54 protein-coding genes and 1 pseudogene (1 of these 55 cut by a window edge) are annotated in these 57,223 nt (G+C 61.1%); 39 read left to right on the forward strand and 16 right to left on the reverse strand.

Annotation, left to right across the window (positions count from 1 at the left end):
* The 6 genes from KBI52_RS20615 to KBI52_RS20640 form a co-directional block, all read left to right on the forward strand.
* Positions 1-2,951: efflux RND transporter permease subunit (locus KBI52_RS20615; protein WP_210811137.1), on the forward strand; the 2,951-nt coding region annotated here is incomplete at its 5' end.
* A gap of 61 nt (positions 2,952-3,012) precedes the next feature.
* Positions 3,013-3,699: a VOC family protein gene (locus KBI52_RS20620; protein ID WP_210811139.1), complete on the forward strand. Its 687-nt coding sequence runs from the start codon at positions 3,013-3,015 to the stop codon at positions 3,697-3,699.
* Between the two features lie 49 nt (positions 3,700-3,748).
* Positions 3,749-5,128 (forward strand): FAD-containing oxidoreductase, encoded by a 1,380-nt coding sequence (locus KBI52_RS20625; RefSeq protein ID WP_210811140.1) that lies wholly within the window; start codon positions 3,749-3,751, stop codon positions 5,126-5,128.
* 10 nt (positions 5,129-5,138) lie between these two features.
* The gene (wrbA, locus tag KBI52_RS20630; protein WP_210811142.1) at positions 5,139-5,822 is read left to right on the forward strand and encodes an NAD(P)H:quinone oxidoreductase; all 684 of its coding nucleotides are present in this window, start codon (positions 5,139-5,141) and stop codon (positions 5,820-5,822) included.
* A 105-nt stretch (positions 5,823-5,927) separates the two neighbouring features.
* On the forward strand, positions 5,928-6,266 hold the full coding sequence (locus tag KBI52_RS20635; RefSeq protein WP_210811146.1) for a DUF1476 domain-containing protein: 339 nt from the start codon (positions 5,928-5,930) through the stop codon (positions 6,264-6,266).
* An 8-nt stretch (positions 6,267-6,274) separates the two neighbouring features.
* Positions 6,275-6,994, forward strand: coding sequence for a hypothetical protein (locus KBI52_RS20640; RefSeq protein WP_210811150.1), 720 nt, complete (start codon positions 6,275-6,277; stop codon positions 6,992-6,994).
* A 34-nt stretch (positions 6,995-7,028) separates the two neighbouring features.
* Here KBI52_RS20640 and KBI52_RS20645 read toward each other — a convergent pair whose 3' ends face one another.
* Positions 7,029-7,616, reverse strand: coding sequence for a TetR/AcrR family transcriptional regulator (locus tag KBI52_RS20645; protein WP_210811152.1), 588 nt, complete (start codon positions 7,614-7,616; stop codon positions 7,029-7,031).
* 309 nt (positions 7,617-7,925) lie between these two features.
* On the opposite strand from KBI52_RS20645, the gene KBI52_RS20650 reads away from it, so the two are divergent.
* The 28 genes from KBI52_RS20650 (at position 7,926) to KBI52_RS20785 (ending at position 32,302) form a co-directional block, all read left to right on the forward strand.
* Entirely contained in the window at positions 7,926-8,549 is a 624-nt protein-coding gene (locus KBI52_RS20650; RefSeq protein WP_262265666.1) for a transglutaminase-like cysteine peptidase, read from the forward strand.
* A gap of 13 nt (positions 8,550-8,562) precedes the next feature.
* Positions 8,563-8,988 (forward strand): response regulator, encoded by a 426-nt coding sequence (locus tag KBI52_RS20655; RefSeq protein WP_210811157.1) that lies wholly within the window; start codon positions 8,563-8,565, stop codon positions 8,986-8,988.
* Positions 8,989-9,048: 60 nt separating this feature from the next.
* A complete protein-coding gene (locus KBI52_RS20660; RefSeq protein ID WP_210811158.1) occupies positions 9,049-9,438 on the forward strand; it encodes a hypothetical protein in 390 nt (129 codons plus the stop codon).
* A gap of 199 nt (positions 9,439-9,637) precedes the next feature.
* Positions 9,638-9,898, forward strand: coding sequence for a hypothetical protein (locus KBI52_RS20665; RefSeq protein ID WP_210811159.1), 261 nt, complete (start codon positions 9,638-9,640; stop codon positions 9,896-9,898).
* 66 nt (positions 9,899-9,964) lie between these two features.
* The gene (locus KBI52_RS20670) at positions 9,965-11,593 is read left to right on the forward strand and encodes an NADP-dependent glyceraldehyde-3-phosphate dehydrogenase (protein WP_210811162.1); all 1,629 of its coding nucleotides are present in this window, start codon (positions 9,965-9,967) and stop codon (positions 11,591-11,593) included.
* A 405-nt stretch (positions 11,594-11,998) separates the two neighbouring features.
* Positions 11,999-12,535 (forward strand): YkgB family protein, encoded by a 537-nt coding sequence (locus tag KBI52_RS20675; protein WP_210811166.1) that lies wholly within the window; start codon positions 11,999-12,001, stop codon positions 12,533-12,535.
* A gap of 134 nt (positions 12,536-12,669) precedes the next feature.
* The gene (locus KBI52_RS20680; protein ID WP_210811169.1) at positions 12,670-12,825 is read left to right on the forward strand and encodes a DUF1127 domain-containing protein; all 156 of its coding nucleotides are present in this window, start codon (positions 12,670-12,672) and stop codon (positions 12,823-12,825) included.
* Between the two features lie 46 nt (positions 12,826-12,871).
* Complete coding sequence (gene msrB, locus KBI52_RS20685; RefSeq protein WP_210811174.1) at positions 12,872-13,330, forward strand: peptide-methionine (R)-S-oxide reductase MsrB; 459 nt, start codon at positions 12,872-12,874, stop codon at positions 13,328-13,330.
* The gene (gene msrA, locus KBI52_RS20690; RefSeq protein WP_210811177.1) at positions 13,327-13,842 is read left to right on the forward strand and encodes a peptide-methionine (S)-S-oxide reductase MsrA; all 516 of its coding nucleotides are present in this window, start codon (positions 13,327-13,329) and stop codon (positions 13,840-13,842) included. The genes msrB and msrA overlap by 4 nt, the downstream gene beginning before the upstream one ends.
* Before the next feature lie 362 nt (positions 13,843-14,204).
* Positions 14,205-14,621: a cupin domain-containing protein gene (locus KBI52_RS20695; RefSeq protein ID WP_315974866.1), complete on the forward strand. Its 417-nt coding sequence runs from the start codon at positions 14,205-14,207 to the stop codon at positions 14,619-14,621.
* A gap of 21 nt (positions 14,622-14,642) precedes the next feature.
* The gene (locus KBI52_RS20700; RefSeq protein WP_210811289.1) at positions 14,643-15,578 is read left to right on the forward strand and encodes an NADP-dependent oxidoreductase; all 936 of its coding nucleotides are present in this window, start codon (positions 14,643-14,645) and stop codon (positions 15,576-15,578) included.
* Between the two features lie 66 nt (positions 15,579-15,644).
* On the forward strand, positions 15,645-16,946 hold the full coding sequence (locus KBI52_RS20705; RefSeq protein ID WP_210811192.1) for a porin: 1,302 nt from the start codon (positions 15,645-15,647) through the stop codon (positions 16,944-16,946).
* Positions 16,947-16,990: 44 nt separating this feature from the next.
* Positions 16,991-18,286, forward strand: coding sequence for an NADH-quinone oxidoreductase subunit NuoF (nuoF, locus tag KBI52_RS20710; RefSeq protein WP_210811195.1), 1,296 nt, complete (start codon positions 16,991-16,993; stop codon positions 18,284-18,286).
* Positions 18,287-18,336: 50 nt separating this feature from the next.
* Positions 18,337-19,326 carry a pyruvate dehydrogenase (acetyl-transferring) E1 component subunit alpha gene (gene pdhA / locus KBI52_RS20715; RefSeq protein ID WP_210811199.1) on the forward strand — a complete coding sequence of 330 codons (990 nt, stop codon included), beginning with the start codon at positions 18,337-18,339 and terminating at the stop codon, positions 19,324-19,326.
* Between the two features lie 150 nt (positions 19,327-19,476).
* Complete coding sequence (locus KBI52_RS20720; protein ID WP_210811208.1) at positions 19,477-21,105, forward strand: acetolactate synthase large subunit; 1,629 nt, start codon at positions 19,477-19,479, stop codon at positions 21,103-21,105.
* Positions 21,106-21,124: 19 nt separating this feature from the next.
* Positions 21,125-22,501, forward strand: coding sequence for an aldehyde dehydrogenase family protein (locus KBI52_RS20725; RefSeq protein ID WP_210811211.1), 1,377 nt, complete (start codon positions 21,125-21,127; stop codon positions 22,499-22,501).
* Between the two features lie 241 nt (positions 22,502-22,742).
* On the forward strand, positions 22,743-24,152 hold the full coding sequence (locus KBI52_RS20730) for a dicarboxylate/amino acid:cation symporter (RefSeq protein ID WP_210811215.1): 1,410 nt from the start codon (positions 22,743-22,745) through the stop codon (positions 24,150-24,152).
* A 455-nt stretch (positions 24,153-24,607) separates the two neighbouring features.
* On the forward strand, positions 24,608-24,871 hold the full coding sequence (locus tag KBI52_RS20735) for a hypothetical protein (RefSeq protein WP_210811219.1): 264 nt from the start codon (positions 24,608-24,610) through the stop codon (positions 24,869-24,871).
* Between the two features lie 201 nt (positions 24,872-25,072).
* Entirely contained in the window at positions 25,073-25,612 is a 540-nt protein-coding gene (locus tag KBI52_RS20740; RefSeq protein ID WP_210811221.1) for an Rrf2 family transcriptional regulator, read from the forward strand.
* A gap of 131 nt (positions 25,613-25,743) precedes the next feature.
* A complete protein-coding gene (locus KBI52_RS20745; RefSeq protein WP_210811225.1) occupies positions 25,744-26,952 on the forward strand; it encodes an NAD(P)/FAD-dependent oxidoreductase in 1,209 nt (402 codons plus the stop codon).
* Between the two features lie 65 nt (positions 26,953-27,017).
* Positions 27,018-27,392 (forward strand): hypothetical protein, encoded by a 375-nt coding sequence (locus KBI52_RS20750; RefSeq protein WP_210811227.1) that lies wholly within the window; start codon positions 27,018-27,020, stop codon positions 27,390-27,392.
* A gap of 118 nt (positions 27,393-27,510) precedes the next feature.
* Positions 27,511-28,176, forward strand: a complete 666-nt coding sequence (locus tag KBI52_RS20755; protein ID WP_210811230.1) for a class I SAM-dependent methyltransferase — start codon at positions 27,511-27,513, stop codon at positions 28,174-28,176.
* A gap of 42 nt (positions 28,177-28,218) precedes the next feature.
* Positions 28,219-28,698 (forward strand): Lrp/AsnC family transcriptional regulator, encoded by a 480-nt coding sequence (locus KBI52_RS20760; protein ID WP_210811231.1) that lies wholly within the window; start codon positions 28,219-28,221, stop codon positions 28,696-28,698.
* Positions 28,699-28,893: 195 nt separating this feature from the next.
* Positions 28,894-29,430 carry a cysteine dioxygenase family protein gene (locus KBI52_RS20765; RefSeq protein WP_210811232.1) on the forward strand — a complete coding sequence of 179 codons (537 nt, stop codon included), beginning with the start codon at positions 28,894-28,896 and terminating at the stop codon, positions 29,428-29,430.
* Between the two features lie 148 nt (positions 29,431-29,578).
* On the forward strand, positions 29,579-30,052 hold the full coding sequence (locus tag KBI52_RS20770) for a cupin domain-containing protein (RefSeq protein ID WP_210811234.1): 474 nt from the start codon (positions 29,579-29,581) through the stop codon (positions 30,050-30,052).
* Positions 30,053-30,063: 11 nt separating this feature from the next.
* Entirely contained in the window at positions 30,064-30,519 is a 456-nt protein-coding gene (locus KBI52_RS20775; RefSeq protein ID WP_210811238.1) for a carboxymuconolactone decarboxylase family protein, read from the forward strand.
* Between the two features lie 158 nt (positions 30,520-30,677).
* Positions 30,678-31,904, forward strand: coding sequence for a bifunctional alpha/beta hydrolase/OsmC family protein (locus KBI52_RS20780; protein ID WP_210811243.1), 1,227 nt, complete (start codon positions 30,678-30,680; stop codon positions 31,902-31,904).
* Between the two features lie 137 nt (positions 31,905-32,041).
* Entirely contained in the window at positions 32,042-32,302 is a 261-nt protein-coding gene (locus KBI52_RS20785; protein WP_210811245.1) for a DUF1127 domain-containing protein, read from the forward strand.
* 317 nt (positions 32,303-32,619) lie between these two features.
* Here KBI52_RS20785 and KBI52_RS20790 read toward each other — a convergent pair whose 3' ends face one another.
* Positions 32,620-34,038 carry a PLP-dependent aminotransferase family protein gene (locus tag KBI52_RS20790; RefSeq protein WP_210811249.1) on the reverse strand — a complete coding sequence of 473 codons (1,419 nt, stop codon included), beginning with the start codon at positions 34,036-34,038 and terminating at the stop codon, positions 32,620-32,622.
* 222 nt (positions 34,039-34,260) lie between these two features.
* Between KBI52_RS20790 and KBI52_RS20795 the strand changes: the two genes are divergently transcribed.
* The gene (locus KBI52_RS20795; RefSeq protein WP_210811253.1) at positions 34,261-35,454 is read left to right on the forward strand and encodes an adenylate/guanylate cyclase domain-containing protein; all 1,194 of its coding nucleotides are present in this window, start codon (positions 34,261-34,263) and stop codon (positions 35,452-35,454) included.
* Positions 35,455-35,635: 181 nt separating this feature from the next.
* On the opposite strand, the gene KBI52_RS20800 is transcribed toward KBI52_RS20795, so the two are convergent.
* Entirely contained in the window at positions 35,636-36,454 is an 819-nt protein-coding gene (locus tag KBI52_RS20800; protein WP_210811258.1) for an SDR family oxidoreductase, read from the reverse strand.
* A 198-nt stretch (positions 36,455-36,652) separates the two neighbouring features.
* Positions 36,653-37,363, reverse strand: a complete 711-nt coding sequence (locus tag KBI52_RS20805; protein WP_210811293.1) for an SDR family NAD(P)-dependent oxidoreductase — start codon at positions 37,361-37,363, stop codon at positions 36,653-36,655.
* A gap of 352 nt (positions 37,364-37,715) precedes the next feature.
* On the opposite strand from KBI52_RS20805, the gene KBI52_RS20810 reads away from it, so the two are divergent.
* The gene (locus KBI52_RS20810; protein WP_210811260.1) at positions 37,716-37,904 is read left to right on the forward strand and encodes a hypothetical protein; all 189 of its coding nucleotides are present in this window, start codon (positions 37,716-37,718) and stop codon (positions 37,902-37,904) included.
* 184 nt (positions 37,905-38,088) lie between these two features.
* Here the strand turns inward: KBI52_RS20810 and cysS are convergent, their stop codons facing one another.
* The 8 genes from cysS to KBI52_RS20850 all read right to left on the reverse strand — a co-directional run bounded on the left by cysS (position 38,089) and on the right by KBI52_RS20850 (position 48,733).
* Positions 38,089-39,450 (reverse strand): cysteine--tRNA ligase, encoded by a 1,362-nt coding sequence (gene cysS, locus KBI52_RS20815; RefSeq protein WP_210811264.1) that lies wholly within the window; start codon positions 39,448-39,450, stop codon positions 38,089-38,091.
* Positions 39,451-39,615: 165 nt separating this feature from the next.
* Positions 39,616-41,886, reverse strand: a complete 2,271-nt coding sequence (locus tag KBI52_RS20820) for a CDC48 family AAA ATPase (RefSeq protein ID WP_210811268.1) — start codon at positions 41,884-41,886, stop codon at positions 39,616-39,618.
* A gap of 807 nt (positions 41,887-42,693) precedes the next feature.
* Entirely contained in the window at positions 42,694-43,629 is a 936-nt protein-coding gene (locus KBI52_RS20825) for a YeeE/YedE thiosulfate transporter family protein (protein WP_210811271.1), read from the reverse strand.
* A 246-nt stretch (positions 43,630-43,875) separates the two neighbouring features.
* Positions 43,876-45,297, reverse strand: coding sequence for an APC family permease (locus KBI52_RS20830; protein WP_247654535.1), 1,422 nt, complete (start codon positions 45,295-45,297; stop codon positions 43,876-43,878).
* 101 nt (positions 45,298-45,398) lie between these two features.
* The gene (gene ribA / locus KBI52_RS20835) at positions 45,399-46,511 is read right to left on the reverse strand and encodes a GTP cyclohydrolase II RibA (protein ID WP_210811300.1); all 1,113 of its coding nucleotides are present in this window, start codon (positions 46,509-46,511) and stop codon (positions 45,399-45,401) included.
* Positions 46,512-46,638: 127 nt separating this feature from the next.
* Entirely contained in the window at positions 46,639-47,643 is a 1,005-nt protein-coding gene (trxB, locus tag KBI52_RS20840; RefSeq protein ID WP_210811274.1) for a thioredoxin-disulfide reductase, read from the reverse strand.
* 82 nt (positions 47,644-47,725) lie between these two features.
* The gene (locus KBI52_RS34235) at positions 47,726-48,037 is read right to left on the reverse strand and encodes a DUF1127 domain-containing protein (protein ID WP_371823195.1); all 312 of its coding nucleotides are present in this window, start codon (positions 48,035-48,037) and stop codon (positions 47,726-47,728) included.
* A 300-nt stretch (positions 48,038-48,337) separates the two neighbouring features.
* The gene (locus tag KBI52_RS20850; protein ID WP_210811280.1) at positions 48,338-48,733 is read right to left on the reverse strand and encodes an Ohr family peroxiredoxin; all 396 of its coding nucleotides are present in this window, start codon (positions 48,731-48,733) and stop codon (positions 48,338-48,340) included.
* Positions 48,734-48,881: 148 nt separating this feature from the next.
* Here KBI52_RS20850 and KBI52_RS20855 point away from each other — a divergent pair, with 148 nt between their 5' ends.
* A complete protein-coding gene (locus KBI52_RS20855) occupies positions 48,882-49,391 on the forward strand; it encodes a MarR family winged helix-turn-helix transcriptional regulator (protein ID WP_210811281.1) in 510 nt (169 codons plus the stop codon).
* Between the two features lie 107 nt (positions 49,392-49,498).
* Here KBI52_RS20855 and KBI52_RS20860 read toward each other — a convergent pair.
* Positions 49,499-50,788: pseudogene (locus tag KBI52_RS20860) on the reverse strand (epoxide hydrolase family protein).
* Positions 50,789-51,398: 610 nt separating this feature from the next.
* Here KBI52_RS20860 and KBI52_RS20865 point away from each other — a divergent pair.
* Complete coding sequence (locus KBI52_RS20865; RefSeq protein WP_247654536.1) at positions 51,399-52,439, forward strand: AraC family transcriptional regulator; 1,041 nt, start codon at positions 51,399-51,401, stop codon at positions 52,437-52,439.
* Between the two features lie 681 nt (positions 52,440-53,120).
* On the opposite strand, the gene repB is transcribed toward KBI52_RS20865, so the two are convergent.
* The 3 genes from repB to KBI52_RS34240 all read right to left on the reverse strand — a co-directional run bounded on the left by repB (position 53,121) and on the right by KBI52_RS34240 (position 56,447).
* A complete protein-coding gene (gene repB, locus KBI52_RS20870) occupies positions 53,121-54,269 on the reverse strand; it encodes a plasmid partitioning protein RepB (RefSeq protein WP_210811282.1) in 1,149 nt (382 codons plus the stop codon).
* Positions 54,269-55,477 (reverse strand): plasmid partitioning protein RepA, encoded by a 1,209-nt coding sequence (gene repA, locus KBI52_RS20875; RefSeq protein ID WP_247654537.1) that lies wholly within the window; start codon positions 55,475-55,477, stop codon positions 54,269-54,271. Before repA ends, repB begins: the two co-directional genes overlap by 1 nt.
* Positions 55,478-56,135: 658 nt before the next feature.
* A complete protein-coding gene (locus tag KBI52_RS34240; RefSeq protein ID WP_371823196.1) occupies positions 56,136-56,447 on the reverse strand; it encodes a uracil-DNA glycosylase family protein in 312 nt (103 codons plus the stop codon).
* Positions 56,448-56,875: 428 nt separating this feature from the next.
* Between KBI52_RS34240 and KBI52_RS20880 the strand changes: the two genes are divergently transcribed.
* Positions 56,876-57,223, forward strand: partial view of an aminoglycoside phosphotransferase family protein gene (locus tag KBI52_RS20880; protein WP_210811284.1) — the 5' portion only. 465 nt of this gene lie beyond the right edge of the window; only the first 348 of its 813 coding nucleotides appear in the window; the start codon lies at positions 56,876-56,878; its stop codon lies beyond the right edge, outside the window.

Here is a 57,223-nt window from a genome sequence, read left to right on the forward strand (position 1 = left end):
ACATGTCCTCCTATTCCACCGGCGACGGTGCCATGGCGCTGACGATCACGTTCAAGCTCGGCACCAACCTCGACAATGCTCAGGTGCTGGTTCAGAACCGCGTCGCCATCGCCACCCCACGCCTGCCGGAGGAGGTGCGGCGCCTAGGCGTCACGACCCTCAAGAGCTCGCCCGATCTGATGATGGTCGTGCACATGCTCTCGCCGGACAATTCCTACGACCAGCTCTATGTCTCGAACTACGCCCGCAACTATGTTCGCGACGTCCTGCTGCGGCTCGACGGCGTCGGTGATCTCCTCATCTGGGGCGAACGGCAGTACTCTATCCGCATCTGGCTTGATCCGGAGAAGCTCGCCTCCTACGGCATGTCGTCGAGCGAGGTGGTCAAGGCGATCCAGGAGCAGAATGTCCAGGTCTCCGGCGGTGCCCTGGGGCAGGAACCGGCGCCGTCAGATGCCGCCTTCCAGCTCACGGTGACGACGCAGGGCCGCTTCGAGGATCCGCGCGAGTTCCGGCAGATCATCGTCCAGGCGACACCGCAGGGACGCCTCGTGCGGCTGCACGATGTGGCCCGCATCGAGCTCGGCGCCCAGGACTACGTGACGAATTCCTACCTCGACGGGAAGCCGGCCGTTGCCCTCGGGATCTTCAGCAGACCCGGCACGAATGCCCTCTCGGCAGCCCATCAGATCATCCAGAATATGGAAGAGCTCAAGACCAACTTTCCACCTGGGATCGAGTACAGGATCGTCTACAACCCCACGGAGTTCATCGCCGCGAGCGTGAACGAAGTTTACAAGACGCTGCTCGAGGCGACGGTGCTCGTGGTGATCGTGGTCTTTGTCTTCCTGCAGAGCTGGCGCACGGCGATCATTCCCATCGTGGCGATCCCGGTCTCCCTGATCGGCACCTTCGCCTTCATGGCGGCACTTGGTTTTTCCATCAATACGCTGACCCTGTTCGGCATGGTGCTTGCCATCGGCATCGTGGTCGACGACGCCATCGTGGTGGTGGAGAACGTGGAGCGCAACATCGCGCTCGGGCTTTCGCCCCGTGACGCAGCCCACACGACCATGGACGAGGTCGGAGCCGCTCTCATCGCGATCGCGCTGGTTCTGGCCGCGGTCTTCGTGCCGACGGCCTTCATCCCCGGCATCTCGGGGCAGTTTTACCGTCAGTTCGCCCTGACCATCGCCGTGTCGACGGTGATCTCGGCCTTCAACTCGCTGACATTGTCACCGGCGCTCGCTGCCATGTTGCTCAAGCCTCATAGCCATGAGCAGCCGCACAACCCGCTTGTCCGCTTCGGAAACAGGCTGGCGAACGGCTTCAACCGCGGGTTTGACGCGACGGCCAATGGCTATGCCAGGTCGGTTGGGGTGTTGTTGCGTCACAAGCTGATCGTCCTGCCGGTCTATGTCGGGCTTCTCGCCGGCACCGTCTGGATTGTCAATCACGTGCCGCGCGGCTTCATTCCGACCCTGGATCAGGGCTATGCCATCGTCGTGGTCCAGCTGCCGGATGGGTCGTCCCTGTCCCGCACCGACGCGGTGGTGCAGCGGGCCTCCAGGATCATGCAGGGAACACCCGGCGTTCAGCACGCCTCGGCGTTTGCTGGCTTCTCCGGCGCCACCTTCACCAATGCCACCAATGCGGCGGCGATCTTCGCCGTGTTCAAGCCGTTTGAGGAACGGGTCCGGGATGGGATTCCCGCGCCCAAGATCATTAGCGACCTCGTTGCCGGCCTGCAGCAGATCGAGGAGGCCTTCATCATTGCCATTCCGCCGCCGCCGGTGCGTGGCCTCGGCAATTCCGGCGGCTTCAAGGTTCAGCTCCAGAACCGGACCGGCGATGACGTGCGCGGGATCCTCGCCACGGCCTACCAGCTGATGGGGCAGGCGCGCCAGAACCCGAATCTGGCCGGCGTCTTCACGACGTTCTCGGCCAACTCGCCCCAGGTCTATCTGCAGATCGACCGACAGAAGGCCAGCATTCTCAATGTGCCGATCCCCAACATCTTCGAGACGCTCCGGATCAACCTCGGCGCGGCCTATGTGAATGACTTCAACGCCTTTGGCCGCGTTTATCAGGTCCGCGCCCAGGCCGACCAGCATTTCCGCGTCGACCAGGAGGACATCAACCGCCTGCGGGTTCGCTCCTCGACCGGCGCCCTCATTCCCCTGGGAACACTTGTGGAGATGCGGGAGGTCTCGGGGCCGGACCTGGTCCAGCGCTACAACATGTACACCTCGGTGGCGGTGCAGGGTAACGCCGGCCCGGGCGTGTCCTCGGGCGACGCTCTGGATGCCATGGAGACCCTGATCCGGCAGAACCTCGCGCCCGGCATGGGCTTCGCATGGACCGAGCTGGCGTTCCAGGAGCGCCAGACCGGCAATACGGCGGTGTTCATCTTCGCGCTCTCGGTGCTCTTCGTCTTCCTCGTGCTCGCGGCACAATATGAAAGCTGGTCTCTGCCGGTCGCCATCATCCTGATTGTGCCGATGGGCGTGCTCTCGGCGCTGATCGGCGTGATGATCCGGGGACAGGACAATAACATCCTGACCCAGATCGGGCTTGTGGTCCTGGTCGGTCTCGCGGCAAAGAACGCGATTCTGATCGTCGAGTTCGCCCGTCAGGAGGAATCTGTCGGCAAATCGCCGGTCGAGGCCGTCATTGAGGCCTGCCGGTTGCGGCTGCGTCCCATCCTGATGACGGCCTTCGCCTTCATCCTCGGCGTGCTGCCACTGGTGATCGCGACCGGTCCCGGTGCCGAGATGCGGCAGGCGCTCGGCACGGCGGTGTTCGCCGGCATGCTCGGCGTCACCGTGTTCGGCCTCTTCCTGACGCCCGTCTTCTACGTCGCGGCGCGGTTCGCGGTGATCCGGATGAGCAGGTGGCGCCGTCCTAAGCCCGCGCGGGTTGCCGTTCCCGATTCAACGCCAGCCGAATGAAAGGCGGGGAATCCGGCCCAACCTGGCCACTCTCAAGTTCTGTAAACGGTAGGAGGATGACATGAACGATACGCAGGTCCTCAGCGAAGCCGCGTCCCAGACCGCGAGACCGCAGGCAGTTGACATGAAGCTCGAGGTCGTCGTCATTCCGGTTGTGGATGTCGATCGCGCCAAGAGCTTTTACAACGGCCTGGGATGGCGGCTCGACGCCGACTTCGCCGCCGGTGACGACTGGCGCGTGATCCAGTTCACGCCGCCGGGTTCCGGATGCTCGGTGATCTTCGGCAAGAACGTGACTGCCGCGCCCCCTGGCTCCGCCCAAGGACTGTACCTCATCGTCTCCGATATCCAGACGGCCCGCGACGATTTGCTCGGACGCGGCGTCAAGGTCAGCGAGGTGTTCCACGCCGTCGACGAGCATACTGGCACGGACGAGCCATACCTGTTCGGGCGGGTCCGGGTGAGCGGCCGGGATCCCGAAAACCGCACCTACCGCACCTATGCCTCGTTCAGCGATCCGGACGGCAATGGCTGGCTGTTGCAGGAGATCACGGAGCGCCTGCCCGGACGCGTGGACACGAACGGCGCGACCTTCACCTCGCCGGCGGACCTCGCGACCGCACTCCGCCGTGCAGCGGCCGCACACGGCGAGCACGAGACGCGGACTGGCCAGCATGATGAGGGCTGGCCGGACTGGTACGCCGAGTACATGGTGGCGCAGCAGACCGGCAAGCCACTGCCGACGTGAGCATCAGCCGCGGTGATCCTCGGCCAGCCCTCATCGTGGAGCCCGTATCATGACCCAGACCTTCGACGCCATTGTCATCGGGGCCGGACAGGCGGGCCCATCCCTGGCCGGACGGCTGACCGCCGCCGGCATGCGGGTCGCGCTCATTGAGCGTAACCAGTTCGGCGGCACCTGCGTCAACACCGGCTGCATGCCGACCAAGACGCTGGTTGCCAGCGCCTACGCGGCCCATCTCGCCCGGCGAGGCAATGAGTATGGGATCGCAAGCGATGGGCCCATCCGGATCGACATGAAACGGGTCAAAGCCCGGGCCGATACCGTCTCGACGACTGCCCGCACGAATGTCGAAAAGTGGCTGCGTGGCATGGACGGCCTGACCGTCATTGAGGGGCACGCCCGGTTCAAGGGCCCGGCTGTCGTCCAGGTGGGCGAGAGCCTGCTGACATCGCCCCGCATCTTCATCAATGTCGGCGGCCGCGCGAACGTGCCCGACATGCCGGGTGTCGACACGGTCGACTATCTCACCAACACCTCAATCCTCAAGCTCGACACGGTCCCGCGGCACCTAGTCGTCATCGGTGGCAGCTACATCGGGCTTGAGTTTGCCCAGATGTACCGGCGGTTCGGCGCCGAGGTTACGGTGGTCGAGATGGCGCCGCGGCTGATTGCCCGCGAGGACGAGGACGTCTCCGAGGCGGTTCGCGAGATCCTGACCGATGAGGGGATCACGGTCCGTCCCAATGCCATGTGCATCGGGTTCAAGGCGCATGCGGATGGTGTGGCGGTCGACGTCGATTGCACGTCCGGAGCACCCGTAGTGGTTGGATCGCGTGTGCTGCTGGCAGTCGGCCGTCGGCCCAACACGGACGATCTCGGCCTCGATAATGCTGGAGTCGTGGTCGATGCTCGGGGCTACATTGCGGTAGACGATGCTCTTGCAACGAACGTACCCGGCATCTGGGCTTTGGGCGACTGCAACGGCCGCGGGGCGTTTACCCACACGGCCTATAACGATTATGAAATCGCAGCAGCCAATCTTCTCGACGGTGGCTCGCGCCGCGTCAGCGAGCGACTTCTCGGCTACGCACTCTACATCGACCCACCGCTTGGACGCGTCGGCATGACCGAGACCGAGGCGCTCAGGTCAGGCCGGAAGGTGCTGGTGTCCAAGCGGTCAATGACGCGGGTTGGACGCGCCATTGAGCGAGGCGAAACTAAGGGCTTCATCAAGATCGTCGCCGATGCGGACACCAAGCAGATCCTCGGGGCTGCCGTTCTTGGTGTGACCGGCGATGAGGTCATCCACGGCGTCCTCAACATGATGAATGCCGGAGCCCCTTACCCGACGCTGCAGTGGGCGGTGCCGGTCCATCCTACCGTCTCCGAGCTGATCCCCACCGTGCTCGGCGATCTCAAGCCCGTCCATTAAGGAGTCTGCAATGGCCAAGATCCTTGTCGTCTACTATTCTTCTTACGGACATATCGAGCAGATGGCCCAAGCCGTTGCAGAGGGCGCCAGCTCTGTTGCCGGAACGGATGTCGTCATCAAACGGGTTGCAGAGCTGGTCCCCGAGGAGGTCGCCCGCAAGTCCGGGATGAAGATCGATCAGGACGCACCGATCGCCAGCCCCAACGAGCTTGGCGACTACGACGCAGTCATCTTCGGCACGCCAACCCGCTACGGCGGCATGGCGGCTCAGATGCGCAACTTCCTCGACCAGACCGGCGGCCTTTGGGTGAAGGGTGCGTTGGTGGGCAAAGTTGGAAGCGTTTTCGCCTCCACGGGATCTCAGCACGGAGGTCAGGAGACGACGATCACGTCCTTCCACACGACACTACTGCATCACGGCATGATCATCGTCGGCCTGCCCTACTCCTTTGAAGGCCAATCCAGGATAGACGAGGTCACTGGCGGGTCCCCCTATGGTGCGACCACGATTGCCGGCGGGGACGGCTCACGTCAGCCGAGCCAGAACGAGCTTGAGGGTGCCCGCTTTCAAGGCCGGCATGTGGCCGAGATTGCGGGAAAGCTGGAACGTGGCGCTGGGGAACGAGGGCCCGTACCGGCGGATATGCGGAACCCGACCGAGACCGTCGGCGGAACAGCCAGCGAGCCGACATGATGCCTGCCCGGCGACAGTATAATCGTTTCGACGATTCTTGGATCTGTTTCGTGACCCACTCCGGCGGCAAGATCGCGCCGTGTCTTAACGAGTGGGTCAGTTTCCATGATGATTATCGACGACCAGGTCAACGAAACCTTCAGGTTCGATCCCGAAAGGGTCCAACGATACAAGGTCATCCTCCGGCGAAACCGGCTCTTCGGCTTCTGGGTGGGCAAGCAGCTCGGCAAGATCGATTGCGAGATGCTTTACTACATAGCGAGCGTGGTCGATGCTGACCTGGAAGAACCTGGTGATCGCGATATTATCCAGAAAGTCCGCGATGATATGCGGACCGCCGGCATCAAGGTGAGTGGAGCTGCTCTTCGCGCCAAACTCGATGCGTTACATGCCCAGGCCCGCCGCGAACTCGGAGGGCCATCGCCCGATCAACCAACCTCATGAGGGATGCCATGCACGACCTGCTTGAGCGTGTCCTCGCCGCACATGGCGGACTGGACCGGTGGAACAGCTCTCACGAGGTGAGTGCAACCGTTGTGACCGGGGGCGACTTCTGGGCGACGAAAGGTATTTCCACCGATAACATCCGGCGCCGAGCAAAAGTCGGTATACATCGGGAAGGGGCAACACTTGCCCCGTTTGGCAATCCGGACTGGCACATGACATTCGCTCCCGACCGGGTCGTGGTTGAAGCCAGCGACAAATCAATCGTCGCCGAAAGAGACGACCCAAGGTCGGCCTTTGCAGGTCATGGGCTTGAAACCCCATGGGATCCGTTGCACCTGGCCTACTTCAACGGCTATGCCCTGTGGACGTATCTCACAACGCCTTTCCTGCTGGCGATGCCCGGCTTTGAAGTTGAGGAAGTCGAGCCCTGGCAGGAGAAAGATGAGTCTTGGCGGGTTCTGCGTGCGACGTTTCCCGCCGGGATCGCCAGCCATTGCCGCGAACAGGACTTCTATTTTGGCCCGGATTTCCTGATCCGCCGCCACGATTACCAGGTGGACGTTTCCGGCGGCTTCCTTGCGGCACAGTACGTCTACGACGTCAGGGACTTTGGGGGATTTATGTTCCCGACCCAAAGGCGCGCTCACCCGCGTCTCGCAAACCGCCAGCCGGACCGCTCACGCACACTCGTGTCAATCGACCTCAGCGAGTATGCAGTGACTTGAAAGCATCAGGCCTGACCGGAAGTCTGAGATTTAGTTAGGATATCAGGGCCAACGCAGACCGGTCTTCCATTGCGAGCAACTGGGTCGCCATCCGCTTAGCCTGCCGGGCAGGCTCGACGCTGCGGGTCATCTGTGCAACCGCGATCGCGCCCTCGTGCAGCAAATTCATCTCGGCAGCGATCCGCTTTGGCTCAGCAAACCGCGCCGCGTGGGCAAGTTCCTCAAAGTAGGCCAGCGCCAAGCGTTTGTGCAGCACCGCGGCCTGGAACACGGGATTGACGGTGTCCTTGTGCTCGCCAGCAGCGCTCGCGAAGACGCAGCCGCGGAAATGCTCGTCCCGAAACCAGGTTTCAAGGAAGTCGAAGGTTGCCAGCAGGCGCTCAACCGGATCCTTCGCGCGCTGCTCGACAAACGCCCGCATGGCGTCCCGCTCCTGCTCGTCCCTACGCTCGAGAACGGCCAGAATGAGATCCTCTTTGGTTTCGAAATGCCGGTAGAGCGTCGTCTTGGCGACCCCGGCCTCGGCGATGATCAGGTCAATGCCTGTCGCGTGGTAGCCATGCTGGTTGAACAGCCGCAACGCGGTCTCGAGCAGATGATCACGAATTTCTGAACGACGCATTGCACCCCCTCACGACAATACAGATCGGTATTTTTAAACTTAGGGCCGACGGTGCTCAAAAGCAAGCACGCATCTCCTATCCAACTGCTCTCCAAACGTGCGCCTTCGCACACCGACGTCCAGAGCCGCCTTGCGGAACGATACAGACCTGTATAAATCGAATGTGTTCGATACAGACTAGTATCGTTTGGGAGTGGTGGGATGGCCTGCCAACCCAGTGAGATCAGGAGGGCGATGATGCCCTGGACTATCAAACGGCAGTGCTCCTGTTACCCTGTTGCTGAGAAGAAGACTGCCCGAGGAGGCTTGGTGTGGACCCTTCGATCCATAGTGATCGGCCTCCTCCTGTTGTTTTCCCTTGTCGGGATCCCGCGCGTCAATGCAGGCGAGCTCAACCCGTTTAGCGCAGCCTGGATTCCGTCAGCGGGCGAGAGCGCTCAGCTGACGGACGCCTGGAGTGAGTTTTGCCAGCGGAGCCCGGGCGAATGTGCGATCGACCCCTCCGAGCCTGCCACGATCAAGCTCGACGAACGTGCCTGGGCCCTGATCGTGGCGATCAACCAGCAAGTCAACGCCGCCGTGTCGCCGCAGGAAGACATCGCCCACTGGGGCGTGATCGATCGCTGGGACTATCCCGACGATGGCTATGGGGATTGTGAGGACTATCAGATCCTCAAGCGCCGCATGCTGGTCGAAGCCGGCTTACCGCGACGGGCCCTTCGCATGGTCGTGGTGCTCGACGAACTCGGTGCAGGCCATGCCGTCATGGCTGTCCGGACCGATCGCGGTGACTTCATCCTCGACAACAAGCGGGACGCCGTCCTGCCGTGGCATCAGACCGGCTACGTGTACATCAAGAGCGAAGGTGACCGGCCTCACGCCTGGGTCTGGCTGAGCAACCAAGCCGTCGCCACGTCGGCTGTCAGCCGATAACGGGGAGGCTCTCATGCCACGGTCGCTTCACGGAAACCGCGCACGCATTCTGATCGCTGACACTAACATGACCTTTCGGGAGACCCTCGCGCAGCACCTGCGGGCGAGCGGGTTCGAGGTGGTCACCGCCTCCAACGGCCAAAGCGCCTTTTCCCGGCTGCGTGACCGGGATCGGCCAATCGACTGGTTCTACGTCCGGGCTGATCTGCAGGACCTGATGGACGGATGGATCCTGGCTGACGAATACCATGACAGCCATCCGCATCAGGCCGCGGTGATTGCCGCGTCTGTCGAGCGCGTCTCCGGGCAGGGTCACGTGGTTCTGAAGGATCCCCCGCTGGCAGTCGTCGTGGATGCCATCCAGACCGTGTCCAACACACCCGAAGGCGCACGATCCGCAGCTGTCACGGATTCCGATCCACGGCGTCGTGCAGCGTAACCGATGCTTTCGTCCGGAGCCTATTGCCGGCCGTGGACCTGGCACCTGGAGATATCGATCATGTACACCAAAGCGATCGTCGAACGAGCGTGTGTCGACTACCCTTTCTTAAGCGACCTTTGTGCTGCCGAAATCGAGCGGCGCATCATCCAAGCCTATGTTCAGCTCGTGTTTCGGGCGGTTGACAGAAACAGCTCGCGAGCCATTGCGGTGCTACGGCTTGGCTCGCTTGAAGTCCACCTGACCGAACTGCACCCGGCACATCCCAGCCCGGACCTGCCGCCATTCTGGATCGAGGTCATCGACGCCCCAACGCAGAGCTCAGTCGACAGCCTGGGGTTCCACGACTTCGACGAGGATGAACTGGCAGCGGCAGTCGAGATGATCGTGAGCGCGGCGCATAACGCCGGTCACTGGAATGGCCCGTCTCCGCGCGGACCCGCAACCTAAATCGAGCGGCCGTGCCGGCGTGGATCAATGAGGACAAAGTCATGGACCGAAGCAACGAGCAAAGCTCCTTCTGGGCCTCTGTCACCGCAGTGCTTACGCTGACACTCGTCATTGGCGTGCTTTATCTGCCCTTGTTTCTGTAAATCAGCGGTTGCCGCAATACTGGCCACAGCTCAGGGCTGTTCCGAGAATGGTTCGGATGAGAACGGCGAAGCTGCCAGGCCGTTTCATCACATCGGGGACAGGCTCTGTTGGGGAAAAGACGGCGATCCTCAAGGATCGCCGTCAGCTCACGGGGGAGAGTCAAAGTCTGCAGGAGAACCGGCTGTGTACACCCGGGGAGACTATCGGAGTTCTCAGCCAAGTGCTGGAAAAAGCTGTCGAGAGAATCCGATTGTCGCAATTTGAGGCGAATTTCAGCAATCCGAAATCAGAGCAAAGGCATACCCAACCGGTCTGATGGCGAACAAGCCATAGATCTGCCTGGCTAACCAGTTACGTTGGCGGGCAATACGGGATGCGTGACATGGCCAATTCCGATGCCTTGAGGCTGCTCTTCCCCGAGGACGATAGGATCCCGGCGGAACACCGTCCGCCCGCACCCATTCACCAGCGGACCTATCTCGTCAACGGCGAACTAAAGGTCTGGGATGGACCTATCGATGTCGTGCGGTCGCCAGTCTGCCTACGTGCAGCAGACGGTCAGTTACGGCAAATCGAACTTGGGAGCGTTCCCTCCGGAGGAGAACAGGAGGCGGAAGAGGCGCTTGAGGCCGCCGTGGTCGCTTACGATGGCGGTCGCGGCCGGTGGCCGACCATGACCGTGGCCGAACGGATTGGCTGCCTGCAGGAGTTCACAAACCAGATGATCAGCCGGCGGCAGGAGGTCGTTGATCTGATCATGTGGGAGATCGGCAAACCCAAAGCGGATTCCGAGAAGGAGTTCGACCGCACCGTCGACTACATCCGGGCAACGATCAACGCTCTGAAGGAACTCGACAACAGCAATTCCAGGTTCACGATCGTCGAGGGCACGATCGGCCAGATCCGGCGCACCCCACTCGGGGTTGTCCTCTGCATGGGACCCTACAACTATCCGCTGAACGAGACCTTTGCGACCCTTATCCCGGCGCTTATCATGGGCAACACGGTGGTGTTCAAGCCGCCGCGGTTCGGCGCACTGTTGTTCTACCCGCTGCTGGAGGCCTTTCAGCATTCATTTCCGAAGGGCGTGATCAACATGGTGTACGGGCGTGGCTCGGTCGTTGTGCCTCGCCTGCTGGACACGGGTCAACTGAACGTCCTGGCCCTGATCGGCTCGAGCAAGGTCGCGGACCATCTCAAGAAGCTGCATCCAAAGACCAACCGGCTGCGGGCCGTTCTCGGCCTCGATGCCAAGAATGCCGCCATCATCCTGCCAGACGCCGACCTTGAGCTTGCGGTCAAGGAGTGCCTGACCGGAACTCTCACCTTCAACGGCCAACGCTGCACAGCGCTGAAGATGTTGATCGTTCATCAGTCGATTGTCGAGCCGTTCCTGCGCCGGTTCGGCGAGGAGGTGGCCAAGCTCAAGGTCGGTATGCCGTGGGAGAAGGGCGTCAACATCACGCCCTTGCCCGAGGCCGGCAAGACCGACCGCATGACGGCCCTGGTCGAGGACGCAAAGGCCAAGGGGGCTCGCGTGGTCAACGAAGACGGCGGCAGCGTGGCTGGTACCCTGTTCTATCCGGCGGTCGTCTATCCCGTTGAAGAGAGCATGAAGCTCTACCGGGAGGAACAGTTCGGGCCGGTTGTCCCGGTGATGCCCTTCGAGGATCTCGAAATGGCCCTCGAGTACGTGACCACGTCCGAGCATGGCCAGCAGGTGAGCATCTTCAGCTCAAGTCCGGACCAGATCGGCCGACTCGTCGATCCGCTCGTCAATCAGGTGTGTCGTGTCAATATCAACTGCCAGTGTCAGCGCGGCCCTGATGTGTTTCCCTTTACCGGCCGCAAGGACTCCGCAGAGGGAACCCTGTCGGTGACGGACGCCCTCCGCTCGTTCTCGATCCGCTCGATGATCGCCACCAAGGAAACGGACGCGAACAAGAACCTGCTTGATGCGATTGTCACCGAGCAGACATCCAACTTCATCAACACCCGGTTTATCTTCTGACCGTCTGAGGGCGCTGAATCGGCTCTCCATGCACCGATGGGCGATGCTCGACGCGATCAGCATCGCCAATGAGGCAAGTAGGCGATACAGATCTGTACTACTCCATACCTCATCCCGAGCCGCGTGGTCCCTTATATACCCACTCACGAAAGTTCTGACTTCTGAGGGAGACTAACAAAGGCGGCGCGCCCTTGATCTCCTGTCACATGCAGTCCAAAGAACAGACTGCATCACCTGGGACCTATGTGCCATTTGGCACCTCACGTGAGCCAAAAGCCCTCCGTTTCGCGGACAATGCTTGCCGAGCGATACAGATCGGTATATCTCAGTGCGTAACGATACAGAACGGTATCGTTATATGCCGCCACGGGCCGGAGGGCCGCCGCGGAAACCCAGGAGTATACAATGTCTCATGTTTCTACCCCGAGCGTCGCGGCGCATCCGAGCCTTCAGGCTCCCGCGACTTTTCTATTTGATCTGGTCGACCGCCATGGCCGGACGGTCACAACAGCGGGCCTCTATGCCGCGCTGGTCGTGATCTATGCCTGGTTCGGTGGCATGAAGTTCACTGCCTATGAGGCAGAAGGCCTGACTGGTCTCGTTGGCAACAGTCCGGTGTTGAGCTGGGTCTATCCGATCTTTGGCGTGCGAGGGTTCTCGAGCCTCCTCGGTGTCCTCGAGCTCAGCATCGGCGCCCTGATTGCCGCCCGGCTTATTGGACCCGTGTACTCCCTCATCGGCGGTGTGCTCTCGGCCGGTCTGTTTGTGACCACCCTCAGCTTTATGGCAACGACGCCAGGCGTGTTTCTGCCGGAGGTTGGTTACCCGGCGATTTCCGTCGCACCCGGTCAGTTCCTGCTCAAGGACATAGGCTTGCTTGCTGTGTCCCTCGCGATCGCCGTTGACTCGCTTTCGCGCCTGCGCTCGGCCCGCGCCGCCTGACCGATGGCGGGGCGGAGCCTCCACTTGGCTCCGCCCTCCCCTCGACGGCCGGTCGATTGCGGACCACCGGGGAGAGGGCGGCACCTGCCACCCTTACGCCGACGGTATCAGTCGGCCAACATCAGGAGTTTCACATGTTTATCGCCTTCATCATGTCTAGGATCAGTGCCTATTTGCAATATCGCCGGGTCATTCGTGAGCTGATGCAACTCTCAGATCGGGAGCTCGACGATATCGGCATCTCCCGCAACGATATTAATGGCATCGCGCGTCAGAGTGCGGCCTCGTAAGCCGCCCCTGGGATCGCCTTTCCAAATCACGGAAGGAGAATGTCAGATGAAGACCTATCACAAGAACCCCGAGGCCGTGTCCCGGTTGACCCCGGAGCAGTACCGGGTGACACAGACAGATGGGACCGAGAGGCCCTTCGCCAACGCATACTGGGACAACAAGGAGCCTGGGCTCTACGTTGACGTCGTGTCAGGCGAACCGCTGTTCGCCTCGTTCGATAAGTTCGAGAGCCGTAGCGGCTGGCCCAGCTTCGTCAAGCCGATTGATGCCGACAACATCATCGAGAACCGTGACACGAGCCACGGCATGGTGCGAACCGAGGTGCGCTCCGCTCACGGCGACAGCCATCTGGGGCATGTATTCCCGGATGGGCCACAAGAGGCGGGCGGATTGCGCTACTGCATCAACTCGGCTTCTCTGCAGTTCATCCATTACGATGATCTGGAGAGCGAGGGTTACGGTGAGTTCCGCAAGCTGTTTGCAGGGAAAGGAGAAACAGTATGACTGGCTTAACTGAGCGGGCCGTTCTGGCCGGAGGCTGCTTCTGGGGTATGCAGGATCTCATCCGCCGCCTCCCCGGCGTCGTCTCCACACGGGTCGGGTACTCCGGCGGAGACGTTCCGAACGCGACCTACCGCAACCATGGCACGCACGCCGAGGCGATCGAGATCATCTTCGATCCGGAGAAGACGAGCTTCCGCGACCTGCTGGAGTTCTTCTTCCAGATTCATGACCCGAGCACGAAGAACCGGCAGGGGAATGACATCGGCATGAGCTACCGGTCGGCGATCTTCTACACCTCGGACGAGCAGAGGCGGGTCGCCGAGGACACCATCGCCGATGTCGATGCCTCGGGACTGTGGCCGGGCAAAGTCGTCACGGAACTCGCACCAGCGGGCGATTTCTGGGAGGCTGAGCCCGAGCATCAGGATTATCTCGAGCGGATTCCGAACGGCTATACGTGCCACTTCATCCGTCCCGGCTGGAAGTTGCCGCGCCGCAGCAACGCTGCTTAGGAAAGAAAGCTCGTGGATTCGGTCTTCCCGTAAAGCAGCTTCCAATTGGAATGGCCCGGAGAAATCCGGGCCCTTTTACGTTGGTTGTTCTGTTACTCCGAGCGCCAGAATGCGATCGACAGGGCCGATTTTCGCAAGATCGAATGTTCTCCCGCAATATCGAGACATTTGCGGCTTAGGCATCGACCGGCATAACGCTCATAATGCCCGACAACGGTGGCTATTGCATCTGGAGGAGCCCGGGCATAACGCCCCCTGCTGATGGTACAGTCCTTTTAGTCGTTCTTGGGCCTGCCGGCTTGGACGATCGGGCGCCAAGATCTCCGCGTTCCCGATCCGAGCCTGAGGACAGGACAATGAGGATGATCAAGTCAATCAGCGTTATCGCCGCCGCCGGCATTGCAATCACACTCGCGAATGTGCCCGCGTCGGCCCAGGGACAGGGCGAGACGGTGAAGACCGTCTTCGAGCGCACCATCCCGAATATTCCGGGCAAGACCCTGATCGCCCTTGAGGTGACCTACGCTCCGGGTGGCAAGTCTCCCTCCCATTTCCATCCCAAGTCCGCTTTCATCTATGCGCACGTGACATCCGGAGCCATTCGCAGCCAGGTCGGCGACGGGCCCGCCAAGGTCTACCAAGTGGGTGAAGGCTGGTACGAGGATCCCAGCTCGCATCATAAGATCAGCGAGAACGCCAGTGCCGCCGAACCGGCAAAGCTGCTCGCTGTGTTTGTCAGCGATACTGGCGAAACACTGGTCATCCCAGAGCAGAAGTAAGGGACTGCTGCTATGTCCAACATGATGGCTTGGCGCGTCCATGAGTTTGGCTCTCCGGAAGCGATGCAGTTCGAGCAGGTTCCAGTGCCCAGTCCCGGCCCTGGCGAGGTCCTCGTCAAAGTGCACGCCGCCGGGGTTGGCCCCTGGGATGGCTGGATCAGGTCTGGTAACAGCGCCTTGCCGCAACCCCTCCCCCTCACCTTGGGCTCAGACCTCTCTGGAGTGATCCAGGCCATCGGGCCGGATGTATCCGGACTGAGCGTCGGAGACGAGGTTTATGGTGTCACAAACCAACGGTTCATCGGCGCCTATGCCGAGTACGCCGTAGCCTCGGCTGCGATGATTGCGCGAAAGCCGGCCTCGATCGATGACCTCGAAGCAGCCTCCGTGCCAGTCATTGCCGTTACCGCATGGCAGGGCCTATTTGATCAGGCACAGCTCAAGGCCGGTCAGACGGTACTCATTCATGGGGCGGCCGGCAACGTGGGTGCCTATGCGGTGCAGTTCGCCCACCGTGCAGGCCTCCGGACCATCGCGACAGCTGCCGCTGACGACCACGCGTTTGTACGTGAGCTCGGGGCCGATATGCTGGTGGACTTCAACTCCCAACGCTTTGAAGACATGGCCCGGGACGTTGATGCCGTCTTCGATCTGGTCGGCGGCGAGACGCAACAGCGCTCGTTTCAGGTCCTGCGACGCGGCGGCAAGCTGATCTCGGCCGTGTCTCAGCCGGATCAGGATCTGGCGAAGAGCCATGGGGTCGATGCAGCCTTCTTTCTGGTCAAAGTCTCGACCCAATACTTGACGGAAATTGCCGCCTCGATCGATCATGGCGACCTGAGGACGCGGGTGGGCACAGTGATGCCCCTTGCTGATGCGCGGCAAGCTCATCTCATGCTGGAAGGCATGCGTCCTCTGCCCAAGGGAAAGATCGTTCTCGCCGTGACCTCCCTGTGAGAACCTGATGCGGCGCCCCAGACCAAATACCTTTAGCCAGGATGGGCAAGACGCAAGGAGACCCTAATGGACGTGTTCCGAGAGATCCGCACGGGATCAGCCGCCTGTGCTGTGATCATCGGCGGGTGCGTTGTCCCGGCAGGCTCCCAGGCGCTCGATCTGCCGGCCAAGGGAGCGACCCTCGTCGAGGCTGTGCGCATCTGCTCCGCCCATGGCACCGGATTCTTCACCATCCCTGGTACTGACACGTGCCTGCGGATCGGCGCTCGGGCCCGGGGAGAATCCCGGTATCTCGAACCTGGCACCCGTGCCGACGATTCCATCGGCTTCCGGGCCCGCGGCCGCATCGCTCTGGACGCCCGCACCCGGACGTCATATGGCCTGCTGAGGGCCAAGACGCAGTACGAGTTCACCCGCAACACGGGCAATTACGGGTCTGACACGTTCCGTCTTGACGAAGCTTTCATCCAGTTCGGCGGACTGACCGCAGGTCGCTGGGAGTCATTCTTCGACTTCTACACCAACGACTACAACTTCGCGGATCTCATCGTCTCCGAAGTCAAAACCAACCTGTTCGCCTATACGGTCAAGCTGGGCTCTGATCTGTCGGCGACGATTGCGCTGGAGGACTCCATCGAGCGGCGGCTGTTCGCTGCTCCGAATGGACCAGACTTTCCCGGCCAGGAGTTCAGCCCGGCCGGTGCACGGGTTCCAGACCTCGTCGGCCAACTGCTGTGGGAGCCGGACTGGGGCAAGGCCCAGCTCTCAGCAGCGTTGCACCAGATCCGCAGCGCCAATCTTGTTCCCGGACCAGCTCCGGCTCCATTCGTCGACACAGATTACGGCTTTGCCGTGCAGGCCGGAATTGAGGTCGACCTGCCCACGATTGCTGACGGCGATGAACTTTGGCTCCAAGCTGCCTATGCCGACGGTGCACTGAGTTATCTCGGCCTCGGCAACTCATCAATCAACGATATCATCCTCGATCAGACTGACGCTTTTGTGGATGCCGATGGAGCAGTGCAGCGGTCCAAGGGGTGGGCCGCGACGGCGGTGTTCCTGCACTATTGGACACCGCAGATCCGGCATGTGGTGTTCGGTTCCTATGGTGTGGTCAACTACCCCGAGGGCAGCGTCGTGACCACACCCGCGGGCGGCACCGTCGGATTCCCGGACACCTCGGAGTGGCGCATCGGCACCAATCTCGGCTGGCTCCCGGTGAGCGGCCTCTATCTTGGCGTCGAGACGCTCTATCGCAGTGTCGACCCGCGTGGCCGGGTGTTCGCGGGCAACGATCCCGCATCGGGCCGCCTCATCAACTCTGAGGACGCCCTTGAAGCCCGCCTGCGGGTCCAACGGGATTTTTGAGAGCAAAGAGCAAGAGTTACCTTCGGTCGATAGGGGAGTTGGTCATGCTCAGCGACAGGGACCGGATCTTCACGAACCTCTATGGATTCCACGATTGGCACCTTGCCGGTGCCCGAATGCGCGGCGACTGGGATGGCACGGCATTTCTGCTGGCGCAGGGACGGGACTGGATCATCAATGAGACCAAGGCATCGGGCCTCCGCGGACGGGGCGGCGCAGGATTTGCTACGGGACTGAAATGGTCCTTCATGCCGAAGACTTCCGACCGCCTGCCCAGCTATCTTGTCGTCAACGCCGACGAGTCCGAGCCGGGAACCTGCAAAGACCGCGAGATCATGCGCGGCGATCCCCATAAACTGGTGGAAGGCTGTCTGCTCGCGTCCTTCGCCATCCGCGCGCATGCCTGTTACATCTACATTCGAGGCGAGTTCGTTGATGAGGCCCGTCATCTGCAGCAGGCCATTGACGAGGCCTACGAGGCCGGCCTGATCGGCCGAAACGCCTGCGGGTCCGGGTGGGATTTCGATCTTTACCTGCACCGCGGTGCCGGCGCCTACATCGCCGGAGAAGAGACAGGTTTGCTCGAGAGCCTCGAAGGCAAGAAGGCGATGCCACGGATGAAGCCACCGTTCCCGGCGGCGATCGGTCTGTACGGCTGCCCGACCACGGTGAACAATGTCGAGACCATTGCCGTCGTGCCGACCATCCTGCGCCGGGGTGCCGCCTGGTTCGCAGGCATTGGTCGACCGAACAACGTCGGGACCAAGATCTACTCGATCTCCGGTCATGTGAACCGGCCATGCAATGTCGAGGAGGCGATGAGCATCCCACTGCGCGAGCTGATCGACACCTATGCCGGTGGCGTTCGCGGAGGCTGGGACAATCTGCTTGCCGTTATCCCCGGCGGTGGCTCGATGCCGCTTCTGCCGAAGAGCATCTGCGATACATTGTTGATGGACTTCGACAGCCTTCGTGATGTCAAAAGTGGGCTGGGCACAGCGGCAATCATCGTCATGGACAAGTCGACGGACCTGATTGCGGCCATCGCTCGCCTGAGCGCATTTTTCAAGCACGAAAGCTGCGGCCAGTGCACCCCCTGCCGGGAAGGTACAGGGTGGGTGACGAGGGTCATGTATCGGATGGTGGAAGGCCGCGCCGATCCACACGAGATCGATCTGCTGGAAGAAGTGACCAAACAGATGGAAGGCCATACGATTTGTGCGTTCGGCGATGCTGCCGCTTGGCCCGTGCAGGGACTCATCCGCCATTTTCGCCCAATGATGCTTGAAAGGATGATATCTTATCAACGTGAGCACCAACCAGCACTCGCTGCGGAGTAGTGCGACCATCCCTCCGGCCAGATAGCCCAATCCGACGTTTGGAGAACATCATGGCACCCAAATCGAACAAGAAACAGGAGATATTGAACAAGGATCAGGAGATGCACGCGTACCGCGAGATGCTGCTGATCCGGCGTTTCGAGGAGAAGACCGGCCAGATGTACGGCATGGGCCTCATCCGCGGCTTCTGCCACCTCTATATCGGCCAGGAGGCCATCGTCATCGGCATGCAGATGGCGACGAAGGATGGTGATCAGGTGATCACCGGCTACCGCGATCACGGTCATATGCTTGCCTGCGGCATGGATCCAAAAGGCGTCTTGGCTGAACTCACGGGCCGCCGCGGCGGCCTGTCGAAGGGCAAGGGCGGCTCCATGCACATGTTCTCCAAGGAGAGGCACTTCTATGGCGGTCACGGCATCGTCGGCTCCCAAGTGTCGCTCGGCACCGGCATTGCCTTCGCGAACCATTATCGCGAGAACGGCAACGTGTGCCTGACCTACTTCGGCGAAGGGGCGGCCAACCAGGGCCAGGTCTCCGAGAGTTTCAACATGGCGGCTGTGTGGAAGCTGCCCGTGGTCTACGTGATCGAGAACAACCGCTATGCCATGGGTACGGAGATGAGCCGTGCCTCGGCCCAGACCGATTACTCGAAGCGGGGCGTGTCCTTCGGCATTCCGGGCGAGCAGGTGGACGGCATGGATGTCCGCGCGGTCTACGCCGCGGGGCAGAAGGCGATCGAGCATGCCCGCTCCGGCAAGGGGCCGTACATCCTCGAGATGCTGGCTTACCGCTATCGCGGTCACTCCATGTCCGACCCGGCGAAGTACCGCACACGGGACGAGGTGGATCAGGTCCGCGAGGCGCGCGATCCGATCGAGCAGGTCCGCCAGCGTCTTTTAACACGCTGGAAGCTGTCGGAAGACGACGTGAAGGCCATCGACAGCCGGATTCGCGAGATCGTCAACGAGGCGGCTGAGTTCGCCACGCAGGATCCGGAGCCCGATCCGTCCGAGCTCTACACCGAAATCCTCAATTGATCATCCTGAGAGTGGGTTGAGCTAGATGACTTCAACCCCACTTGCATCCGGCAGGTCTCCTTTGGATGACTGGAAGCGAGGTCGTCGTGGATCGGGTTTGACCGCTATCTGATACACTGACGCGATCGGGTCAGCTTGAGGAGTGTCCCCATGAACGGCGCAGAACTGCTTGTATCCGCTTTGGAGAACGAAGGCGTGCAGCAGATCTTCGGGGTGCCCGGAGAAGAGAACCTCGACGTGGTCGAGGCGCTGCGGCAATCCTCGATCCAACTGGTGCTGACCCGCCACGAGCAGGCCGCCGCCTTCATGGCGGCGACGCATGGCCGGCTAACCGGCCGACCGGGCGTCTGCCTGTCGACGCTTGGTCCGGGTGCGCTCAACCTCACGACCGGCGCGGCCTATGCCCTGCTCGGGGCCATGCCGATGGTCATGATCACGGGCCAGAAGGGCATCCTGAGCCGGAAACAGGCGCGCTTCCAGATCGTGGACATGGTTGCGACCATGACGCCGCTGACCAAAATGGCGCGCCAGATCGTCAGCCCTGCCTCGATTCCCACGATCGTACGCGAGGCCTTCCGGGTGGCCCAGCAGGAGCGGCCAGGGCCGGTGCTTCTCGAGCTGCCGGAGGACATTGCTGCCGAACCCGTTGCGGCGAGTCCGCACCTGGTGCCCCCTCACCCGATCGATCCGCCTGTTGCTCCGCCGGACGCTCTGGATCGCGCGGCCGAGCTGATCGTTAAGGCCGAACGTCCCCTGGTGATGCTCGGTGCCGCCGCGAGCCGCCCGCGCCTGGCGGAGGCGCTGTCGAACTTCGTGCGGCGCCTGCAGATCCCGTTCTTCAACACGCAGATGGGCAAGGGGTCGGTCTCCGGCGGGTCCGGTCTGTACCTGGGCACCGCAGCCCTGTCGGAGCGTGATCATGTGCACCGGGCGATCGACCGCGCCGATCTGATCGTCGCGATCGGCCACGACACGGTCGAAAAGCCGCCCTTCCTGATGGGGCTGAAGGGCCCGACCGTGCTGCATGTCGGTTACTTGCCGGCGACAGTCGAAGAGGTGTTTTTCCCCCATGCCGAGGTGGTGGGCGATGTCGGACCGAGCCTGGGATTGTTGGCGGACCGCCTCGAAGGCAAGCTGCCCAACGCGGGTGCGCTGCTTGGCCTGCGGGAGGAGATCCTGGCCCGGATCGCCGATCGGGCGGAGGAGAGCCGCTATCCCCTGACCCCACAACGCATCGTCCGGGACGTGCGGAAGGTGATGCCAGAGGACGGCATCGTGTGCCTCGACAACGGCATGTACAAGATCTGGTTCGCCCGCAACTATCGCACCCGGGTCGCCAATTCCCTTCTGCTCGACAATGCGCTCGCCACCATGGGTGCCGGCCTGCCATCGGCAATGATGGCGGCCCTGCTCTACCCCGAACGTCGCGTCCTTGCGGTCTGTGGCGACGGTGGGTTCATGATGAACTCGCAGGAACTGGAAACGGCGGTGCGGCTCGGGCTCAACCTGGTGGTGCTGATCCTGCAGGACAACGCTTATGGGATGATCCGCTGGAAACAGGCCGTGGACGGCTATTCCGACTTCGGCCTGACTTTCGGCAATCCCGACTTCGTGACCTACGCCAACGCCTATGGTGCCAAAGGCAGCCGGGTGGAAGGTCCTGACGATCTCGTGCCGACCCTGGAGGCCGCCTTTGCCGATGGCGGCATTCAGCTCGTTACCGTCCCGGTGGACTACTCGGAGAACTTGCGGGTTCTCGTCGAGGAACTGCGTACCTAGGCCCAGAGTGGAGGCTCCAATGATTGAAGTCGTCCAGGCCTTCGATCGGGCGCCGATCACCCAACTCGACAGCGATGATGCGGCGGCGCTCGAGGAGAAGCTCACAACCGCCAGGCGGCTGTTCAAGGACCGAGGGGCATGGCTCAAACCATACGAACGGATTGAGATCCTTCGCCGGCTTGCCGTGCTGATGGAGGGCAAGCGCGAGCACTTCGGACGCCAGATCGCCCGTGAGGGCGGCAAGCCGTTGACGGACGCGTTGGTCGAGGCCGACCGAGCCATCGACGGCGTAAGGAATGCGGCTGACATGCTGCGTGTCGCGGCTGGCCAGGAGATCCCGATGGGCCTGACGCGGGCGAGCATTGACCGCCGGGCCTTCACCATCCATGAACCGATTGGTGTGGTCGCGGCCATTTCCGCCTTCAACCATCCCCTGAACCTGATCGTCCATCAGGTCGCTCCCGCGATCGCCACCGGTTGCCCGGTGATCGTCAAGCCGGCAACGGCGACGCCGCTCTCCTGCATCGACTTCGTGGCTCTCGTCCATGAGGCTGGAATGCCCGCCGGATGGGTCCAGACCTTTCTGCCGGAAACCAGTGAGCTCGCCGAGGCACTCGCAACCGATCCTCGGATCGCTTTCTTGAGCTTCATTGGCTCAAGTCGGGTTGGCTGGTATCTGCGCTCGAAGCTGGCACCGGGGGCCCGCTGTGCCCTCGAACACGGCGGCGTCGCCCCGGCGATCATCGACCGAAGTGCCGATCTCGACCGGATCGTCGAGCCCTTGGCGAAAGGTGGGTACTATCATGCCGGCCAAGTCTGCGTGTCGACTCAGCGCATCTTTGTGCACGCGGATCTCGAGAGCGCGTTCATCGACCGCTTTGCCGCCCGTGTGGACGCTCTCAAAGTCGGCGATCCGACCCTGCCCGAGACGGAGGTCGGCCCGCTCATTGCGCCTCGCGAGGCTGATCGGGTCTCGTCCTGGATCGAGGAGGCTGTGTCGAGCGGGGCTCGTCTGATCGGCGGGGGACGTCTTAGCCACACCACGCTCCCTCCATCGATCCTGATCAATCCGCCGCGGGAGGCCAAGGTCTCGACGCTCGAGGTTTTTGGCCCGACCACTTGCATCTACCCGTTCACCCGGCTCGAGGAGGCGATCACCGCTGCCAATTCGCTGCCGGTGGCGTTCCAGGCGAGCATCTTCACCGAGAACCTGCGAACGGCTCTCGACGCAGCCGAGCGGGTCGACGCCTCGGCGGTGATGATCAACGATCACACGGCCTTCAGGACAGATTGGATGCCGTTCGCGGGGCGGCACGAATCCGGGCACGGCGTCGGCGGCATTCCGTGGACGATGAAGGAGATGACCGCAGAGAAGATGATCGTCTTTAGAACGTGAAGAGGGCGACGCCGCCCTCGCAGCCCTGCCCGTCGGCATGACTGGGCCGGAAGAACGACATCCGATTCACTCCCCATCGTAGGTCTCATATCAGCCCTAAAGCCGGTTGGCTTGCTTCGCTTTCCGACTGGCAGGCCGATGGTACAGCCGTTCGGCTTGTTCTTGGGTCTGTTTCATCGCCCTGTCCGCAGACAGGATCGCCTCAAGCCGATCTGAACATCGGCAACAACGAGGACGTGAAATGGAAACTGTAACTCCAACGGTGACGGCCTTGGCGACCCACCATCAAGGCCGGTGGTATCAGCATCTCTATGTCCAAGTCCTGGGCGCCATCCTGGCCGGCGTCCTCCTGGGCCATTTCTATCCTTTGCTCGGCGAAGCGATGAAGCCTCTGGGCGATGCTTCCATCAAGATGATCAAAATGCTCATCGCACCGATCATCTTTTTCACCATCGTGCATGGCATCGCCAGCATGAAGGACATGAGGAAGGTCGGCCGGGTCGGATTGAAGGCCCTCATCTATTTCGAGGTCGTGACCACCCTTGCTCTCATTATCGGATTGATCGTTGTCAACCTCTGGCAGCCGGGCGTCGGGGTCAATGTCGATCTTTCCCGGATTGACACCTCGGCAATCGCAAGCTTTACCGAAAAAGCGAAGGATCAGAGTACGGTCGCGTTCCTGATGGAAATCATCCCCGCGACCGTTGTCGGCGCGTTCGCAAACGGGGAAATCCTTCAGGTTCTCTTCGTTGCACTCTTGTTTGCGTTCGGGTTGCAAGCCCTCGGCACGCGTGGCGAACCGGTGCTGCACCTCATCGACACCCTCGGGCAAATCTTCTTTCGCATCGTCGGCATCATCATGAAGCTCGCTCCTGTCGGCGCCTTCGGTGCAATGGCGTTCACAATCGGCAAGTATGGCGTCGGGACGCTTCTGTCGCTTGGCAACTTCATGCTGGCGTTCTACACAACCTGTCTGCTGTTTGTCTTTGTCGCGTTGGGCAGCATCGCAGCATTGTGCGGCTTCTCGATCTTCAAATTCATCCGCTACATCAAGGAAGAGCTGCTGATCGTCCTCGGGACGTCGTCCTCGGAGTCGGTGCTGCCGCGTATGATCGCCAAGATGGAGAAACTCGGGTGCGGGCCCTCAGTCGTCGGACTGGTGATCCCCACCGGGTACTCGTTCAACCTTGATGGAACCTGCATCTACCTGACAATGGCGGCCGTGTTCCTGGCTCAAGCGACCAACACCGACCTGACCCTGTCGCAGGAGATTGGAATCATCGCCGTTCTGCTGCTCACCTCGAAGGGAGCGGCTGGGGTAACTGGCTCTGGCTTTATCGTGCTGGCGGCGACGCTGGCTTCGGTCGGCACGATCCCCGTCACCAGTATCGCTCTGATCCTTGGGATCGACCGCTTCATGTCTGAGGCGCGGGCGCTCACCAACCTGATCGGCAATGGCCTGGCGACGGTCGTTGTTGCCAAATGGGAAGGTGCTCTCGATGAAGAACGGATGCACCGCCGTCTCAACCAGGAGAGTGATCCCGAAGCCCTTAATTCAGAGGCGATAACGGTGGTCGATGATCTGGCGAAGAGCAACATCCGCGAGCAGCATCGTCACCTCAAAGCAGTGGGAACGCGTGCGCCTGTCTAAGGCCGTGTGGCCAAGCGGTGAACTCACACCCAAGCAGACCAACGGCGGCGATGTGCATTCATCGCCGCCGTTGGTTCTTCAGCATGGCTCGTGATGTAGCGCTTACCGTTCCCACCCCTCATCAAACGGAAATCGCTTCGCCCAGAATTCCGAGTCTATTGGGCCCGATTGTCGATCCGTCCCCTGGATCGACCCGCCTGCCGCGGATCGCAACGCGGCTTTGGCCGTGGCCAGTTCGGAGGATGTGATCGTCCCGATGCTGGCCGTGGCTCTGAAAGTTCTCCTCAGCGCCGACGGTGAGGAGCGATCAACGCCAATGGTGCAGTCTTTTCGGTCTGTCTTGGCCCTGTTTTGGGGCCCAGGACAGCTGCAAGATCGCTTCAGGCTCGATCAGCTCGCGCTGATTGCAACCTCCCTCAGGCGCCGGCTGTGGACCGGCTTTCATGGAGTGTCACATGTTTAGGAAGATTGTTTTGACTCTGCCTCTTCTTCTTCTCCCAAGCATCGCCGTAGCCGAAATGGGCGGTAAGACAGATCGCGACCGTGTCAATCGCGAGGTTGAGACGATGATGCGTGATGGCCGCTGGGAGCGCGCCATTGCGGAAGGTCGCGCCAACAAGCAGGCCTTCGAGGCGCTGCGCCAGGCCCAGGCCCGGTTTTCGCAGCCCGCAACCGGATACACGGCGTCGCGGCCGGCTCGCCAATCTGCCGGTTACTAAGTCATGTCATACGGGAAGCAGCATCTGTTGAACCAAACGGCCCTGGGAGCGAAACGCCAGGGCCGATCCGGATTGTACGCAGAGGCAGATTAACTCGGACTAACCTAGTATGCGTTTTTGCGCTTGCGTCGATAAACACGGACTATTATGATCCGTGTTTATCGCAACTCCGATTGCTAGCAGACGCAACATACCAATATCATGGCACACCTGACCGTCAGCGTTGAGTATGGCATCCATTGCCTCCTATGGCTCGTCGACTCTGATGCAGCCCTCAGCAGCCGAGACCTCGCCGAGCTGCAGGGCATCTCGCCCGGCTTCCTCGCCAAGATCTTTCCCAAGCTCGAAAAGGCGGGGATTGTCGCGGCCAGCGAAGGCGCACGGGGAGGCTACCGCCTCGCACGTCCGGCCCAGGACATCACCTTCCTTGAGATTGTCGACGCGATCGAAGGCAACAAGCCGCTCTTCGATTGTCAACAGATCAGGGGCCGCTGCGCCTTGTTCAAGGGCAAGCCGCCGGCATGGTCGAGCAACGGTGTGTGTGCCGTCCACGCCGTCATGCTCCAGGCTGAGAAGGCGATGCGAGACACGCTGGCCTCCCAATCGCTGGCCGACGTGCATGCAGCGCTCGGACGCAAAGCTCCATCAGGTTTTCTCGGCCAGGTTCAAGACTGGATGTCGGATCGACTAGAGGCCCGTCGTCCCGGTCGCACCCCCCGATCCAAAGAGCCGCCGGGTTGATCCCACGGCGGTCAGCCGCCCTCACCTCAAACATCGAGAATTTCTCGGCACCTTGCCGGGCCTGCCGAGAACCCGTTGGGCATCAGCTTGACGGAATGGCTTCACACGTCCGGCCGAGACAGAAAAGTATCATGACCCAGAAGATTGTTATCGCCGGCTCGGGCTTTGCCGGCATGTGGGCTGCCGTCTCCGCTGCCCGGGCAGTGTCGCTTGCGGGCAAGGAGAAGGACATTGAGGTGATCGTCGTGTCACCCACAGCCAGCCTGACGATCCGACCCCGTCTCTATGAAGCGGTTCTCGAGAACATGAACCCGGACCTCGCGCCCTTGTTCGACGCTGTCGGGGTCCGCCACATGGCTGGGCTGGTGCAGACGATCGATGCCGGCGCCCGCCTCATCGAAATCGGCAAAAACGACGGGACACAGCTACGCCTGCCCTACGACAAGTTCGTATTGGCCGCAGGAAGCCGCCTCTTCCAACCACCGGTGCCGGGGCTGGCGGAGCATACGTTCAATGTCGATCAGCTAGAGAGCGCTCGCAGGCTCGACATTCACCTGCAATCCCTCGCGGACCGTCCTGAGACCGTCGCACGCAACACAGTTGTTGTCGCCGGAGGTGGCTTTACGGGTATCGAGACCGTTGCCGAGATGCCCGAGCGGCTGCGGGCAATTCTTGGAAGTAACGCTGCCATCCGGGTCGTCGTCGTTGAACAGGCGCCGCACATCGGTCCCGACCTTGGTCCGGTTCCGCGGCCGGTCATCGAACAGGCTCTGGCCGAGTGTGGGGTCGAGATCATCACCGGCGCTGCGGTTAACATCGTTTCCGCGGACAGCGTTACCCTCTCGTCCGGCGAGCGCATCCAGACGAATACCGTCATCTGGACCGCCGGGGCCCGCGCCAATCCGCTTGCCGCCCAAATTCCAGGCGAGCGCGACCACTTCGGCCGGGTGATCGGCGATGCTTTCCTCCATGCCACAGAGGTGACCGACATCTTCGTCACCGGCGACGTCGTTCGCGCGACAACGGACCACCTTGGCAACACCACGTTGATGTCGTGCCAGCACGCTCAAAGCCTTGGCCGCGTTGCCGGTCATAACGCCGCCGCGGAACTGGTTGGATTGCCGTTGCACCCGTACAGCCAGCCAAAATACGTCACCTGCCTCGATATCGGTCCTTGGGGGGCGCTCTACACCGAGGGCTGGGACCGCCAGGTGCATCTGACGCGAGACGCTGGCAAGGCTCTCAAGCAAGAGATCAACACGACGTGGATTTACCCCCCTCCGGCTGATCGCAACGCAGCCTTTGCTGTCGCCAACCCGGACTTCGTGATTGTCCCCTGACCCCACTGTAGACACGACTGGTGCCTTGGCCGGGCTGCTGCTCGGTCAAGGCGGAGATCCATATCATGCGTAACATCGACGTTTACTTTCTCACACTCGCAAGCCTGTGCCTGGTGCTGAGTGTCTCCCTTGGCCTTGGAATGGGCTTCGCACAGGATTTCTCGCTCAGCCACCTTCATTCTCACCTGAATCTAGTCGGATGGGTGTCGATGGCGCTCTTTGGGCTCACCTACCGTGCCTATCCGGCTCTGGCCGAAGGAAGGCTGGCGAAAGCCCATTTTTTGCTTTCGGCGTCAAGCGGCATCATGTTTCCGGCGGGCATCTACCTGCTGATAACCTATGGTCAGCCGATCCCGGCCGTCGCGGCCGCCATTGTCTGGCTCGCCGGCGCCACACTGTTTTGCGTCATGCTAGTGCGACTTGCGTTCGCCAAGAGCTAGCGTGAGATCTCACGCTTCAAAAGACATGTCCGGTCGCCAGATCGCTGACCGGACGACGTGACCAGCCCTATACCTCCTGCTTCCTCCGAGGAGTACGGGATCACAAATGAGATAACGGATGTCTGCAAAAGGAAAAGGATACCGGGCGGTCATCGCCGGTCAGGCTGTCTACACGCATCGGACACTCGACTTATACGATTTCGTTGTGCTTGGCGTTTCCAATACCCTGATCTGGAAATGCCCAACAAGCCGTCTCCTTGATCTGTACAATCGCCATGTCGGAATCCGGCATCTTGATGTCGGCGTCGGTACGGGCTGGTTTCTCGATCACTGCAGGTTTCCGGAAAGCCAGCTGCAGATTACGCTGCTGGACCTGAATCCGGCCTGCCTTGCGCGGGCGGCAGCTCGCATCCAGAGGTATGCTCCGAGAGCCGTACAGGCCAATGTGCTGGAGCTGTCCGATCTCGATCTCGGCCCGTTTACATCCATCGGGCTCAACTACGTTTTGCATTGCCTGCCCGGCGACTTGGGGGAGAAGGCCGTGGTCTTCGACAATCTGAAGCCCTGCCTAGCTCCTGGCGGGGTGATGTTCGGCTCAACCTTGCTCTCAGAGGGAGTCGAACGCTCGCGGGCGGCTCGGACGCTCATGCGCTTTTATAACAGCAAAGGGATTTTCTCGAACGAGCGTGATGGACTTGTCTCCCTGCGGCGGGAACTCGAAGACCGGTTTGATGACGTCACAATTGAGGTCGTCGGATGTGCGGCCCTGTTTGTCGTCCGCTGACCGGTTCAGCGAGTCTGATATAACGCTTGGATATCTCACGAGATGGACAGAAGTCGGTCGCGGCTCGACCAGATGGATCGAAAAATCGCGTTAATTCTGCAGGAGAACTGCGCATTGACGGCAACCGAAGTGGCGGAGAAGGCCGGGATCTCGCCTACGGCTTGCTGGCGGCGGGTTCAGAAGCTGGAGCAGGATGGTGTCATCCAACGACGCGTTGCCATTCTCGACCGCAAAAAGCTGAACGTCGGGGTCACGGTGTTCGTTGCCGTCAAAACCCGAGAGCACAGCGCACGATGGACAGAGCAATTCCGTGAGGCGTTGAAGGACATCCCGGAGATTGTCGACGTTTACCGCATGAGCGGTGAGGTCGATTACCTCCTCAAGGCCTATGTGCCGGATATCGAGACCTACGATGCTTTATACAAAAGGTTGATCGCTCGCGTCGACCTGTCCGATGTTACATCGATGTTCGCTATGGAGGAGATTAAGGCGACAACTCAAATCCCGCTGGATTACGCCTGATCCGTCAGCGTGAGCAGGTTCAGCGATCGAAGACTAGACCGCTTCTAGGGCCTGGTGGCTGGACAAGCCTCGTGGCGCCAATCGGCGCGAGAATTTTGCGTCATCGGTGGCATTTCGGTTTACAATTGCAAACCTTTTCCGCGCCCGACAACGTAGCTCTCCCTGGTACTTCAGTCACCAGGGATTACGACATCGATGATCGAGGCTCCGGATTACCATAATATGCTTGCGCTCTTCGTGCGCTTGAGCCGGCTCAGCCAACTTCCGTCCGACGCCTATCTCGAGAACGCATTCGGCGTCCTGGAGCAAGTCGTTGCAAACCCTCGTTTCCTGGAGAGGACACCTGTCGAGCGGAAACCAAGTTCTTTTGCAAGAAGCCTTGTCTTTGGTGACAACCAGTTGAGCGTCTGGGCGATTGCCTGGGCTCCCGGCAGCAGCACACCGATCCATGACCATCACTGCTCGTGCTGCTTCGCCGTCCTGTCTGGCACGCTGATTGAGCGGCACTTCTCCGCCGTTGATGAGGAACATGCCGCCTTGGCACAAGAGATGGTTCGCCCCTCGGGCTTCATCACGTGCTTTTTGCCTTCCGGACCGAATATCCATCAGATGAGCAACGAATCTGATGGCGAGGCGGTCTCGCTGCACATCTATGGCTTTGACCATCGGATGCATGGGTCTTCGATCCACCGTGAGTATCGGGCCGTTTCCGCTTTGAATCGAAACGACTGATCCGTTCAAGGGCCGGGATGCTGGTTGTGGCAAGCCAATCGACAGGCGCGGCGATGGTACAGGCTTTTTGCCCGTTCTTGGGCCTGTTTTGGGGCCCGCGTCATCGGCAAGATCTCAGCGTTCCTGATCCCAACATGAGGAGAAGACAATGAGGATGATCAAAATTTTGAGTTTGGCCGGCGCCGCTGGCCTCGCAATCACACTCACGGGTACGACCGTGTCCGCACACGGGCCGGAGCATGCCACCACAGCACCGTCTTCCCAGACGGCTGCGGCGCAGGCCAACGGTGAGACTGTGAAACCGGTCTTTGAACGTGCTATCCCGCATATCCCGGGCAAGAGCCTGATCGCCCTTGAGGTGACCTATACGCCAGGCGGCAGGTCGCCTTCCCACTATCATCCGAACTCGGCTTTCATCTATGCGCATGTGGTCGCCGGCGCCATTCGCAGCCAAGTTGGCGACGAGCCTGCCAAAGTCTACCAGGCCGGCGAAGGCTGGTACGAGAATCCCGGCTCGCACCACAGAGTGAGCGAGAACGCCAGCGACAGCGAACCGGCAAAGCTGCTCGCTGTCTTTGTCGTCGATCCCAGAGATTCCCTGGTCGTTCCAGAACAGAAGTAAGGATTGCCATCATGTCACAGCGGATGAACTATGCGGCCGCCGCCCCGGGCGGCATGAAGGCCCTCGGCACGGTCTACAGCTATGTCGCCCAAAGCGGTTTGCCGACAGCCCTGATCGAAATGGTCTACCTTCGCATCTCGCAGATTAACGGCTGCGCCTACTGCATCGACATGCACAGCCGCGACCTGCTCAAGGCCGAAGTGCCGGTCGAGAAGCTCGTGCTTGTCCAGTCTTGGGACGAAGGCGGAACCCTGTTCAGCGATCGCGAACGCGCGGCGCTGAAATGGGCCGAAGTGGTCACGCGGGTCAGCGACACGCATGTGCCCGAGCAGGCATATACCGAAGCTCGCGCCACGTTCTCGGAGAAGGAACTCGCCGACCTGACCATCGCGATCGGCCTGATGAACGCCTTCAACCGTCTGGCGATCAGTTTCCGCGCCGTACCGCTGGCCGCGGCAAGCCACTGACCGCCGCCGGTTCCTTTGAATGTGACATAGACCTCTGAGACCCGGCACTGCGTGAGCTGGGTCTCAGGGTGCAACTCGGACGCACCGTGTTGCGTGGAATATTCCTACATCGTTATCGGGGAATCGTAGAACCCTTCATTTGCACATAGGAAACGAAGATGCAGAGCCTCAAGGTAGCCTTTCCAGGGTCCCGTGGTGACCCGCTTTCCGCCCGGCTTGAACTCCCGCTCGGTCGGATCCGGTCCTATGCGATCTTCGCCCATTGCTTCACCTGCTCCAAGGATCTCTTCGCCTCCCGGCGGATCGCGTCCGAGCTCGCCAGACGGGGCATCGCGGTGCTGCGGTTCGACTTCACCGGCCTGGGGGCCTCGGGCGGCGAGTTCCCTAAAACCAACTTCTCCTCGAATGTCGAGGATCTCCGGCAAGCCGCCAAGTATTTGACGAGGCACTTTGGTCCCGCCGAACTCCTTGTCGGACACTCCCTCGGTGGCGCTGCCGTGCTTGCGGTGGCCCCAGACCTGCCCGAGGTCCGGGCGGTGGTCACGATCGGGGCTCCGGCTGATACTGCGCACGTGATCTCAAGCTTTCGCAGCCATGTGCCCGCCATCGAAAGTCAGGGCGAGGCCGAGGTGCAGCTGGCTGGACGCCGCTTCGCGATCCAACAGCAGTTTCTGGACGACGTCCGCAGGCAGCATCTCGAGACGAAGATCCGCAATCTTGGTCGTCCTCTGCTTGTCCTGCATGCTCCCGATGACGACATCGTCGGAGTCGATAACGCCAAGCGAATTTTTGAGGCTGCCCAGCATCCGAAGAGCTTCGTCTCCCTCGACGGCGCGGATCATCTCCTGACTCGCCATGAGGACGCGGCCTTTGTCGCAGAGGTGATCAGCGCCTGGTACGGCCGGCATCTGGCGCGTTCGTCGCATGCCGAGGCGGGTGCCAATCACGATGGCGTCCTCGTTCGGGCGTCGGGTGAGGGCCGCTTCCAGCAGGTCGTCGAAGCCGGGCGGCACCGGTTCCTTGCCGACGAGCCTGAGAGTTATGGCGGACTGGACAGTGGCCCCAGTCCGTACGATTTCGTGTCGGCGGGGCTCGGCGCCTGTACGTCAATGACGCTCCAGCTGTATGCCGAGCGCAAAGGCTGGCAGCTGCCGCCGTTTACGGTCGAGGTGCGGCACGCCAAGGTACATGCTGAGGAATGCGTTAGCTGCGGAGAAGGACGCAACGGCAAGATCGACCAGTTCGAGCGCCAAATCACCTTCGAGACGGACCCCGGGCCTGCGGTGACGGAGAAGATCGCGGAGATCGCCGACAAATGCCCGGTGCACCGGACACTTGAGGCTCGCTCCCACATCGTGACGAAGGTCGCGGCACCGACTTCATGACGTTCTGCCAAACAGCATAATGAGGCCTGAACCGGCAATGGTACACAAACTGTGCCTGGTCTTGGACCTGTCCGTCAGCCCACCCAAGGCGCAAGATCGCGGTTGAAGTCATTCAGGCAACGAAGTGAGGATTTCCCGTGTTTGTCGCTCATGTCCTTTCCACAATCCGGTCCTTCAGGCGGCATCGTGCGTCACTCCGGGAATTGTCTCGCCTTTCCGACCGCGACCTCAAAGACCTTGGCCTGTCCCGCTACGAGATTGAGCAGAGCCCGAACCCCCGCATGAGCCGGCAGGATCTCATGCCATTCCGGGCCTGGGATCACTGGTCGCCAAAGAGCGGGCGGAAGCAGGAGGTTGGAACAGCCGACGGGAATGACATGCGGAAACGTCAAGCCTGACCAACTTGAGCTTCCATCATCAGATCATCTGAAGGGAACGTAATGTCCAGCGATTTGACGCAAACGCTCATGCTCACCCTCGAGCAGCGCTCGGCATTGGAGCGCTCTGCCTTCCTCCTCCATGCTGTCTTCGGTGTGCCCGCTGAAGAGGTCGCGGCGCGGCTCCGCTTAGAACCCTCAGTCGTGCATGAACTTGTATCGAAGGTGCGGCGACAGGTACGTGAAGCTCATTCGCTGGACCCGGCACGCCGGACGAACGGGAGCTCGACCACATTTGATAAGGCGCGAACTCTGATAAGCGACGGCGGGACCTCGCATCATTGATGTGTACTTGCCCTGCAGAGTTCGATGAGCTTAATGCAGTCCTTCCGCAGCGTTCGTTCCGAATAATTCGTGACGCCCAGCAGGAGGCCCCGTTGCACTGGTGTGTCGTGGTACCATGGTGATAGCGCGACCGGCGACATTCCATATGACAGGACCCGCTCAGCCGTTGCAACGTCGTCACAGTGAGGTGGGAGGTCGAGGCGTACCGTAAGCCCTCCAGTTCCGTCGACCGAATAGCCGGATGGAGCAACCTCGCGGATCGTGTCGGCCAGTTTTTGCTGACGGGTGGCGTAGAGGCGTTTCGTCCGCCTCAGATGGCGCAGGTAATGCCCCTCGCTGATAAAATCGGCAACGGCTTGCTGGATCGCCGCCGTCGGTGCTGGCGCAAGGCAGGCGGCTGTTTCGGCGAAGGCCTGTGCCAGATGAGGCGGGATGACTATAAAGCCGAGGCGCAGTGCCGGGGTAATCGTCTTGCTGAACGTACCGATATGCAGCACCCGGCCAGCGCGATCGATGGAGGCGAGTGCTGGCGCCGCCCGCCCGTGCAGTTGCAGTTCACCGAGATAGTCATCTTCAATGATATAGGCGTTCTGGCTCGTCGCCCACGCGAGCAGGTCCCGGCGCCGGTCGAGTGACATGGTCATTCCCAACGGCGCTTGTTGGCCTGGCGTCACAACGGCCAAAGCCGCGTGTGGTGCCTTTGATATTCCCTGACTGACCTGAAGGCCTTCTTCGTCGACAGGAACCGGTATGATGGTAATACCCGCGATCTGAAGCGCCCTGCGTGTCAACGGAAAGCCGGGATCCTCGAACCAGGCGCTGGATCCCTCAAGCTTCAGGCTCCGGACGGCAATTCCAAGCGCTCCGGCAAAGCCCGCGGTCACCAGCACCTGATCCGCCGTGCAGTTCAAGCCACGGGCGATGGCGAGATAGGATGCAATCTCCTGTCTGAGGGCGATGGTGCCCCGTGGATCCGGATAGCTGACCGGATGCATTGCTGCCATGCGGGCGCTCCGCAGCATCATGCGGGTCCATAGCTTGAACGGAAAGGTGTCTTGGGCGGGTACCCCCATCTGGAAGGCCGTCGGCCGGTTGCTGAAGTCCGGGAACAAGCTGGGAAAGGGATGGCTGCTGGACGGCTCCGGCGACGCGCGTGGAGCAATGGGTGTGTCAGCGACCCAGGTGCCGCTGGGACCGCGGGAAACGAGAAGCTGCTCATCGAGCAGCCGCTCATAAACCACGCGAACCGTGCCCCGGGACACCCCCAATTGAGCCGCCAGATCACGCCAGGATGGCAACCGCGCGCCATGAGCGAGCGTCCCTCCGTGGATTGCATCGCGAAGGCCCGTGTAGATTTGGGACGAGAGCGATGTTTTGGCTTCACGATCAATGTTGAAAGGCAAGGTATCCATGGGCCTCACTCTCCTGGCTCGGGAGGTTTACCGTGAAGCTGACGGTGCGAATTACCCCTGCGTCTGTGGCCTCAGTCGTCTTCCGGCCTGAACCATCAGGATATTGCCATAACCCCCGCCCAATGCACACCCAGGCTTGCCCATGCCGAGTGGGCCTTTCCGGCATTCAAGTCGCCGGGCAGGCTGATGCGCCAAGCCGCCGTTTGATTTAGGATGGGCTCCATGGTGCCTCCTCGTCAGACCATGGTTTCGGCTCCCTGGGCACGAAGAGCGGAAGGGATTTTAGCGTGGTTGATCGGACCGGCGCGCCTGTCCGGCGACGCCCTGACCGTGACCTCTGGGTTCGCAGAGCAGTTGATCGCAATGGGAGCCCCGTTGCACCGGCTGCGGATCGCCATGCAGGTCGATAACCCATTGCTGACCGCCTGGGGCATCACCTGGGTGCCGGAGAAGCCGGCCGAGATGTTCACTTTGGACCGTGCCCTCCTCGATACCCCCACCTATGTCGGCAGCCCAGCCCAGCATGTCATCGAGACCCGTACGTGTTTCCGGCGGCGGCTCGGCCAATTGAAGCCTGAGGATCACACGGTCCTCCATGAGTTGGCGAGCGCCGGCTTTACTGACTACGTCGCGGTCCCGGTGGTCTTCGGAAACGGAATCATTCAGCCGGCGATGTTCGCCACGCGGCACGACAGCGGCTTTGCCGAGAGCCACGTTGCCTTGATCCAGGACCTTTCCGTTCCCCTCTCGGCGGCCCTGGAAGCCATCGCCATGCGCCGCTCGACCGCAAGCCTGCTGGCCACTTTTCTGGGTGAGGGTCCGGCGGCGCGTGTGCTCGCCGGTGCCATTCGCCGCGGCGACATCGTCGAGACCGAAGCGGCCATCCTGCTCACGGACATGCGTGGATTTACGCCCCTCTCGCTCACGTCGTCGCCAGCTCGCCTCGTGGCGACCCTGGGGCGCTATTTCGAGGCGGTGGTCGATGCCGTGCAGGCGGAGGGCGGCGACGTTCTCAAATTTCTCGGGGACGGAGCCTTATCGATTTTCCGGGTTGGCGAGGGAGACCGCACAGCGGCCTGTCAGGCCGCTGTGCGTGCCGTATCGCAGGCGGTCGCAGCGGCCCGGGCCGAGGATCTGCCGCCCTTCATCGCCGCGGTTCACGTGGGTCCAGTGATGTATGGTAACATCGGCAGTCCCACCCGCTTGGACTTAACAGTGGTTGGGCCGGCGGTGAACATCGTCAGCCGTCTGGAGGGGATCGCCAAGGCGAGCGGCGAGACCGTGGTCTGCTCTGAAACCTTCGCCTCTGCCTTGCCGGCGACATTCACCCGACCTCTGGGCCGATTTGAGTTCAAGGGGCTGGACGGCGAGCACGAGGTTTTCGCCCTGGCTGTGGACCAAGGCAGCCGGGCCTGAACACCAAGGCCGTGACAGCGTCTAAAAACTTGGTGTGTTGGGCTTTGGGTCAGGCAACGTACCCCGCAACAGCTTCTGCGACCTCCCGAGTGCGGGGGCCGCAGAGGTGCAATCACGATCCTGGTGTCAAAGGCATCGCACTGCACCGATCGACCCGACTCAGCCAGCGCATCACCAGCAATCACTGCGTGGCCGAGACCGAGCCCACCTTGTAGCGGCTGGCGGGATTCGTCCGCGAGAGCTTGCCGGCCATCGCTCGCCGGGCCGCGTCGTAGGCATCCCACTCTGCCTTGTCCTCGAGCGAGGGGATAGTGACCGTCTCGCCCTGATCCAGACCGGCGAGCGCCGCGTCGACCAGATCGTGCGCCGACATGACGATCTCGTCAGGGAGATTGTTCACCGGCAACCCGGCAAGGTCCCAGAACTCCGTGGCGGTCGCGCCGGGCAGAACCGCCTGGACCCACACACCCTTCTCGGCCAGTTCGTGCTGGAGGGATTGGCTGAAGGCCAGGACGAAAGCCTTGGATCCGCCATAGACGCCGTTGAGGGTTTCCGGCGAGACGGCCACAATGGAGGCGATGTTGATGATCGTGCCGCCGCCGCGTTCCACAAAGGCCGGGGCGGCCGCGTAGGTCAGGCGGGTCAGCGCCAGAACGTTCAGCCGGATCATCCGATCCATCGCGTCGACATCGGAGGCCAGAAGCGGAGCCGCTCCGCCGATGCCGGCATTGTTCACGAGCATCGAGATCTTGCTGTTCGTCCGCAGGACCGTCTCAACCCGACGCAGATCACCGTCGTCGTTGAGATCAGCAGGCAGGATTTCGACCGAGCGGCCGGTCTCGTTCTGCAACCGGGCCGCCAGTCCCGCGAGGCGGGTCTGGTTCCGCGCCACGAGGATCAGATCGCGGCCGCGCCGGGCTAGGCGATCAGCGTAGATGGCACCGATGCCGGACGAGGCGCCGGTGATCAGGGCGGTGCCCTGGGACGTCGATGTATTCATCTGTGTCTCCTCATTCTCAAGGTTCTAACGACCGCGAATCCTCACGGCCGAGGTCGAACGTCAGGGGGAGCTCCTGACCCGGGACTGGCTCACGGATCGGTCTCACTCTACTGGGTCAAGCCGGCTTCAGTTCGGCGGCTCGGGTCGATGCCAAGCCATTCAAGCAGTCTGCGCTGTGACGTGGCGGATGGCATGGCATCAATGACCCGCGCTCTGACCGCCGTCGACGTGGAGGATTTCGCCGGTCACGAAGCCGGCGGTTTCAAGATAGAGGACGGCCTCCACAATGTCGGAGACCTCCCCCATGCGCCCAACAGGATGCAGAGGACCGAAGGCTGCGTGGGCCTCGACTGGATGCATGGACGACTTGATGATGCCCGGCGAGACGGCATTCACCCGAATGCCGCGCTTGGCGTATTCGATGGCAAGTGACTTGGTCGCTGCATTGAGGCCACCCTTCGTCAGCGACGCGAGCACGGACGGCACACCATCGATCGCGTGATCGACCAAGCTCGTCGTGATCTGCACGATATGGCCCTTGCCCTGCTTTTCCATCTCGGCGATCGCAAGCTGGGTGATGTGGAAGAAGCCGGCAACATTGACGTGGAGAACAGCGGCAAAGTCGGTTTGAGTATAGTCGGTGAAGGGCTTGGAAACAAAGATGCCGGCGTTGTTGACCAGCGTGTCAATGCGTCCGAAGCGGATCAAACCTTCGTCAATCACGCGCTCCGCCGTTGCCGGATCAGCAATATCACCGGGAATGACGAGAACGTTGGGGTTATCTGACGGCTTGATCGACCGTGCCGTCGCGATGACCCAATAATTGCGGTCAAGATATCCATTGACGAGAGCGGCACCGATGCCTTGCGACGCGCCGGTCACAATTACGACCCTTCTGTCGATTGCCATGAAACGTCCTTTGCAGATGGGCTGAGATCGCCCTTCCACTGGGAGGGCAAGCTCCAACTGAGGCTCTGGGTACCATCCGCATAAGCCTGCTGGACGTTCGTATCTCACATGTGTCCGAATATCTGGAAAAATGTATCTCAATGTAGAAGTAACGCCACTCGGCCCGAGTTCACCTTGCTAAGGCTGCCCAAAAGTTCATCGTCTCGGACGCCTCATCAACCTTGAGGACACCCTTGAAGCCAGCGCCGGGCCAGTGGTTGCCAGGTAGCCTTGGGCAGCAGCAAGGGCAAGTCGATCCGGTTGACGGGTTGGGCCGTTGGGAGCAGCATCAAGCTTTCCATGGGAGGCACCCATGTTTGACCAAGCCGTCCAATTCAGTGAGGCGTTTCGTCAAGGTGCAGGCCAGATGCAGGGATTGCTGATCCCGGCCTTGAAAGGTTGCCCGCACTGCCGCACGGTTCAGATGATCTCGGCACCGGCACTGGGCATGTGCGACGATTGCGGGGCCGAGTTGAAGCTACTGGAGCGCAAGGACGCCTGACCGTCCGCACAGCACGACGCCAGGGCGTGCATCCAATCGTACCTGCGGCCTTCGGCGCACGGGTAAGAACCCTGCCACGATCAATCCGGCTGCGCAGGCAGCGGGAAACGGCTCGTGTGAGGCGGTGTCTCCGCTCCTCGGCTCCATCGGACTTGTGACCTTCAGGCCGTGGGCTGGTCTTCGTTCATTTCAAGTCTTTGTACCAAATTGTCCCGTTCGGCGTGTCTTCCAGGACCACCCCCTTGGCCGTCAGAACGTCCCGGATGCGATCCGATTCAGCCCAGTTCCTCGCTTGGCGGGCCTCCGTACGCTGCACGATCAAGGGTCTGACCTCCTCATCCAGGTGACCGCGCAGAAACTCATCATTGTTGTCGAGATCGAATCCAAGAATACTGCCGGCCTCCCGCATGGCCGCTGCAATGGGGATCCGATCTTCCGGTCTCCCAGTCCTCAGATCGTGGGCGAGTCCGTGCATCTCCGCAATCGCCAAAGGCGTGTTCAGATCGCTCGCGAGGGCTTCCAGAACAGGCGCGTGATAATCTTTCGTTACTTCACTGGCGGCAATGCCGTCGAGAGCTCTATGCCAGCCTTGAAGTGTCGTGGCAGCCTCTCGAAGCAGTTGCTGGGTCCAGTCGAGCGGGGAGCGGTAATGCGCCATCAACAGCGCTAACCGGATCACAGCGCCAGAGACCCCTTGATCAAGCACATCCCGGACCGTGGTGAAGTTCCCGGCGCTCTTGGCCATCTTCTCCCCGTCTATGAGAAGCATGCCGTTGTGGATCCAGTAACGAGCCAGGGGAGCTCCGTCATGGGCGCACTGGCTCTGGCTGATCTCGCACTCATGGTGAGGAAAGCGCAGATCAGCTCCGCCGCCATGAATATCGATGGTGGTCCCCAGCACAGCCTCGATCATAGCCGAGCACTCGATGTGCCAGCCTGGACGTCCTCGGCCATAGGGACTGTCCCAGCCGGGCTGGTCCGCGGTGGAGGGCTTCCACATGATGAAGTCCGAGGGATGGCGTTTATAGGCGGCGGGATCGACACGCGCACCGGCCTCCAAATCCTCTTGGAGATGCCGGGAGAGCTGTCCGTGGGCTGGGTAGGACGGCACATGAAAGAGCACGTGCCCTTCGGCCTCATAGGCGTGCCCTTTGGCGATCAGGAGGCCAATGATGTGGAGCATCCGGTCAATGGCGCCGGTTGCGCGGGGCTCGTGGGTTGGACGCAAGACACCCAATGCGTCCGTGACCTCATGGTAATCTTGGATCGTGCGCTCCGTCAGGTCGCTGATGCGTTCTCCATCCGCTTCAGCCCGTTCCATGATCTTGTCATCGACATCAGTGAAGTTCCGGGCGTACACAACTTGCGGATAATAGTGTTGGAGCAGGCGGAAGAGCACGTCGAAGACCACTGCCGGCCGGGCATTGCCCAAATGCGGCGTGTCGTAGACCGTAGGACCACAAACGTACATGGTGACCCGGTGGGGATCCTGAGGCACAAAAGACTCTACCGTTCGCGTCATCGAATTGTGCAGACGAAGGTTCATGAAGTTGCCTCCTGTACAATTCGGGGCCGCCAACATTGCTCTCTTGCGGATGTAAGGAGAAGGAGCCGAATGACCTGGCTGTTGCGCCTAGACAGGCAGAGCTGGGCTTACGCAGCTGGACATTGGAGCGATGTGCTTGGGCCGGGCAAGACCTCTGCCCTCCTATTAAGAAGCTTGTCTCAAAGGCAGGAAGCCAATCGCTTGGCGCTGCGGTCCTTGCTGCTTCAGGGTGCCCACCATGTCTTCGTATTCGCGCTCCATTTCCGGCGTGACCGAGGGCCGTGCCTCCCGCAGGGCCTGCTCGAAATGGGCCATCGTGATGGTCTGCGCTTCAAGGGTTGCACGCAAGGCCAGTAGACCGGCTCGGCGTGTGAGATCCTCGAGATCGGCTCCGGTAAAGCGGCTGGTCCGTTCGGCAATTTCATCAAGATTTACGTCAGGGCCGAGCGGCATGGCCTTAGTGTGAATGCCGAGGATGTGCCGCCGGCCCGCGGCATCCGGCACCGGCACGTAGATCAGTTCATCGAAGCGGCCCGGGCGCAGCAGCGCGGAGTCGATCAGGTTCGGCCGGTTCGTCGCCGCCATGACGACGACGCCCTGCAACTCTTCGAGGCCGTCCATTTCTGCCAGGATCGTATTGACCACTCTCTCTGTGACCGCAGGTTCACCGAGCCCGCCGCGAAGGGGAGCAAGGGAGTCGATCTCGTCGATAAAGATCACGGTCGGGGCAACCTGTCGTGCCCGGGCGAAAAGCCGCGAGACCTGCTGCTCGGACTCGCCATACCATTTGGAGAGAAGGTCGGAGGATTTCGTCGCCACAAAGTTCGCCTGGGCTTCACGGGCGACAGCCTTCGCCAGTAGCGTCTTACCGGTACCGGGAGGGCCAAAGAGCAGGAAGCCCTTGGCGGGCCGAATGCCGAGGCGCTGGAACGACCCCGGGTTCTTGAGCGGGAGCTCCACGCCTTCGCGCAGGCGGGTCCTAGCCTCCTCCACACCGCCGATGTCGTCCCAGGTGATGTTGGGCACCTGGATCATGATCTCGCGCAGGGCCGAGGGCTGGACCCGCTTCATGGCGTTGAGGAAGTCCTGCCGTGTGACCTGCAGGCTCTCAAGCACGTTCGTCGGCATGCCGTCCCTGAGGTTGATGCCCGGCAGGATCCGCCGCAGGGAGTCCATGGCCGCCTCGCGGGAGAGAGCCGCGAGATCCGCACCGACAAAGCCATAGGATGTGCGAGCGACCTCGTCGAGGTTCACGTCCTCGGCCAAGGGCATGCCCCGCATGTGGATCGCTAGGATCTCGCGCCGACCGGGCTCATCCGGAACGCCGATCACGATCTCACGGTCGAAGCGGCCCGGACGGCGCAAAGCCTCGTCGATGGCTTCACGCCGGTTAGTGGCGCCGATCACCACGATGTTCTGGCGCGGCTCTAGCCCGTCCATGAGGGTGAGGAGCTGCGCCACGACGCGCCGCTCGACCTCGCCGGTCACCTCCTCGCGCTTGGGCGCGATGCTGTCGATCTCGTCGATGAAGATGATGGCGGGTGCGTTCTGCTGCGCCTCCTGGAACACCTGCCTCAGCCGCTGCTCGGACTCGCCATAGTGACGGCCCATGATCTCGGGGCCTGCGATGTGGTAGAATTGTGCTTCCGTCTCGTTGGCGACGGCCCGGGCCAAACGGGTCTTGCCGGTGCCCGGGGGGCCGTAGAGCAGGACGCCCTTCGGCGGGTCAATGCCGAGGCGCTGGAACAGTTCGGGGTGGCGCAGGGGCAGCTCCACCATCTCGCGGACCTGATCGACCGTGCTGCCAAGGCCGCCGATGTCGTCATAGGTGACGTCCGCCCGCCGCACCTCCTTCGGCTCCTCGAACTGCGGACGAAGATCGACTTCCGTCTTGGCCGTGACCTGAACGATGCCGCGGGGCTCGGTCGAGACGACCACGAGACGGATCTCCTGCAGGCCGAAGGCCGGAATGTTCAACATCCCGCTCAGCTCGTCGGGCAGGCGGGAGCCGGCGATGCTGGGGGTGCAGACGGAGGTGGAGATCACATCGCCTGCTGTGAGCGGACGCTGATGGAAGGTGCGCTTCAGGGCATCGCTGCAACCTTGCAGACGGAAACCCTTCTGGGCGGGAGCGAGCACGACCCGCGTTGCCGGGCGAACTTCGGCCCGTTTGACCTCGACATAATCGCCGCTGCCGACCCCGGCATTGACGCGCTGCAGACCGTCGAGGCGGAGGATGTCGAGCCCCTCGTCCTCAGGATAAGGGCCAACGACTAGAGCCGTCGTGTGGCGTTTGCCGATGATCTCGATAGCCTCTCCCTCCTGAAGAGCCATCGCTGTGAGTGCCTGATGGCTCATCCGAGCTAGGCCGCGTCCTGCATCGCCAAGGGGAGCATTCGCGACCTGGAGACGTACCGCCTGCCCAGTTTCTGCCATTGCTGCCGTCCCATCGGTGAGTTGAGCGGACATGCGGTGGCAAGCACCACGATGAGCGCCAAGTGCGGATTCTCTTGCGTGCTACAGGTCCGGAAGTCTGGGCTTGGCTTCGGCAAGGAATCTGCAGGTCAAACACCACACTCTTTGCTTACTGCTTGTTCTTTGCTGGGGATATGCTCTTGGCTCGAGGGTAGCCTCAATCGCAGTCTCCAGCCACAGGTGAAACAATATGGTCCTGTCTCATGGTGGCCTCGGTTGCTGCTGTTTGCCAGTCCCTCGCGCCTAGACAGCACGCCGAGCCGGTTCGATGACCAGCCTTTTTGCTCCAATTCCGCGGTTCTTGCTGTACGTGCCTGGAAAGCACTTACGCGTTATCATGAATTGAATACTCTTTGACGCCTAGTCAACGACTATTCCGATATTGCGGGAGCTTGTCGGAGTTTGCGGAAATTGTGAATGCGACTTGCATTTTGATAGTACCATTGCACCATCGGCCAGATAGACGCTTGCTGAGGCGTGCGGGTCACAGCCCTCCCCAACGCTGGCGCTGGGAAGGGCTCTCACGGCCAGGAGCAGCGTCAGGGGACGATCACGTAATCCGGGTTTGCGACAGCAAAGGCCGCCGTATCACCCATCACTCCCATCGGGATTTCCGAACAGATCGTAAAGTTCCCTGAGGCCTCGCGTGCCAAAGTCCCTGGGTGCCGCTTTCGAGGAGGCGGGATTCATGGTGGCTGGGCCTCGTTCCAATCAAACTGCGTAAAGCCGCAACCGCCCCAGTCCCGTCTGGCATGAAGGCGATGATGGTCACTGCACTGTCGAGCGTGCAACCCGGATCGCGAGGTAGATCGCGCAGCACATGCTGGCAAACGCGAGCCAGGCATAGGGCCAGAGCAGCGGCATGCCGACCAGGATCAGCGCGTCGTTGCCGCCCGGGACTAGGGCAACGACGGCCCCCATCAGCGTGCCACCCGCAAGGCGACGCCCGACGCTCGCTGCGTTCGGCGTGACGTGCCTGAACCGCCCTGCCGTCCAGCCGCCGAGCAGCGCCCCTGCCAGCAGCGCGGCAAACAGCAGCAGCCTGGGTGCCAGGTCGACTGTCGTGCCGTGTGCCATCCCGGCGAGCGTCTCGGTATAGGTCCAACTCCCCACTGTCAGGGACGCCGTGAGAAAGGTGATTCCGATGATCGTCGTCGCAACATGCGGTGACCAGATATGCGCGAGCGGCGTGATGCCCCTGCGCCGGATCGTCCGGCCATGGGTGAACAGCCGAGCTGCGATAAGCACAAGGCAGAGGATGGCGAGCCAGGCGGATGCCTCAAGCACGCTCGATGGTTCGGCCAATCGTGCAGGGGCAGGCAGGTGGATGACCGCCAAGCTACCGAGAAAGAAGCCGACCGGCGTGGCGAGATAGGCCCACTCGCCTGAACCGAGCCTTGCGATCGTGCCAATCGCGCAGGTGCGGTTGACGAAGGCACCGATGCCGAGCAGCATGCCGCCGGCGACGGTAGTGATGCCGGCTGCATAACCGACCGGCATCGCCGGGAGCAGGCTGGCCGCATTCAGCAGCACGAGGCCGCCGCCGACCCAGAGCGATGCCTCGACCAATGCGGCTAGTCGCCCGAACCGCCGCTCGGCGACAATCTCTTCTATCGCAGCGACGGTGCAGGTTCCGCCGCGCTGGATCGCGAATCCCATAAGGCCGATCGCAGCTACGGCAGCCAGGATGGGGAGGGTTGCCATCGGTCGACCGTCAGGCGGCATTCGCCGATGCGACCGGCATTGCGCCGGGTATTGCCACGCGGTCGAGCGAGTAACCGATCGCTTTAGGCTGGCTACTCATGCTGAGTGCCTTTCATTTAGAAGGGCCCGGGACACCCGCTATGGTCGACGATCTGTCATCGGAGTTCGACCGTAATCGCCGGCTCTCCAGACCAGCCATGAGCCGTGCCGGGCGGCAATCCCCCGAACTGCCGCGCCACCGCGTGTTCAATTCACTAGGCCGGAGTGGCTCATCGGAGCAAGTTCTTCCCCTGACGGATTCAGTCCCTGCGAGCGCATCACCCTCACGGTGACGAACCAGAGCACGACGCCGATGGCCAGCAGAATGCCGGCAATGGCGTATTGGACCGGGGCACGGCCGGTCCAGGGCCCGACGAGGAACGCACAGGAGACTGCGCCGAGAACCGGCAGGATCGTCGGGCTCCTGAAATGCTCGTGGTCGACCCTGTCCTTTCGCAGCACCAGTACCGCAACATTGACGATGGTGAAGACACCGAGAAGGAGGAGCGCAATCGTGCCGCCGAGCGCCGGCACCGCGCCGACGAAGGTCACAAGGCCAAAGGCCAGAAGCGATGTGAAGGCGATTGCAACGTACGGGGTGCGCCGGTCCCGATGCACCCGGCCGAGGATGGGCGGGAGCACGCCCTCGCGGCTCATGCCATAGACGAGACGGCTCGCCATCAGCATGTTGATCAGCGCCGAATTGGCAACCGCAAACATCGTGATGATGCCGAAGATGCCAAGCGGGAAACCCGGTGCGCCGGCTGAGACCACCTTGAGGAGCGGCGCCTCGCCCTCGCCGAGTTCGGCGGCCGGGACGAGAGTGATCGCCGAAATGGACACGAGAATGTAGATAAGGCCTGTAACGAGGAGACCGGTGAGGAGAACCTTCGGGAAGATCTTTGAGGGGTTCTTGCTCTCCTCGACCATGTTGACCGAATCCTCGAAGCCCACCATGGCGAAGAAAGCCAGCGTCGTTGCCGCAATCACGGACCAGAACACGCCGCGGTCGCCCGCCGGTTCGAAGGTAGCGACACGGGATACATCGCCCTGCCCTGTTCCGATGGCCCAGAAGCCAATGACGATGATGATGAGCAAGCCTGTGAGCTCGATGCAGGTGAGCACCACGTTGACCTTCAGGCTCTCGCCAACGCCGCGGAAATTGACGATCGCGACAAGCGCCATAAAAGCGAGACCAACGAGTGTGATGCCAAAGCTTTCAAGTCCGAGACCGAAACCGGACGAGAAGTTGGCCGCGAAAGCCCTTGAAGCGGTGGATGCGGAGGTGATGCCTGAGCACATCACGGCAAAGGCCACGAGGAAGGTAACGAAATGAATGCCGAAAGCCTTGTGGGTGTAGAGGGCGGCACCCGCGGCCCTGGGGTATTTGGTGACAAGTTCGAGATAGCTGAACGCGGTGATCAGCGCGACCACGAAGGCCACCAGGAAAGGCAGCCAGACGACGCCGCCAACCTGTTTTGCCACCTGTCCGGTCAATGCGTAGATGCCGGTGCCGAGAATGTCGCCAACGATGAAGAGCAGCAGCAGACCCGGTCCCATCACCCGGTGAAGACTGGGTTCGAGTGCCGCCTTGCTGGATGCGCCGCTGCCCCTTGCCACATCACTCATCCGAATAGTCCTTCCTGCAGTGGATCAATCGGTAAGACTGCTGAACCGTTCCAGCAACGCTGGTGGTTCGATGACGCCGTCATCTCCACTGAGCGGCGACGTCATTGTTTGTTGTTACGGGCGAGCATGCCCTCGAGGTCGATGTAATGTCCGGCGCGGTCGCGCTTGGCGGCCAGATAGCTGACGTTTTCCGCCGTGGGCCGGCCCAGCACCCGGTGATCGGAAATCACCTCGAGCCCAGCCTTAGTGAGGGCTGCGATCTTCTCGGGGTTGTTGGTCATCAGGCGGACCTTGCCGACGCCGAGTTCTTGCAGCATGACGGCCGCGAAATCGAAGCGGCGCTGATCCGCCTCGAAGCCCAGAACCTCGTCGGCGTCATAGGTGTCGTAGCCCTGGGATTGGAGCTTGTAGGCGCGGATCTTGTTGGCGATGCCGTTCCCGCGCCCCTCCTGGTCGAGATAGAGCAGAATGCCGCCTTCGCTCTGCGCCATGAAGCGCACGGTCTCACGCAGCTGGTCGCCGCAATCGCATTTCAGGCTGCCGAATAGATCGCCCGTGAGGCAGGCGGAATGCAGCCGCACGGTGACGGGCTTGGAGAGGTCGGGCTTGCCGACGACGATCGCCACCTGATTGCGCAGGCCCTCGCCGCCGCGAAACACCACAAACTCGCTGGTGGGCGCGCCCTCCAGGGGCACCGGTGCCCGGCTGACGATCTTCAGGCCCTGTGCCTGGGCACTCCGGTAACCCCGGACGGCCTCGCCGGAGACACGCACGAGGGACGGGTCGATTTCGATGCCCGCTGCCAGCGGAACCACGATCACGGCCGGCAGGACCAGCGACAGGCGGGCGAGTTCCAGCGCCTCCCCGTCAATGGCATCGGCTGGACGGACCGGCGCGTCGATGCGGCCGTCGACCTTGAGGGCGAGCGCCTCCACGCGACCCCTGTGCACCACAGGCAGAGCCACCCGGCCGGGCACCTCGCGCTCAAGACCCAGGCGGCGCAGCCGTGCCGCCGGCAGGACGAGATGGGCACGCCCTCCCGCAACGGCCTCGATCTGTGCGCTCATGGCCTCGTCGAGATCCTCGACGCCGACCACGAGCGCGTTGCCCTCAGCTCCGTCGATCACGACGGGACGGGCGCTGCGGAACTCCATGATCGCCCGCTCCACCAAGGTGGTGGCGGGCTTGTCGGACAGGCTCAAGGTCAGGCGCATCATTGATCTAACCTATCGAATGTAGCTTTGCAGATCGCGAGACTGACATAAAGCACGCCCACCTGCGGCGCCCCTCATGCTCGGCACTCGATGGATTCGTCGCTCAGGAGCTTGATGCCAAAGCCGCTCAGGCCCACGCGCCGGCCATCTGCTCTTCACGCTTCTCGATCGAACGAGTGATTGGGTCAGGAGAATGCTCGGCCAGGAATTTATCAGCTTCCAGGGCCGCCATGCTCCCCATTCCGGCGGAGCTGATGGCCTGCCTGAACACCGGGTCGATCACATCGCCGGCGGCCATGCACCCGGGAACCGAGGTTTTCGTCGACCAGGAGCCGACTTTGATGTAGCCGGCCTCGTCCATTTCAAGCTGACCGCGAAACAGCTTGGTTGCGGGATCATGACCGATGGCAACGAAAAGCCCGTCCGTGGAGAGCTCCTTGGTCACGCCCGTGTTCACGTCACGGATCCGAACGCCAGTCACCGCCTTCACCGGCTCATGCTTGCCGATCACCTCGTCGATGACGTGGTTCCAGATCACCTCGACATTCGGCTTGCCCAGGAGACGGTCCTGCAGGATGGGCTCTGCCCGGAGGCGATCACGGCGATGGATGATCGTAACTTTGGAGGCCATGTTTGATAGAAAGAGGGCTTCCTCCGCGGCTGTGTTCCCGCCACCGACCACCACAACTTCTTTATTGCGATAGAAGAAGCCGTCACAGGTTGCACAGGCCGAGACTCCGTACCCATTGAAGATCTGTTCTGAGGGCAATCTAAGCCAGCGGGCTTGAGCGCCCGTTGCAATGATGAGGGCGTCAGCGATGTACGTATTGCCGGAGTCACCCTCAGCCCGGAACGGGCGTCTGGAGAGATCAACGGAGGTGATGGTGTCGTACACCAGATTGGTGCCGACATTCTCCGCCTGCTGCCGCATCTGCTCCATCAGCCATGGCCCTTGAACGGGCTCCGCAAATCCAGGGTAGTTCTCGACATCCGTCGTGATGGTGAGCTGTCCGCCCGGCTGAATGCCGGTCACAAGAAGCGGCTTGCGGTTGGCACGGGCAGCATAGATGGCGGCGGTGTAGCCGGCCGGTCCGGCCCCGATGATCAGGACCTCGGTGCGATGTGTGGTCATAGAGTGATCTCAACAATAAAAAGGGGTCAGATGAATGCACCCGTCGGAAGGCACGGGAGCCGCGGCTGCTGCATGCGAGGCTCTACGCGGCGGTATCGATCTCGTTGCGGGAGATACCGAGGTCATCGAGCTCGCGGTCAGTGAAATGGGACAGCTCACGGATGGACGCACGGTACCGCTGGAAGGCATGGATCCTGGAAAGAACAAAAGCGACGAACATGTAAATTCTCCATTTGAAGCTGAAGCAATGGCTTCGTTCGATGGTGGCAATCTTGCCAGCGGGCTGGGCTACAAAACAGGCCCAAGACTCAGTGAAAGAGCTGCACCATCGCCCGCTTGATGGCAGTAAGCGTGGCCACCTCGCGCTGGACCAGGGTACCCTTGCGCCAAGCATCAGGAATTCGAAGTGTCGGCCTTCGTCACGATACCCGAGGACAGCAGAAAGCAATGTGGGACAACAAGGCTACCGGTCGGCTGAGCTCACATTGCACAGCGGCTGATGGGGTTCGATCGTCCGCTCCTGGAAGACTTGCTCCGCATCGGGCAACTGTACTGGGGTGCTGACCCTTGAGTGTCTTCCAGATCGGCGTGCATCGGCAAACGGGACGTCATGCCTTGCTGATTAGGCGCCGGACTGCGATGCGTCTCGTGTAGGAGCCGGGCCTGCCGACGAGGCGGGCCCGGCCGATCCGGTTCAGAGCAGATTGGTCTCAACGTTGATGTTGCCGTGCGTTGCCTTGGAGTACGGGCAGATCCCGTGCGCCGCATCGACCAACGTCTGTGCGACCTCGCGGTCGAGCCCGGGCAGGCTGACGTCGAGGCGCGCCTGGAGGAAATAGGAGCCGCTGTCGAGGACCAGATCGATCTCGGTATCAACCGTGGGCAAGGTCGGGAGAGTGACCTTCCGTTGGGCGGCGGCGAGTTCAAGCGCACCGATGTAGCAGGCTGACCAGGCAGCGCCGAACAGGTTTTCGGCGGCTGGGTGCGGCTGCGACAGCTTAAGGTCAAGAAAGCCGTCGCTGCTGCGGCTGCCGCCGTCGCGGCCGCCGGTGTTGCGGGTCTTTCCGGTGAAGAGAACCTTGGCAGGCATGGCACTATCCTTTCTGGACAAGTTGAATCGCATCCGATCAATTCGGATGCGAGGCAAATACGCTTCTGAAAGATCGATGTCAAGCACTTCCGATTTAATCGTATGCGATTTATATATGGCCCGAACAGCAAAGCCCACGGAGACGCCCATGCCCACCCAAGGCCCAGATCAGACCCCGTCCCTGCCGGGGCCCAATTCCCAGCCGGCCACCAGTGAAGGCAAGAAGCTTGCGAACTATCTGTGCTTTGCGATCTACTCGGCGAACCTCGCCTTCGGTCGCGCCTACAAGCCACTCCTGGACAAGCTTGGCCTGACCTACACCCAGTACATTGCCCTGGTGGCCCTTTCCGAGGAAGACGGCCAGACGGTCCGGGCGCTCGGCGAAAAGCTGTTCCTGGAATCCAACACGCTGACTCCGATCCTCAAGAAGCTCGAATTGATCGGCTACCTTAAACGTCAACGTGACACCGCCGACGAACGGCAGGTGCGGGTGAGCCTGACGCCCGCCGGGCGCAAACTGGTTGAAATGGATCCCGGAGCGGCGCTGGTTGAAGCTACTGGGCTCGGAGAGGACTTTCCCGCAGCGCAGAAAACCGTGGTGAGTATCCGCGACAACCTCCTACGTGCCACGCAAGCTGAACCAGGTGCACGCGAATAAGCAATCAGCCGGCTTCGCTCTGCGGTGCTTCAGACGGATCGCGCGGTCTCGATGCCGGTGCCGCGACCATGAAGGCGTCTAACGCTCCCATGGCCGCGCCGAAGTCTTCAGAGCGATTGGCGGAGTGGCCTGAGCCCCGTGCGGATCTCGGAGATCATGAACTCCGGCTGCTCCCAGGCTGCGAAGTGTCCGCCCTTTGGAAGCTTATTGAAATGGATGAGATTGGGATACGCTTTCTCTGTCCAGCTCCTCGGTGCTACATACATTTCGTCAGGGAACACACTGCAGGCGACGGGGAGCTTGACCCCTTTGGTTGCGAAGAAGGAATTTCCGGCTACCGTTTGCTCCCAATAAAGGCGGGCCGCCGAAATCGCGGTGCGCGTGAACCAGAAGAGCGTGACGTTATCGAGGACATCGTCGGGTGAGAGGCCTTCTTTGACCCCGGCAAACGACCTCGCTATCATGGCATGGCTCTTCCAGTCGTGGTCGATCATGAAGGCCGCCAGGCCGACGGGTGAATCCACCAGCCCGGTTAGCGTTTGCGGACGCGTGCCCATGACGATCGCGTAACCAAACTTATTCTCACGAACCTGCTCGCAGGCCTTCCTCTCTTCGGCCGACAGATTATCGGGCAGAGGGGCGCCGGACCAGATGAGCGCATCGATCTCGGGCGGTATCACCTCAGGCATGTTGGTGTGGATGCCGAGCAGTCCCTTGGGTTCCTGAGTTCCCATGTAGTTGACGACGATCGACCCCCAATCACCGCCCTGCGCCACATACTTTTCATAACCAAGGCGGGACATCAGCTCAGCATAGGCGCGTGCGATGCGCTGGGCGTTCCAACCGGTCGTGCGTGGCTTACCCGAGAAGCCGTAGCCCGGCATCGATGGAATGACGACGTGGAACGCATCCGCTACGCTTCCACCGTGCGCGGTCGGATCAGTCAGGGGCTAGATCAGCTTCACTTGCTCAACGATCGAGCCCGGCCAGCCGTGTGCGATCAGCAGCGGCATGGCATTGTCATGTTTGGAGCGGACGTGAATAAAGTGAAAATCCAAGCCATCGATCTCAGTGATAAAATTGGGATACGAGTTCAACCTGGACTCGATTTTGCGCCAGTCGTACTCGTCCGCCCAATACCGTGCGAGCTCCTGGATTGTTTTCAGTTGGACTCCTTGCGATTCGTCCGCGACCGTCTCTTGTTCTGGCCATCTGGTTGCCTTGATGCGGCGCTTCAGCTCGGTAACTTCACTTTCCGGAATGTCGACACGGAAGGGACGGATCGCATCGTGTCCGACGGATTGAGCTAGGCCCGCAGGAGGCACATTCAACGCGGTTGCGGCCGCTGAGGCTGCTGCGGGGTTAGGCTGGTTCGGGAGTGATGTTTGTTGCGACATTGATATTCTCCATTCATTCGGATCGCCACAGGTGCCGATTAGTGAGGTTGGTGAGCGGACGGCCGCAAAACTTCTGACCTTGTGTGCACAAGCCACGGCAACGCAATTGCCCTAGATCTCTTGCATACTTCCAGGGAGGCCTCAGTTTTGCGATCAGGTCCGCGCACTAATGGAAGCTGCGGCTCTTGCGAGCAGCTCCTCGTCCTTCGGGTTCACGCAACCACGCGGTTCAGGAGCGACGTCGGCAAAGCTGTCGATAAAAAGTGGCTCGTCGGGGGAGCCCAAGTCCAACGCAGGGACGTTAATTAAGCACAAATTATACGCCTCGGTGGCCGACCCAGCAAGCGGCGCCAGTTGGGACCTAGCTCCATGGTCGTCAATCGATTGCAGCATTCCATTCTCCATTAGCACGAGAACCTCCAGCGGCGCACGCAGCCTTGGCTTCTCGCGGGAGGAAAGAGGCTCCTGCCGCCTGCCAATCACGTCATGCTGGGAGGGGCTGCTCATACCGGAGACGGTCCAGACCGATCTTGCTATCTTCCGCCAGAGCCTTGCCCGCTCCAGCCTCCAGCCTGGAATGCGGGACCTGTCGCAGCGAGGAGCGTGCCCGATGCGAAACTTTTCCTCGACACCTCTACTGATGCATCCCACCTCAATCGGCATTGTCGCCCGCCTGGCTCTTGCGAGAGCCACTGCGGCAGGCCTCGATCCTCGACCGATTCTGCGCAAGGCCGGTCTGACTGCGTCCCAGATCCAGGACCGGCAGGCCCGCGTGAATGCGGCGAGCGAGATCTCTTTCCTGAATTTGATGGCGGACGCCCTTCCCGATGAGTTGCTGGGATTCCATCTCGCCGAGGCATTCGATCTGCGGGAGAGCGGCCTGCTCTACTTCGTGCTGGCCTCCTCGGCGACACTCGGCGAGGCGTTGGCCCGCGCCGATCGGTACAGCACCATCACCAATGAGGGCGTAAGGCTGCGATGTCAGGCGGGAAGCGATCTGAGCCTCCGCTACAGCTATGTCGGGGTGCCGCGGCACACGGATCGCCACCAGGTCGAGTTCTGGACCCGGACGCTCGTCCGGATCTGTCAAACCCTAACCGGCACCGAGCTCAGGCCCATCCGGGTCAGCTTCGCTCATCCGCGCTGGAGCGCTTCGGGTCAGCTTGATGCATTTTTCGGTTGTGAGGTCGCCTTTGCGTCGAACGCTGACGACGTCGCCTTCGCCCGCGGGGCATCGCAGCTTCGGCTGGTCAAGGCGGATCCGTATCTGAATGAACTCCTGGTCCGCTACGGCGAGGAGGCTCTTGCCCAGCGGGCCAATCCGGCCAGCCCGATCCGCGCGAGCGTGGAGAACGCTCTCGCTCCGCTCCTGCCTCATGGCAAGGGCCGTGCAGGCGAAGTGGCACGAACGCTGGGCGTGAGCGAACGGACCCTGGCGCGCCGGCTGGCGGCAGAGAACCTGACCTTCCTCGGAATCCGCGAGGAGATGCGCAAGGATCTGGCCCTTTGCTATCTTAAGGATACAAGTATTTCAATTTCGCGCATTGCCTGGATGCTCGGCTTTCAGGAGGTCAGCGCCTTCACCCACGCCTTCCGGCGTTGGACGGGGATAACACCGACGCAGATGCGGGCCAAAGCCCGCTCTTGCTGAAATCCGCCTCCTTGGGAGAGGCTTAGGGCCATCAAAGCAGATGAGAATGTCGGCATGGGTCACGAACTACCCTTCAGCTTGGCCGTGTGAAGGTCCGCTTTTCGCTCCTGACGTGCCCTACCCTCTCCAGCTGAGCAATGCTCGTCCGGCAGCCAACAGTCTTTTGCCCCTATTGCCTCAAAGGCAAAAAAGCTAAGCTTTTCCTTAACTGCTAAGTTATTGAGATAAAACGAAAGCACGGGGGCAGTGGAAGCTAAGCTGAAGCTGACTATGGTCTGATAGACGGTTTCGAGCTGTTCTGCTCGGCTGCACCGCTAGTCACTTAATTTGAGGTCTCATCACCGGCGCTCAGGGAAGCGCCTGACCGGCCAAGGGGGCTTAGAGGTCCTTGTTTTAAGCCATTTTAGCAGGGCTGAGGGAAGCCCTCCCCTCTCCGGGTGGTAAACGAAATCGCTCACCGATCGTCTTCAAACGATCATTTTCACCCGACTTCTTACTTTGTACAAAAGCCCATTTGTTGATAGCAAGCCCTCCAAGTTCGGCACCCTCCCCTGCTGCCGTCTTGGTCGGTATACCACGAGCCCACTTTCTGATTGCTCCAATCTGTCTAGGAGTGCGGTCGATAATTGCCGGTTCATGAGTGAGGGCAGTCAAACGCAACTGCCCTCCAGAACGCACGGATCAAGCTTGCTTGGCGCCTTGGAACTCGTTGTACAGATCTTCAAGTCGCGATTTGAGAAAGTCCCCAAATTCTGGTGATACCTTCCGATCAATGACGAGAGAGAACCTGTCTTCCGTAACTGAAATCTTCGCGAGACGGGCGCCGTCGGGCGCAGTCCATGTTTCAGGCTTTGAGCCAGGTTCCTTTGTGATGAGTGCCCTATACGCAGCTTCGAAAATGGCATCGCTGTCCCGGCCCGCCTTCTCGGCACGCTCAATTGCACTGCGAACCTTGTCAATGGTGCGTGGCTTGATCAATCCGGAAAGGTCTTCCCATTTCCTTCTGCCGATCTTCGGTGCAGGGCCGATTGCATCGATGATGTGACCGGGAACTGCGTTTGCGACTGAGAGCATCTTTGAAAGCATAGATTTGTCGACGCAGAGTGCCTGCATTATTACTTCCCGCCGGAAGCCGCGCTCTTCCAGGCGTGATGCAAAACGGGCCTTCTCAATGAAGCTCAGGTTTGTGCGGGCATTGTTCTCCTGGCCTTGAGCAACAACGAGTTGCTCATCGGTGAGTTCGCGAACGACGGCTCTGATCTTTATGCCGAGTTCCTTGATCGCTCGAAGTCGGCGGTGGCCGTAGGCTACCTGGTACCGTCCAGAGTGCTCAGGGTGTGGCCGCACCAGGATCGGAACTTGCTGCCCTTCAGACTTGATGGCTGCAACGAGCTCTTTGTGGGCTTCGTCTGAGTAGGCCATTCGATCAGGAACAAACGACGCATCAATCTCGGAAGGATCGAGATCGACAATCGTGTGACCAGCTCGAAGCTGTTCCTCGAGTTGCTCAACGCGACCAACAGAGTCGACAGCTTCCTTCATTGCTCGAAGAGGCGAGGTCTTGAGAGATGGAAGCTTGGTTGGGAGCACGGCGATCTGCTCGCTAGCAACGTTGCTTGCAAGAGAACGGTCTGCGAGAGGACGAGAGGCTAGTGGCCGATCAGCAAGTGGCCGGTCGGCGAGAGGACGATCACCGGTAATTGCAGCAGCGGCCTCGGCCTGAAGTTCCCCTACAGGGTTGGGAGCGGGTGCTCCGGCAGTCCCAAGGTTCGCGCTTGTGGAGCCATCAGCATCATCGTTCCCAAAGGAAATAAGATTCTTGCGCGCCATTACTGCCTCCCCCACGCCTTACGGATTTGATCTTCGATTTCGCCATTAACGAGGTCCAAGGCCTCCAAAGCTCTGTCGTAAGTACCCTTGTTGAATTTGGTCCGATCGACTTCGTACAAGGTTTGCTTTGTGATCCCGGAATCCGCGACCGCGGTGCTCTTCAGCATGCTGTTCTGCAGCACGCGATGTCCGAACAGAGACCGCATGAACCCAACCATCTGGTTCTGAGGTCCATCGCTTGGCTCGTATCTAGTAACAAGGTAGCGCAGCCAGTCATAGTCGTTGCGGTGCCTTCCAAGAGTGGTCGTGACTTCGCCAACCATCCTGAGGAATTGAGCCATTGACAGCACATCAAGCATTTGCGGATGAACTGTCACAAGAAGCGATGTTGCAGCACATAGAGCCGCCATGGTCAGGTAACCGAGATTCGGTGGGCAATCCATGACGACAACGTCATAGTGCTGGTCCACAGACTCTAGGGCTTCCAAGATCTGCATAAAGAAGATCTTGGAGTTCCTTCCAGCAGGCGCGGTTGTCTCAAATTCCATGAGTTCGAGATTACCGGGGATGAAATGGAGGCCAGGGAGATAGGTCGACCGAATGATGTTCTCAATCCGGGTGCGATGCTCGTCGAACCGGATTGCCCCGTACAGCGTTTCGTTGTCTCGCACGTCGAGTTCCGGCTGGTTCCCGAAGAGTGTCGAAAGGCTGGCTTGCGGGTCCAGGTCGATAGCGAGCACGCGATAACCGCGAAGAGCAAGATACTGGGCTAAGTGGGCCGTCGTTGTCGTCTTCGCACTGCCGCCCTTGAAATTGATGACCGAAATGACTTGGAGCTTCTCGCCCTCAACTCGATGAGGGATATAACGGCGGTTGGACTTTGTCCCTTCGAGGAACTCTCGGACTGCGTTCACTTCCTCAATCGAGAAAGTCCGCCGGCCATTTGGCTGCATCTCTGGGAGGGGGGCTTTGCCCTCAGCCGCAAGTTGCCGGAGATAGCCCTCATGAATGCCTAAGAATTTCGAGGCTTCGCTTGAGGTAAAGCGGCGGATGGCCTTCTTCGCAACCGGAGGAAAGATCCTCTGGGTGTGTTCCTGTAGCTTTTTTGCGAGGATGTCGGCGTCAAGGACGATCTGCTGCTTATTGGAAGCGGTGTCGAGAGCCGGTGGGATTACAGGAATGGATGAAGGCTGCTGAACTGCTGTCATGTACGGTTCCTTGCGTTTCCGCGCGGAATTGGCCCTAGATCGGTAAATCTGCGCTGACCTCAGTACGCCCTTGGGATGTTAAGAACCGGTTAATTGCACGCTCGAATTTTGCTCAAGAGAGCTGAATAGGTCGAAAGATCCTCGACGGAAGCGAAGAATTGGAGGCAGCGGTGACCGCCCCTCCCCTCTTTGACGGACATGGCCCCTCTCAGAAGGGCGCCGGCCAGGTCTTCTGGAGGCATTCGCATCGAACGCGCCGGTTGAACATCAGCCGCCGGTTGTCCGCGGACAACCCATCTTGGGCTGTCAAGTGCAGTTCTACTCTCGGTGCGAGCAACTGTGTGGTTGCGCCATAGCGGCGTGGCTCAGTGAGAGTGCAGATATATGGTTAATGAGCCGTTTCCTTCAGGTGGCATAGCATGGAGGCTGTCCGCGCTAGCTCACGCCACGGCGCAATCTGCCGGTAACTGGATGCCAGCCCTGACGCTGATGGAACGACGTAGATCTGCGATTTTCCAACCTGTTCGATCTGAAATCCAATAGGTTTCTTCCCCGTTCGGCGCTCGAGGAACCTGGCTCCGACCTCCTCCCCGTTGAAGGCATTGATCTTGGATCCGGACTGGACCTCCGTCCTGCGAAAGACCTAATGTGGTAGTCGCTATCCGCGAGACCGGTGGCGGTTTCGGACGCCTTCTCTGCGAGATCGGTGCAGCCAATGCCGAACTTGGGCAATTCTAAAATCAGGGGGCTGGAGCTGCCTAGATGTCAGCCCTACCTGAGAGAGGGCCGCCCAAAAGCGATTGCCGGGTTGCGCGTAGTAGGCACCGGACACGGCAGAGTGGTTACCGGCAGCGAGTCCGCAGAATACGATCTTGAGGCTCTGAAGGAGAACGTCTGGGAGCCTTTTCGGTCGTAGGCGCGATCTGGAGTCAGATCGGCGGGACAGTGTAGTTGTCCGCGGACAACCCATCAATCAAGGCGCCGGCGGACACTCCCTACCCTATTCCATCGCCGTCCCAAAACGAGAGTTAAGCTAACGGAATGGTCTTGTCCTGTGTAGGATCCGTCGTGCTGTAACTTTGCCAACTTTCGACCGGGAGATCGGTTGTCCGCGGACAACCGACTGAAAGGAGCCATGTGGAGGCCGCCATTTCTTAAAGGGCGGACCGAGTGTGAAACGGGTCGGAGCCATGGGTTGTCCGCGGACAACTCTCAAAATAAAAATCTCGGGCGCGCTTGCTGCAGCGGGACGAACCTGATGTCCGGCGCCTAGTTGTCCGCGAACAACCGATCAAGTTCTCACCTGCACTCTTCGCGGATAAAATCTGGCGCTTTGCACCCACCATCCGTAGCGACCCGCGTCTCCTAAGCGGCCATACGCTGTGATATGTCTGATCGATGCTTGAGACCTACCTCACTCTTTGGAACCTGGTTCCCGACGGCGATCCTATCACCACCCCAGCCGCTCGGTTGTTGCCGGTAACACAGGATGGCGAGCCCGCCATGCTCAAGATATCTCGTGAGGAGAACGAGTGCTCCGGCGGCGTGCTGATGGAATGGTGGGACGGAGAAGGCGCAGCGCGGGTACTGGCTCGGGATCATGAAGCCCTATTGTTGGAGCGTGCTACCGGCTCTGACTCTCTCGCTGAAATGGCCCGGTCCGGCCACGATGACGAAGCTTGCCGCATTCTGTGTACTACCGCTGCCCGGCTCCACGCCCCCAGGCCGAAGCCGCACCCTGACCTG

The organism is Microvirga sp. HBU67558 (assembly GCF_018069605.1).
In the GTDB taxonomy this organism is placed as follows: Bacteria; Pseudomonadota; Alphaproteobacteria; order Rhizobiales; family Beijerinckiaceae; genus Microvirga; species Microvirga terrae.

Excerpts from the sequence above, each read along its gene's own strand:
- KBI52_RS20620 (WP_210811139.1), top strand. The coding sequence starts at position 3,013 with ATGAACGATACGCAGGTCCTCAGCGAAGCCGCGTCCCAGACCGCGAGA.
- KBI52_RS20625 (WP_210811140.1), top strand. The coding sequence starts at position 3,749 with ATGACCCAGACCTTCGACGCCATTGTCATCGGGGCCGGACAGGCGGGC.
- wrbA (WP_210811142.1), top strand. The coding sequence starts at position 5,139 with ATGGCCAAGATCCTTGTCGTCTACTATTCTTCTTACGGACATATCGAG.
- KBI52_RS20635 (WP_210811146.1), top strand. The coding sequence starts at position 5,928 with ATGATGATTATCGACGACCAGGTCAACGAAACCTTCAGGTTCGATCCC.
- KBI52_RS20640 (WP_210811150.1), top strand. The coding sequence starts at position 6,275 with ATGCACGACCTGCTTGAGCGTGTCCTCGCCGCACATGGCGGACTGGAC.
- KBI52_RS20645 (WP_210811152.1), bottom strand. The coding sequence starts at position 7,616 with ATGCGTCGTTCAGAAATTCGTGATCATCTGCTCGAGACCGCGTTGCGG.
- KBI52_RS20655 (WP_210811157.1), top strand. The coding sequence starts at position 8,563 with ATGCCACGGTCGCTTCACGGAAACCGCGCACGCATTCTGATCGCTGAC.
- KBI52_RS20660 (WP_210811158.1), top strand. The coding sequence starts at position 9,049 with ATGTACACCAAAGCGATCGTCGAACGAGCGTGTGTCGACTACCCTTTC.
- KBI52_RS20665 (WP_210811159.1), top strand. The coding sequence starts at position 9,638 with ATGAGAACGGCGAAGCTGCCAGGCCGTTTCATCACATCGGGGACAGGC.
- KBI52_RS20670 (WP_210811162.1), top strand. The coding sequence starts at position 9,965 with ATGGCCAATTCCGATGCCTTGAGGCTGCTCTTCCCCGAGGACGATAGG.
- KBI52_RS20675 (WP_210811166.1), top strand. The coding sequence starts at position 11,999 with ATGTCTCATGTTTCTACCCCGAGCGTCGCGGCGCATCCGAGCCTTCAG.
- KBI52_RS20680 (WP_210811169.1), top strand. The coding sequence starts at position 12,670 with ATGTTTATCGCCTTCATCATGTCTAGGATCAGTGCCTATTTGCAATAT.
- msrB (WP_210811174.1), top strand. The coding sequence starts at position 12,872 with ATGAAGACCTATCACAAGAACCCCGAGGCCGTGTCCCGGTTGACCCCG.
- msrA (WP_210811177.1), top strand. The coding sequence starts at position 13,327 with ATGACTGGCTTAACTGAGCGGGCCGTTCTGGCCGGAGGCTGCTTCTGG.
- KBI52_RS20695 (WP_315974866.1), top strand. The coding sequence starts at position 14,205 with ATGATCAAGTCAATCAGCGTTATCGCCGCCGCCGGCATTGCAATCACA.
- KBI52_RS20700 (WP_210811289.1), top strand. The coding sequence starts at position 14,643 with ATGATGGCTTGGCGCGTCCATGAGTTTGGCTCTCCGGAAGCGATGCAG.
- KBI52_RS20705 (WP_210811192.1), top strand. The coding sequence starts at position 15,645 with ATGGACGTGTTCCGAGAGATCCGCACGGGATCAGCCGCCTGTGCTGTG.
- nuoF (WP_210811195.1), top strand. The coding sequence starts at position 16,991 with ATGCTCAGCGACAGGGACCGGATCTTCACGAACCTCTATGGATTCCAC.
- pdhA (WP_210811199.1), top strand. The coding sequence starts at position 18,337 with ATGGCACCCAAATCGAACAAGAAACAGGAGATATTGAACAAGGATCAG.
- KBI52_RS20720 (WP_210811208.1), top strand. The coding sequence starts at position 19,477 with ATGAACGGCGCAGAACTGCTTGTATCCGCTTTGGAGAACGAAGGCGTG.
- KBI52_RS20725 (WP_210811211.1), top strand. The coding sequence starts at position 21,125 with ATGATTGAAGTCGTCCAGGCCTTCGATCGGGCGCCGATCACCCAACTC.
- KBI52_RS20730 (WP_210811215.1), top strand. The coding sequence starts at position 22,743 with ATGGAAACTGTAACTCCAACGGTGACGGCCTTGGCGACCCACCATCAA.
- KBI52_RS20735 (WP_210811219.1), top strand. The coding sequence starts at position 24,608 with ATGTTTAGGAAGATTGTTTTGACTCTGCCTCTTCTTCTTCTCCCAAGC.
- KBI52_RS20740 (WP_210811221.1), top strand. The coding sequence starts at position 25,073 with ATGGCACACCTGACCGTCAGCGTTGAGTATGGCATCCATTGCCTCCTA.
- KBI52_RS20745 (WP_210811225.1), top strand. The coding sequence starts at position 25,744 with ATGACCCAGAAGATTGTTATCGCCGGCTCGGGCTTTGCCGGCATGTGG.
- KBI52_RS20750 (WP_210811227.1), top strand. The coding sequence starts at position 27,018 with ATGCGTAACATCGACGTTTACTTTCTCACACTCGCAAGCCTGTGCCTG.
- KBI52_RS20755 (WP_210811230.1), top strand. The coding sequence starts at position 27,511 with ATGTCTGCAAAAGGAAAAGGATACCGGGCGGTCATCGCCGGTCAGGCT.
- KBI52_RS20760 (WP_210811231.1), top strand. The coding sequence starts at position 28,219 with ATGGACAGAAGTCGGTCGCGGCTCGACCAGATGGATCGAAAAATCGCG.
- KBI52_RS20765 (WP_210811232.1), top strand. The coding sequence starts at position 28,894 with ATGATCGAGGCTCCGGATTACCATAATATGCTTGCGCTCTTCGTGCGC.
- KBI52_RS20770 (WP_210811234.1), top strand. The coding sequence starts at position 29,579 with ATGAGGATGATCAAAATTTTGAGTTTGGCCGGCGCCGCTGGCCTCGCA.
- KBI52_RS20775 (WP_210811238.1), top strand. The coding sequence starts at position 30,064 with ATGTCACAGCGGATGAACTATGCGGCCGCCGCCCCGGGCGGCATGAAG.
- KBI52_RS20780 (WP_210811243.1), top strand. The coding sequence starts at position 30,678 with ATGCAGAGCCTCAAGGTAGCCTTTCCAGGGTCCCGTGGTGACCCGCTT.
- KBI52_RS20790 (WP_210811249.1), bottom strand. The coding sequence starts at position 34,038 with ATGGATACCTTGCCTTTCAACATTGATCGTGAAGCCAAAACATCGCTC.
- KBI52_RS20795 (WP_210811253.1), top strand. The coding sequence starts at position 34,261 with ATGGTGCCTCCTCGTCAGACCATGGTTTCGGCTCCCTGGGCACGAAGA.
- KBI52_RS20800 (WP_210811258.1), bottom strand. The coding sequence starts at position 36,454 with ATGAATACATCGACGTCCCAGGGCACCGCCCTGATCACCGGCGCCTCG.
- KBI52_RS20805 (WP_210811293.1), bottom strand. The coding sequence starts at position 37,363 with ATGGCAATCGACAGAAGGGTCGTAATTGTGACCGGCGCGTCGCAAGGC.
- KBI52_RS20810 (WP_210811260.1), top strand. The coding sequence starts at position 37,716 with ATGTTTGACCAAGCCGTCCAATTCAGTGAGGCGTTTCGTCAAGGTGCA.
- cysS (WP_210811264.1), bottom strand. The coding sequence starts at position 39,450 with ATGAACCTTCGTCTGCACAATTCGATGACGCGAACGGTAGAGTCTTTT.
- KBI52_RS20820 (WP_210811268.1), bottom strand. The coding sequence starts at position 41,886 with ATGGCAGAAACTGGGCAGGCGGTACGTCTCCAGGTCGCGAATGCTCCC.
- KBI52_RS20825 (WP_210811271.1), bottom strand. The coding sequence starts at position 43,629 with ATGGCAACCCTCCCCATCCTGGCTGCCGTAGCTGCGATCGGCCTTATG.
- KBI52_RS20830 (WP_247654535.1), bottom strand. The coding sequence starts at position 45,297 with ATGAGTGATGTGGCAAGGGGCAGCGGCGCATCCAGCAAGGCGGCACTC.
- ribA (WP_210811300.1), bottom strand. The coding sequence starts at position 46,511 with ATGCGCCTGACCTTGAGCCTGTCCGACAAGCCCGCCACCACCTTGGTG.
- trxB (WP_210811274.1), bottom strand. The coding sequence starts at position 47,643 with ATGACCACACATCGCACCGAGGTCCTGATCATCGGGGCCGGACCGGCC.
- KBI52_RS34235 (WP_371823195.1), bottom strand. The coding sequence starts at position 48,037 with ATGCTTGGCGCAAGGGTACCCTGGTCCAGCGCGAGGTGGCCACGCTTA.
- KBI52_RS20850 (WP_210811280.1), bottom strand. The coding sequence starts at position 48,733 with ATGCCTGCCAAGGTTCTCTTCACCGGAAAGACCCGCAACACCGGCGGC.
- KBI52_RS20855 (WP_210811281.1), top strand. The coding sequence starts at position 48,882 with ATGCCCACCCAAGGCCCAGATCAGACCCCGTCCCTGCCGGGGCCCAAT.
- KBI52_RS20865 (WP_247654536.1), top strand. The coding sequence starts at position 51,399 with ATGCGAAACTTTTCCTCGACACCTCTACTGATGCATCCCACCTCAATC.
- repB (WP_210811282.1), bottom strand. The coding sequence starts at position 54,269 with ATGGCGCGCAAGAATCTTATTTCCTTTGGGAACGATGATGCTGATGGC.
- repA (WP_247654537.1), bottom strand. The coding sequence starts at position 55,477 with ATGACAGCAGTTCAGCAGCCTTCATCCATTCCTGTAATCCCACCGGCT.
- KBI52_RS34240 (WP_371823196.1), bottom strand. The coding sequence starts at position 56,447 with ATGGGTTGTCCGCGGACAACTACACTGTCCCGCCGATCTGACTCCAGA.